At 66.6% G+C, this 55,378-nt stretch carries 58 protein-coding genes and 1 other RNA gene (1 of these 59 cut by a window edge); 34 read left to right on the top strand and 25 right to left on the bottom strand.

Annotated elements, in window-relative coordinates:
- The 11 genes from ACESL5_RS01680 to ACESL5_RS01730 form a co-directional block, all read right to left on the bottom strand.
- On the bottom strand, positions 1–318 hold a 318-nt coding region (locus tag ACESL5_RS01680), incomplete at its 3' end, for a F0F1 ATP synthase subunit gamma (protein WP_372591044.1).
- Positions 315–1,865 (bottom strand): alternate F1F0 ATPase, F1 subunit alpha, encoded by a 1,551-nt coding sequence (locus tag ACESL5_RS01685; protein WP_372591045.1) that lies wholly within the window; start codon positions 1,863–1,865, stop codon positions 315–317. The genes ACESL5_RS01685 and ACESL5_RS01680, both read right to left, overlap by 4 nt.
- A complete protein-coding gene (locus tag ACESL5_RS01690; protein WP_372591046.1) occupies positions 1,862–2,662 on the bottom strand; it encodes a F0F1 ATP synthase subunit B in 801 nt (266 codons plus the stop codon). The genes ACESL5_RS01685 and ACESL5_RS01690 overlap by 4 nt, the downstream gene beginning before the upstream one ends.
- Before the next feature lie 3 nt (positions 2,663–2,665).
- The gene (locus tag ACESL5_RS01695; protein ID WP_372591047.1) at positions 2,666–2,944 is read right to left on the bottom strand and encodes a F0F1 ATP synthase subunit C; all 279 of its coding nucleotides are present in this window, start codon (positions 2,942–2,944) and stop codon (positions 2,666–2,668) included.
- A gap of 28 nt (positions 2,945–2,972) precedes the next feature.
- Complete coding sequence (locus tag ACESL5_RS01700; protein WP_372591048.1) at positions 2,973–3,659, bottom strand: F0F1 ATP synthase subunit A; 687 nt, start codon at positions 3,657–3,659, stop codon at positions 2,973–2,975.
- Complete coding sequence (locus ACESL5_RS01705; RefSeq protein ID WP_372591049.1) at positions 3,649–3,969, bottom strand: ATP synthase subunit I; 321 nt, start codon at positions 3,967–3,969, stop codon at positions 3,649–3,651. The genes ACESL5_RS01700 and ACESL5_RS01705 overlap by 11 nt, the downstream gene beginning before the upstream one ends.
- Positions 3,959–4,324, bottom strand: a complete 366-nt coding sequence (locus ACESL5_RS01710) for an AtpZ/AtpI family protein (RefSeq protein ID WP_372591050.1) — start codon at positions 4,322–4,324, stop codon at positions 3,959–3,961. Before ACESL5_RS01710 ends, ACESL5_RS01705 begins: the two co-directional genes overlap by 11 nt.
- Positions 4,317–4,718 carry a F0F1 ATP synthase subunit epsilon gene (locus ACESL5_RS01715; RefSeq protein WP_372591051.1) on the bottom strand — a complete coding sequence of 134 codons (402 nt, stop codon included), beginning with the start codon at positions 4,716–4,718 and terminating at the stop codon, positions 4,317–4,319. The genes ACESL5_RS01710 and ACESL5_RS01715 overlap by 8 nt, the downstream gene beginning before the upstream one ends.
- A complete protein-coding gene (atpD, locus tag ACESL5_RS01720; RefSeq protein WP_372591052.1) occupies positions 4,693–6,144 on the bottom strand; it encodes a F0F1 ATP synthase subunit beta in 1,452 nt (483 codons plus the stop codon). Before atpD ends, ACESL5_RS01715 begins: the two co-directional genes overlap by 26 nt.
- Before the next feature lie 146 nt (positions 6,145–6,290).
- Positions 6,291–6,833, bottom strand: coding sequence for a TIGR00645 family protein (locus ACESL5_RS01725; RefSeq protein ID WP_372591053.1), 543 nt, complete (start codon positions 6,831–6,833; stop codon positions 6,291–6,293).
- Positions 6,834–7,110: 277 nt separating this feature from the next.
- Positions 7,111–8,106, bottom strand: coding sequence for a complex I NDUFA9 subunit family protein (locus tag ACESL5_RS01730; RefSeq protein WP_372591054.1), 996 nt, complete (start codon positions 8,104–8,106; stop codon positions 7,111–7,113).
- A gap of 113 nt (positions 8,107–8,219) precedes the next feature.
- Between ACESL5_RS01730 and hemG the strand changes: the two genes are divergently transcribed.
- A complete protein-coding gene (gene hemG, locus ACESL5_RS01735; protein WP_372591055.1) occupies positions 8,220–9,656 on the top strand; it encodes a protoporphyrinogen oxidase in 1,437 nt (478 codons plus the stop codon).
- Positions 9,657–9,661: 5 nt separating this feature from the next.
- Here hemG and ACESL5_RS01740 read toward each other — a convergent pair whose 3' ends face one another.
- Positions 9,662–10,165 carry an FxsA family protein gene (locus ACESL5_RS01740; protein WP_372591056.1) on the bottom strand — a complete coding sequence of 168 codons (504 nt, stop codon included), beginning with the start codon at positions 10,163–10,165 and terminating at the stop codon, positions 9,662–9,664.
- A 175-nt stretch (positions 10,166–10,340) separates the two neighbouring features.
- On the opposite strand from ACESL5_RS01740, the gene cutA reads away from it, so the two are divergent.
- The 6 genes from cutA to prmA all read left to right on the top strand — a co-directional run bounded on the left by cutA (position 10,341) and on the right by prmA (position 16,463).
- A complete protein-coding gene (cutA, locus tag ACESL5_RS01745; protein WP_372591057.1) occupies positions 10,341–10,676 on the top strand; it encodes a divalent-cation tolerance protein CutA in 336 nt (111 codons plus the stop codon).
- Positions 10,676–13,030, top strand: a complete 2,355-nt coding sequence (locus ACESL5_RS01750) for a protein-disulfide reductase DsbD (protein ID WP_372591058.1) — start codon at positions 10,676–10,678, stop codon at positions 13,028–13,030. The genes cutA and ACESL5_RS01750 overlap by 1 nt, the downstream gene beginning before the upstream one ends.
- Positions 13,031–13,237: 207 nt before the next feature.
- Entirely contained in the window at positions 13,238–13,690 is a 453-nt protein-coding gene (aroQ, locus tag ACESL5_RS01755; RefSeq protein WP_372591059.1) for a type II 3-dehydroquinate dehydratase, read from the top strand.
- 31 nt (positions 13,691–13,721) lie between these two features.
- Positions 13,722–14,168 (top strand): acetyl-CoA carboxylase biotin carboxyl carrier protein, encoded by a 447-nt coding sequence (gene accB, locus ACESL5_RS01760; RefSeq protein WP_372591060.1) that lies wholly within the window; start codon positions 13,722–13,724, stop codon positions 14,166–14,168.
- A 52-nt stretch (positions 14,169–14,220) separates the two neighbouring features.
- Complete coding sequence (gene accC / locus ACESL5_RS01765; RefSeq protein WP_372591061.1) at positions 14,221–15,567, top strand: acetyl-CoA carboxylase biotin carboxylase subunit; 1,347 nt, start codon at positions 14,221–14,223, stop codon at positions 15,565–15,567.
- A complete protein-coding gene (prmA, locus tag ACESL5_RS01770) occupies positions 15,567–16,463 on the top strand; it encodes a 50S ribosomal protein L11 methyltransferase (protein ID WP_372591062.1) in 897 nt (298 codons plus the stop codon). The genes accC and prmA overlap by 1 nt, the downstream gene beginning before the upstream one ends.
- A gap of 12 nt (positions 16,464–16,475) precedes the next feature.
- On the opposite strand, the gene ACESL5_RS01775 is transcribed toward prmA, so the two are convergent.
- The 5 genes from ACESL5_RS01775 to ACESL5_RS01795 are packed head-to-tail and all read right to left on the bottom strand — an operon-like array spanning position 16,476 to position 21,768.
- A complete protein-coding gene (locus tag ACESL5_RS01775) occupies positions 16,476–17,348 on the bottom strand; it encodes a potassium channel family protein (RefSeq protein ID WP_372591063.1) in 873 nt (290 codons plus the stop codon).
- Between the two features lie 4 nt (positions 17,349–17,352).
- On the bottom strand, positions 17,353–18,588 hold the full coding sequence (locus ACESL5_RS01780; protein ID WP_372591064.1) for an FAD-dependent oxidoreductase: 1,236 nt from the start codon (positions 18,586–18,588) through the stop codon (positions 17,353–17,355).
- Positions 18,588–19,820: an FAD-dependent monooxygenase gene (locus ACESL5_RS01785; RefSeq protein WP_372591065.1), complete on the bottom strand. Its 1,233-nt coding sequence runs from the start codon at positions 19,818–19,820 to the stop codon at positions 18,588–18,590. Before ACESL5_RS01785 ends, ACESL5_RS01780 begins: the two co-directional genes overlap by 1 nt.
- A gap of 4 nt (positions 19,821–19,824) precedes the next feature.
- Positions 19,825–21,177, bottom strand: a complete 1,353-nt coding sequence (locus ACESL5_RS01790) for an aminopeptidase P N-terminal domain-containing protein (protein ID WP_372591066.1) — start codon at positions 21,175–21,177, stop codon at positions 19,825–19,827.
- A 42-nt stretch (positions 21,178–21,219) separates the two neighbouring features.
- The gene (locus ACESL5_RS01795; protein WP_372591067.1) at positions 21,220–21,768 is read right to left on the bottom strand and encodes a UPF0149 family protein; all 549 of its coding nucleotides are present in this window, start codon (positions 21,766–21,768) and stop codon (positions 21,220–21,222) included.
- A 155-nt stretch (positions 21,769–21,923) separates the two neighbouring features.
- On the opposite strand from ACESL5_RS01795, the gene ACESL5_RS01800 reads away from it, so the two are divergent.
- The 5 genes from ACESL5_RS01800 (at position 21,924) to ACESL5_RS01820 (ending at position 23,984) form a co-directional block, all read left to right on the top strand.
- The gene (locus tag ACESL5_RS01800; RefSeq protein WP_372591068.1) at positions 21,924–22,142 is read left to right on the top strand and encodes a hypothetical protein; all 219 of its coding nucleotides are present in this window, start codon (positions 21,924–21,926) and stop codon (positions 22,140–22,142) included.
- A 4-nt stretch (positions 22,143–22,146) separates the two neighbouring features.
- The gene (locus ACESL5_RS01805) at positions 22,147–22,443 is read left to right on the top strand and encodes a cell division protein ZapA (protein ID WP_372591069.1); all 297 of its coding nucleotides are present in this window, start codon (positions 22,147–22,149) and stop codon (positions 22,441–22,443) included.
- Positions 22,444–22,582: 139 nt separating this feature from the next.
- A non-coding RNA gene (gene ssrS / locus ACESL5_RS01810) (6S RNA) lies at positions 22,583–22,766 on the top strand.
- Between the two features lie 114 nt (positions 22,767–22,880).
- The gene (locus ACESL5_RS01815; protein ID WP_372591070.1) at positions 22,881–23,498 is read left to right on the top strand and encodes a 5-formyltetrahydrofolate cyclo-ligase; all 618 of its coding nucleotides are present in this window, start codon (positions 22,881–22,883) and stop codon (positions 23,496–23,498) included.
- Between the two features lie 15 nt (positions 23,499–23,513).
- Complete coding sequence (locus ACESL5_RS01820) at positions 23,514–23,984, top strand: EVE domain-containing protein (protein ID WP_372591071.1); 471 nt, start codon at positions 23,514–23,516, stop codon at positions 23,982–23,984.
- A 121-nt stretch (positions 23,985–24,105) separates the two neighbouring features.
- On the opposite strand, the gene ilvA is transcribed toward ACESL5_RS01820, so the two are convergent.
- Positions 24,106–25,629 (bottom strand): threonine ammonia-lyase, biosynthetic, encoded by a 1,524-nt coding sequence (ilvA, locus tag ACESL5_RS01825; protein WP_372591072.1) that lies wholly within the window; start codon positions 25,627–25,629, stop codon positions 24,106–24,108.
- Positions 25,630–25,783: 154 nt separating this feature from the next.
- Between ilvA and rpiA the strand changes: the two genes are divergently transcribed.
- The 5 genes from rpiA to aroE all read left to right on the top strand — a co-directional run bounded on the left by rpiA (position 25,784) and on the right by aroE (position 30,561).
- Positions 25,784–26,449, top strand: coding sequence for a ribose-5-phosphate isomerase RpiA (rpiA, locus tag ACESL5_RS01830; RefSeq protein WP_372591073.1), 666 nt, complete (start codon positions 25,784–25,786; stop codon positions 26,447–26,449).
- A gap of 8 nt (positions 26,450–26,457) precedes the next feature.
- Positions 26,458–26,997 (top strand): ATP-dependent zinc protease, encoded by a 540-nt coding sequence (locus ACESL5_RS01835; protein ID WP_372591074.1) that lies wholly within the window; start codon positions 26,458–26,460, stop codon positions 26,995–26,997.
- A gap of 154 nt (positions 26,998–27,151) precedes the next feature.
- A complete protein-coding gene (locus tag ACESL5_RS01840; RefSeq protein ID WP_372591075.1) occupies positions 27,152–28,708 on the top strand; it encodes an inactive transglutaminase family protein in 1,557 nt (518 codons plus the stop codon).
- Positions 28,708–29,688, top strand: a complete 981-nt coding sequence (locus ACESL5_RS01845) for an alpha-L-glutamate ligase-like protein (RefSeq protein ID WP_372591076.1) — start codon at positions 28,708–28,710, stop codon at positions 29,686–29,688. Before ACESL5_RS01840 ends, ACESL5_RS01845 begins: the two co-directional genes overlap by 1 nt.
- An 18-nt stretch (positions 29,689–29,706) precedes the next feature.
- Positions 29,707–30,561 carry a shikimate dehydrogenase gene (gene aroE / locus ACESL5_RS01850; RefSeq protein ID WP_372591077.1) on the top strand — a complete coding sequence of 285 codons (855 nt, stop codon included), beginning with the start codon at positions 29,707–29,709 and terminating at the stop codon, positions 30,559–30,561.
- Positions 30,562–30,565: 4 nt separating this feature from the next.
- Here aroE and ACESL5_RS01855 read toward each other — a convergent pair whose 3' ends face one another.
- Together ACESL5_RS01855 and rsmI are read right to left on the bottom strand one after the other, a co-directional pair.
- Complete coding sequence (locus ACESL5_RS01855; protein ID WP_372591078.1) at positions 30,566–30,862, bottom strand: hypothetical protein; 297 nt, start codon at positions 30,860–30,862, stop codon at positions 30,566–30,568.
- Positions 30,863–30,934: 72 nt separating this feature from the next.
- Positions 30,935–31,840: a 16S rRNA (cytidine(1402)-2'-O)-methyltransferase gene (gene rsmI / locus ACESL5_RS01860; RefSeq protein ID WP_372591079.1), complete on the bottom strand. Its 906-nt coding sequence runs from the start codon at positions 31,838–31,840 to the stop codon at positions 30,935–30,937.
- Positions 31,841–32,150: 310 nt separating this feature from the next.
- Between rsmI and ACESL5_RS01865 the strand changes: the two genes are divergently transcribed.
- From ACESL5_RS01865 to folE2, 12 genes are all read left to right on the top strand, one after another.
- Positions 32,151–34,010: a penicillin-binding protein activator gene (locus tag ACESL5_RS01865; RefSeq protein WP_372591080.1), complete on the top strand. Its 1,860-nt coding sequence runs from the start codon at positions 32,151–32,153 to the stop codon at positions 34,008–34,010.
- A gap of 61 nt (positions 34,011–34,071) precedes the next feature.
- Positions 34,072–34,443, top strand: coding sequence for a YraN family protein (locus tag ACESL5_RS01870; RefSeq protein ID WP_372591081.1), 372 nt, complete (start codon positions 34,072–34,074; stop codon positions 34,441–34,443).
- Between the two features lie 55 nt (positions 34,444–34,498).
- Complete coding sequence (locus ACESL5_RS01875; protein WP_372591082.1) at positions 34,499–35,062, top strand: hypothetical protein; 564 nt, start codon at positions 34,499–34,501, stop codon at positions 35,060–35,062.
- A gap of 4 nt (positions 35,063–35,066) precedes the next feature.
- The gene (locus tag ACESL5_RS01880) at positions 35,067–36,482 is read left to right on the top strand and encodes an FAD-binding oxidoreductase (RefSeq protein ID WP_372591083.1); all 1,416 of its coding nucleotides are present in this window, start codon (positions 35,067–35,069) and stop codon (positions 36,480–36,482) included.
- A gap of 63 nt (positions 36,483–36,545) precedes the next feature.
- Positions 36,546–37,364, top strand: a complete 819-nt coding sequence (locus ACESL5_RS01885) for an inner membrane protein YpjD (RefSeq protein ID WP_372591084.1) — start codon at positions 36,546–36,548, stop codon at positions 37,362–37,364.
- A gap of 85 nt (positions 37,365–37,449) precedes the next feature.
- A complete protein-coding gene (locus tag ACESL5_RS01890; protein ID WP_372591085.1) occupies positions 37,450–38,724 on the top strand; it encodes an HlyC/CorC family transporter in 1,275 nt (424 codons plus the stop codon).
- 5 nt (positions 38,725–38,729) lie between these two features.
- Positions 38,730–40,112: a DNA repair protein RadA gene (gene radA / locus ACESL5_RS01895; protein ID WP_372591086.1), complete on the top strand. Its 1,383-nt coding sequence runs from the start codon at positions 38,730–38,732 to the stop codon at positions 40,110–40,112.
- Positions 40,113–40,186: 74 nt separating this feature from the next.
- The gene (locus tag ACESL5_RS01900) at positions 40,187–40,465 is read left to right on the top strand and encodes an exodeoxyribonuclease VII small subunit (protein ID WP_372591087.1); all 279 of its coding nucleotides are present in this window, start codon (positions 40,187–40,189) and stop codon (positions 40,463–40,465) included.
- A gap of 7 nt (positions 40,466–40,472) precedes the next feature.
- On the top strand, positions 40,473–41,432 hold the full coding sequence (locus tag ACESL5_RS01905; RefSeq protein WP_372591088.1) for a polyprenyl synthetase family protein: 960 nt from the start codon (positions 40,473–40,475) through the stop codon (positions 41,430–41,432).
- Positions 41,433–41,440: 8 nt separating this feature from the next.
- The gene (dxs, locus tag ACESL5_RS01910) at positions 41,441–43,351 is read left to right on the top strand and encodes a 1-deoxy-D-xylulose-5-phosphate synthase (RefSeq protein ID WP_372591089.1); all 1,911 of its coding nucleotides are present in this window, start codon (positions 41,441–41,443) and stop codon (positions 43,349–43,351) included.
- On the top strand, positions 43,348–43,749 hold the full coding sequence (gene queD, locus ACESL5_RS01915; RefSeq protein WP_372591090.1) for a 6-carboxytetrahydropterin synthase QueD: 402 nt from the start codon (positions 43,348–43,350) through the stop codon (positions 43,747–43,749). The genes dxs and queD overlap by 4 nt, the downstream gene beginning before the upstream one ends.
- 77 nt (positions 43,750–43,826) lie before the next feature.
- On the top strand, positions 43,827–44,615 hold the full coding sequence (gene folE2 / locus ACESL5_RS01920; protein ID WP_372591091.1) for a GTP cyclohydrolase FolE2: 789 nt from the start codon (positions 43,827–43,829) through the stop codon (positions 44,613–44,615).
- Between the two features lie 94 nt (positions 44,616–44,709).
- On the opposite strand, the gene bamC is transcribed toward folE2, so the two are convergent.
- On the bottom strand, positions 44,710–45,819 hold the full coding sequence (gene bamC / locus ACESL5_RS01925; protein ID WP_372591092.1) for an outer membrane protein assembly factor BamC: 1,110 nt from the start codon (positions 45,817–45,819) through the stop codon (positions 44,710–44,712).
- Between the two features lie 37 nt (positions 45,820–45,856).
- Positions 45,857–46,753 (bottom strand): 4-hydroxy-tetrahydrodipicolinate synthase, encoded by an 897-nt coding sequence (dapA, locus tag ACESL5_RS01930; protein ID WP_372591093.1) that lies wholly within the window; start codon positions 46,751–46,753, stop codon positions 45,857–45,859.
- Positions 46,754–47,007: 254 nt separating this feature from the next.
- Between dapA and ACESL5_RS01935 the strand changes: the two genes are divergently transcribed.
- The 3 genes from ACESL5_RS01935 (at position 47,008) to ACESL5_RS01945 (ending at position 49,746) form a co-directional block, all read left to right on the top strand.
- A complete protein-coding gene (locus tag ACESL5_RS01935) occupies positions 47,008–47,502 on the top strand; it encodes a peroxiredoxin (RefSeq protein ID WP_372591094.1) in 495 nt (164 codons plus the stop codon).
- A gap of 58 nt (positions 47,503–47,560) precedes the next feature.
- Entirely contained in the window at positions 47,561–48,985 is a 1,425-nt protein-coding gene (locus ACESL5_RS01940) for a PhoH family protein (protein WP_372591095.1), read from the top strand.
- Between the two features lie 191 nt (positions 48,986–49,176).
- Positions 49,177–49,746, top strand: a complete 570-nt coding sequence (locus ACESL5_RS01945; protein ID WP_372591096.1) for a DUF302 domain-containing protein — start codon at positions 49,177–49,179, stop codon at positions 49,744–49,746.
- A gap of 316 nt (positions 49,747–50,062) precedes the next feature.
- Here the strand turns inward: ACESL5_RS01945 and ACESL5_RS01950 are convergent, their stop codons facing one another.
- Positions 50,063–51,016, bottom strand: coding sequence for a LysR family transcriptional regulator (locus tag ACESL5_RS01950; protein WP_372591097.1), 954 nt, complete (start codon positions 51,014–51,016; stop codon positions 50,063–50,065).
- A gap of 190 nt (positions 51,017–51,206) precedes the next feature.
- On the opposite strand from ACESL5_RS01950, the gene ACESL5_RS01955 reads away from it, so the two are divergent.
- Together ACESL5_RS01955 and ACESL5_RS01960 are read left to right on the top strand one after the other, a co-directional pair.
- Positions 51,207–51,695, top strand: a complete 489-nt coding sequence (locus tag ACESL5_RS01955; RefSeq protein WP_372591098.1) for a DUF4124 domain-containing protein — start codon at positions 51,207–51,209, stop codon at positions 51,693–51,695.
- Between the two features lie 403 nt (positions 51,696–52,098).
- Positions 52,099–53,805, top strand: coding sequence for a proline--tRNA ligase (locus tag ACESL5_RS01960; RefSeq protein ID WP_372591099.1), 1,707 nt, complete (start codon positions 52,099–52,101; stop codon positions 53,803–53,805).
- 143 nt (positions 53,806–53,948) lie between these two features.
- Here ACESL5_RS01960 and ACESL5_RS01965 read toward each other — a convergent pair whose 3' ends face one another.
- Both ACESL5_RS01965 and ACESL5_RS01970 read right to left on the bottom strand, forming a co-directional pair.
- Positions 53,949–54,743 carry an efflux RND transporter periplasmic adaptor subunit gene (locus tag ACESL5_RS01965; RefSeq protein WP_372591100.1) on the bottom strand — a complete coding sequence of 265 codons (795 nt, stop codon included), beginning with the start codon at positions 54,741–54,743 and terminating at the stop codon, positions 53,949–53,951.
- Positions 54,740–55,378 carry the 3' end of a TolC family protein gene (locus tag ACESL5_RS01970; RefSeq protein ID WP_372591101.1) on the bottom strand. The gene runs 804 nt beyond the window's last position, so only the last 639 of its 1,443 coding nucleotides appear in the window; its start codon lies beyond the right edge, outside the window — the gene reads right to left on this strand; its stop codon occupies positions 54,740–54,742. The genes ACESL5_RS01965 and ACESL5_RS01970 overlap by 4 nt, the downstream gene beginning before the upstream one ends.

Below are 55,378 nucleotides of genomic sequence, written 5' to 3' on the forward strand. Positions count from 1 at the left end.
CGCCAGCGCAGCTATCGCCTGTTCGGCGACCGTCTCGTTGAACCGCCCCACCAGCCCCTGGTCCGATCCGAACACCACCACGGCACGCGCATCGATCGTCTCGCGTCCGGCGGGTGGTTCGCCGATGCCCGCGCCGCCTTGCCGGAAACAGACCCCCAGCGCCAGCAGCACGGACCGGTAGTAGCCGGACAGCGCCCGCACCGACTGCTCGTATTGCCCGATGCTCGTGGCGGCCAGCGCCTTCATGGTTTGCACAACCGACTGGAGGTCCTCCGCCCCGTCGATCTGGTGCCTGAGATCCTCGAGCGTGTCGCTCATGACGCTTCGGACTCGTCCATCGGCAGGAAGGGCCTGAGCAAGTGCCGTGCGTGCTCGACCACCTGCTCACGATCCTCCTGGTCCAGCGATTCGGCCGACTCCAGACGGGCGGCGAGGCTGTCGGGCAAGTCTTCCACCGTTTGGCGCACGGCCTGCTCGGCCTCGTCCATCCGCTCGAGTGGCACCGGGTCGAAAAGCCCCTCGGTCAAGGCCAGCAGCACGACCACCTGCTCGGCCACCGAGAGGGGCGCCGACTCGCCCTGCCGCAGGCAGGCCCGGATGCGACGGCCATGCTCGATGACCTGGCGGGTGTCCTTGTCCAGTCGCGCCCCGAACCGGCTGAAGGTTTCCAGCTCCTCGAACTGGGCATAGGCCAGCTTGAGATCGCCGGCCACCGAGCGGAATGCCGCTCGCTGGGCCTTTCCTCCGACACGCGAGACCGACTCGCCGACGTCGATCGCGGGCAGGATGCCCAGTTCGAAGAGAGCGGGCGACAGGTAAACCTGCCCGTCGGTGATGGAGATCAGGTTGGTCGGAATATAGGCCGAGATATCCTGTGCCTCGGTCTCGATGATGGGCAGCGCAGTCAGCGAGCCGCCGCCACGATCGTCCCGCAGGTGCGTGGAGCGCTCGAGCAGGCGCGAGTGGATGTAGAAGATGTCACCGGGGAAGGCCTCTCGGCCCGGCGGACGCCGCAGCAGCAGCGAAAGCTCGCGGTAGGCCCGGGCGTGCTGGGTCAGGTCGTCGTAGACGATCAGCACGTCCCGCCCCTGCTCCATGAAGTGCTCGGCCATGCTGGTGGCGGCATAGGGGGCGATGTAGGCCAGCCCGGGGGCATCGTTCCCCTCGGCGACCACCAGGGTGGTATAGGCCATCGCGCCCTTGTCGCGCAGCACGGCCAGCGACTTGGCCACCGACGCGGTGCGCTGCCCGATAGCGCAGTAGATGCAGATCACGTCCTTGTCGCGCTGGTTCAGGATCGTGTCGATGGCGATGGTGGACTTGCCGGTCTGGCGATCGCCGAGCACCAACTCGCGCTGGCCACGGCCGATGGGAATCAGGGCGTCGATCGCCTTGATGCCGGTCTGCAGGGGCTCGCTGACCGGCGCCCGGTCCATGATGGGCGGCGCGGGCCGCTCGATGGGCAGCCGTCGGTCGGACATCACCGGGCCGCGCTCGTCGAGGGGGCGGCCGAGCGGATCGACGACGCGTCCGAGCAGGGCCTCGCCGACGCCCACGTCCACGACCCGCCCGGTACGCTCGACCTGGTCACCGGCCGACAGCCGCCAGTAGTCGCCGAGCAGGACGACACCGATCTCGTCCTCGTCCAGATTGAACGCGATGCCGTACATATCGTGCGGGAACCGCAGCAGTTCCTCGTAGCCCACCCCGGGCAGGCCGACGACCCGGGCGATCCCGGTGGACACCGACCGCACCACCCCGATTTCCCGTGGGACGAGTGCCGGCGTGTAGCGCCCTCTCTCCTCGGCCAGCTCGTCGAAGAGCCGCCTCACCCGCTTTTCCAGATTGGCTGTTCCGGCGGTCATGCCGTCGCCTCGCCCCGGTTTCCGGTCTCGTCGCCTTCCTCCGGGTCCACGGGCAGTTCGGCCAGACGCTGCTCGAATTCGTGCAGGTATTCCTCGAGGCTCCAGGCCAGCTTCTCCCCCGGGGCAACCAGCTCGATGCCGGCAATCACGTCGTCGGCCGTCTCGAATTCCAGCGGCACACGGGTGGCGACGACACCCTCTACCGCGTCGCGGACGGCCTCGCGCAGCGTCTCCGACAAGGGGAATGCGCTACGGATACGAACCGGCTCCCCGCCCCGTTCCACGGCCGCGGCAAGGGATTCCGTTTGCGAGGCATCGAGGGTCCGCAGCCGCGCGATGAACGATCGGGCCATCGCCTCTTCGACATCGGCGTCGGCCAGGTCCGCCAGGGCGCGGCGTACCAGCGCCATCACCTCGTCTCGGGCGCGGCGGATGATTTCGTCGCTCAGACGACGGGTCTCGTTGCGAAGGCTGCGTTCGCTCTCCTTGCGCAGGGTCTCTGCCGCCTCTCGCGCCTCGGCGAGGAGGCGGTGCCGTTCGGCATCGGCCTCGCGCCGGACGTCATCGAGGCGATCCTCGCGCTCGCGCTCGAAAACCGCGTTGCGATCCTCGTAGGACTGGCGCTCGCGCTCGGCTTCCTGACGGCTTCGCTCAGCCTGCTCCAGTCGATCCGCGATCCGTTTCTCACGGGCGTCGAGCGCATTGAGCACCGGTCGATACAGGAAACGCTTGAGCAGCCAGAGCAGAACCGCGAAATTGACGATCTGCGCACCGACCGTGAACCAGTCGATCAGCATCGGTCACTGCCCCGCCGCCGCGGCGAAGTGATTCCAGAACGGGTTGGCGAAGACCAGGATCATCGCCACCACGAAGCAGTAGATGGCGGTGGACTCGATCATCGCCAGGCCGACGAACAGTGTCCGGGTGATGGACGGCGCGGCGTCCGGCTGCTGCGCCAGCGAGGTCAGTGCCGTGGCGACGGCGCGTCCCTCACCGAGCGACGGACCGAGCACCCCGATCGCCAGGGTGATCCCGGCGGTGACGATCGACGCCACCGCGATGATTGTCATGCTGTCCATGATGTCCTCGCTTGTTCCACGTTGGTTGTCACGGAGCCGACGGCCCCGGCTTTTGCACCCGGGTGGCGGCGGCGATGTAGACCGTCGCCAGAATGAAGAAGATGTAGGCCTGCACCATGCCGGTCAGCAGGCCCAGCGCCCGCATCACGACGGGAAAGAGAAACGGGCTGATGCTCAACAGGATCCCGACGATCATGGCCCCGCTCATCATGTTCCCGAACAGTCGAACCGCCAGCGCGAGCGTCCGCGAGATCTCGCCAATGACGTTGAACGGCAGCATCAGCACCGTCGGCCGCGTGTACGAGCGCAGGTAGCCGCCCACCCCCTGCTCGGCGATCCCGAAGAAGGGCACCGCCACGAACACGATCAGGGCGAGCGCCGCGGTGGTCGACAGCGATCCGGTCGGCGGCGTGTAGCCCGGTACCACCGTGAAGATGGCCGACACCGCGATGAAGAGGAATAGCGTCCCGAGAAATCCCAGGTATCGGCGTGACTGCGCCAGTCCCACATCCTCGATCTGCTGCTGGATCGCCAGCACCACCACTTCCAGCAGGTTCTGCCAGCGCGAGCGCGCCAGGCCGGTCGACAGCCGGGCGGTGATCAGCCGGGAGACGACTACCAGCACGAGCATCACGATCCAGGTGAACAGGATGGTGGCGTTGAGCTTCACCCAGCCGTGTTGCCAGAAGACGATCTCGTCTGGACTAAGGTGCATGGCGCTCCTCCGCCGGGTTCCCGACCTCGTCCGCCCCGCGCCCCGCCCGCGACGAACGCGTCATCACCAGCCGGACGAGGAGAAAACCGACCAGACAGGCCAGCAACCGATCCCACTCGCCGTCGGCGACCCACCAGAACCCGACGACCGCGACCGTCATGCGCAGCACGAGGCTGACGAGGAACAGCAACGCGGGGTGTCGCGTCGACAGCCCCCGCTGCACGGTCCACCACAGCCCGACGAAGAAGACCAGGCCGAGCATGACGCCGGCCAGCGCGGCCATCAGCAGGGTGACGGGATCACTGCTCATCGTCTCGTTCCTCCGTGTCGTCGCCGGACCGATCGTTGATGGCGCGATCCTCCCTCGCGATCCAGCGCCAGGCATTCAGGCAGCCGAGCAGGAGCCCGGCCACCAGCAGGCTGAGTGTCCAGGAATACGGGGCCGGATAATGCTTGTCCAGCCAGACCCCGAGCACCGCGCCCAGCAAGGTCGGCACGGCCACCGACCAGCCGACCAGCCCCATCATTCCCAGTCCGAACCAGACGCCCGCCGACCGGTCTCCCCGCGCGAGCAGCTTGCGCCGCACCCGGCTGGCGACCGCTCGACTGAAGTCGCTGCTCTCACGATTGTTCTCCGGCTCGTCCGGTCGTCTGTCGTCAGTCATGCCGGAACTCCACCAGTCGCCGCATCAGCCCGATCTCAAGCTTGTCCAGGACCGAACGCACCCGGCGCTCGTGATCGTCCATCGTCCGATACTCGCGCTCCACCAGTTCCCGCAGGTCCGCCAGGTCTTCCCCGGCCACCGCGTGACGCACGGAGACGACCACCGTGCTGCCGGTCTTGATCATCAATCCCTCGTCGACTGCCATCCATGCCTCCTCCCCATTGCGCTCGTAGGTAAGAATCCCCGGCGTCAGGGCGGCCACGCAGTCCAACCGCCGCGGCAGGATTCCGAACGAACCGTCCGGGGTTTCCGCCACGACGCTCGTGACCGCCTCGTGCCGGGCGAACACGCGGAACGGCAGCAGCACCTCAAGCGTCATTCCGATCGAGGACACGACCTTCCTCCCGGGACGACTCCCCTTTCTCCTCCAACTCGCCGTCGGTCTGCGCTTTGGCCCGCTCGCGGGCCTGGTCAACCGTGCCGATCATGTAGAGGGCGCTCTCGGGGCAGTCGGCAAACTCGTCGTCAAGAATACGTTCGCAACCATCCAGCGCATCGTCGAGACCGACCTGCCATCCGGGCAACCCGGTGAACGCCTCGGTGGTATGAAATGGCTGGGTGAGAAAGCGCTCCAGCCGCCGCGCCCGCGCCACGATCCGGCGATCCTCGGGCGACAACTGCTCGATGCCGAGCATGGCGATGATGTCCTTGAGCTCGTCGTACTGGGCCAGGGTACGCCGCACCTTCCGGGCCAGCCGGTAATGGCGTTCGCCCACGATGCCCGGCGTGACCATCTTGGAACTCGACTGCAACGGGTCGATCGCCGGGTAGAGCCCCTCACTCGCCCGCTTGCGGGAGAGCACGATGGAAGCCGAGAGGTGCGAGAAGGTATGTACCGCCGCCGGGTCGGTGAAATCGTCGGCAGGCACGTAGACGGCCTGGATCGAGGTGATTGACCCGGACTCGGTGTTGGCGATTCGCTCCTCGAGCTCCGCCAACTCGGTACCCATGGTCGGCTGGTAGCCCAGCCGCGATGGCATCTGCCCCATGAGCCCGGAGACCTCGGATCCCGCCTGGATGAAACGGAAGATGTTGTCTATCAGCAGCAGCACGTCGCGCTGCTCGTCATCGCGGAAGTACTCGGCCATGGTCAGCGCGGCATGACCGACACGGAAGCGGCTGCCCGGCGGCTCGTTCATCTGGCCGAAGACCATCACCATGTTCGACAGCACCCCCGCCTCGCGCATTTCGCGATGGAGCTCCTCGCCCTCGCGGCAGCGTTCGCCGATGCCGCAGAAGATACTCACTCCTTCCTGCTGACCGATCATGTTGTGGATCATCTCGGTCAGCAGCACCGTCTTGCCCACGCCGGCGCCGCCGAACAGGCCGGCCTTGCCGCCACGCTCGAGCGGCATGAGCACGTCGATGATCTTGATGCCGGTCTCGAAGATCTCCGGCCGGGTCGACCGCCGGGCCAGCGCCGGGGGGTGAGCATGCACGGACCGCCAGCGAACGTCGTCAAGTGGTCCGCCGCGATCGATGGGGTTGCCGAAAACGTCGAACATGCGCGACAGCACCGTCTGGCCCACCGGCGCCTTCAATGGCGCGCCGGTGTCGACCACCGTGTCACCACGGGCGAGCCCCTGAGTCGGAGTTAGTGCAACGCCCCGAATCCGGTCTCGACCGCTCTGCCCATACACCTCGATCACGATCTCCCGCTCGGAGCCGGCGCGCAACAACGAACGGATGGCGGGCAGCTGGTCGTCGAAGCGAACCTCGATCACGCTGCCGCGCACGGAGACCACGCTACCCTGATTCATCTCGGCTCATCGCTCTGGTGGCGGTTCTGACGCAAGCGTAGGCCACGCCCCGCCCAATCGCATCCGTCATGCAGCAACGAAAATGCCCCGCACGAAGTCGTGCGGGGCATTTGGGGGCGTCGACCCGGGCGGGACGATCTATATGATCAATGCCCCTTGCCCTGCAGCCGATCCATGACGGCATAGAGCACACCGGAGAGAACGAAGGTCAGGTGGATTCCCACCATCCAGGCGAGATCACGATCCGACAGGTTCTCGACGTTCATGAACGATTTCAGCAGTTCGATCCCCGAAATGGCGACGATCGAGCCGATCACCTTGATCTTGAGATCGGTGAAGCCGATGTGCCCCATCCATTCCGGCCGGTCGTGATGGCTGTGCAGGTCGTCCATCTTCGAGACGAAGTTCTCGTAGCCCGAGAAGATGATGATGATCAGCAGGTTCATGATCAGCGCCACGTCCACCAGGGTGAGCACGCCGATGATGACCTCCGATTCCTCGAGGGTGAAGGCGTGACTGAACAGGTGAAGCAACTCGGAGCCGAACTTGATCAGCAGAAGCAGCATCGCGCCGACCAGCCCGAAGTAGACCGGCGCCATGATCCAGCGGCTACCGAAGAGAAAGTGCTCGAAGTAATGCTCGGCGTTGCTCGAACGCCGCGGGACGGGGTTGGTCGGCTCGGATTCCACAGTCGGACCTCGTGATAAGTGAACTCGATCGCCCGCGCGGCGAGCGGCAGGGCCGGGATCGCCGCGCAGGCGGAAGCTAAAGGGTGTTCGGGTCGCCCGCGGATCGAGCGGGAACGGCCCGGGGCAATCGCTGAACGGGTCCCGGGCCACAAGGCTGGCCCGGCGCACGGTTCGCCATCGAGGGCGATGACGCAGTCATGCCGGCAACCACATCCATCGGTTGCGACGGCTCGGTGGCACCCGGATCCGGTCAGTAGCCCGCTATGCTACCACCGGCTCAGCCGCGTCGGGATAGGCCCTTGCCCGAGGCGAGGTACCCCGGGGCGATGTCCTCGAGCCGGGTGGGCTCGCGGGGGCACTCAGGCGAGCAGACATTCGCGCGACGCATGGAGTCGTAGTTGTCCCGCGAGAACGGCTTGCCGGGCACCCACTCAAGCACGCGAGCCTGGAGCCGCGATGCCCAGCCGGGCAGACCGACCACCCAGCGCGGATGGCCACTGGTATGCGCTGCGTACCGCACCAGGTCGCCCAGCGAATAGTCGTGCGGACCGCACAGGTCGTAACGCTGCCCGAACGTCTCGGGGTCGTCGATCGCGGTGACGAATCGGTGAGCCACGTCGCCGACGTAGACCGGGGAGAATCGCGCGCCGGCACAGGCCAACGGGAAGATACCCGGCATCAGGCGGGCCAGTTCCGCGAAACGGTTGAGGAAGGAGTCCTCGGGCCCGAAGATCACCGATGGGCGAAAGCTGGTGACCGCAATGCCGTGCTTGCGGCCGAACCGGTGCACCCAGTTCTCCGCCTTGCCCTTGCTCCGCTGGTAGTAGCTGGTGCCCTCCTCCTCGTCGGCACCCAGCGCGCTCATGTGGAGGTAGCGTGGCACGCCGGCGTCGGCCGCCGCCCGCAGGGCCGCCTTGGTCAGCTTGATATGGACGCGCTCGAACCCCTTGCCGTTATGACGCGACTCGTTGAGGATCCCGACCAGGTTGACCAGCAGCTCCGTCCCTTCCAGCAGCTCGGCCAGTTCCGGCGCCTCGCGCCGAGTGGCCAGGTCCGAGTCCCCCGGCGCATTCATGTCGCAGAGCACCACGCTCGGCCACAGCCCCATGTCCCGGTGACGGTCGGCATGCCGACTGGGCACGACCACCTCGTAACCGCGGCGGGACAGTTCGCGAACCAGGTAGCGGCCCACGAAACCGGTACCCCCGAGCACCACGGCCCGGGGGAGCCCCCGGGGATCATTCGTTCCACCGACTGCGTGCGATTCGTCCATAGTCTCCCTGTGACCCTGTGGCCGATTCCTCGAAGGAAGGTAGAGTACACTCTGCCCTGCCGCATCCATAGCACGGCCGTATTCCCACCCCAACGGAACCCGGACAGGACGCCATGAGCTCGAGCGACGAAATCACCCGGAAGGATGCCGCGACGATCACCGAGACGCTCATCGTCGGCGGCGGTGCCAGCGGCCTGGCGGCCGCCTGGGAACTGGCCCGTCACGGCCAGGCGGTCACGCTGCTGGAGCAGGCCTCGCAACCGGGCGGGAACATACGCAGCCTGCGCGAGGACGATTGGCAGATCGAGATCGGCCCGAACACGCTGATGGTCAAGCCGCCGCTCTACGAGCTCCTGCGGGAACTGGATCTTGACGACGAGGCCATCTTCGCCGGGGAGGCAGGCAAGAAGCGTTACATCGCCAAGGGCGGGCGGATGCACGCCCTGCCCACCCATCCGCTGCAGGCCCCCTTCAATTCGCTGATCGGTGCGGCCAGCTGGCTGCGCATTCTCCGCGAGCCCTGGGTCAAACCGCAGGCCGCCCATGAGGAAACCCTGGCCGAGTTCGTCGAGCGGCGCCTGGGCCGCAACATCCTCGACTACCTGGTCGACCCATTCGTCTCCGGCGTCTATGCCGGTGATCCGCACCGACTCTCGGTCGAGGCAGCCATGCCGCGCCTGCATGCACTCGAGCGCGAGCACGGTTCGCTGATCCGCGGCGGCCTGGCCACCATGCGCAAGGCCCGCCGGCAGGCAAAGGAGCATCCCCCGGCCATGCCCCGCGAATGGCGCGGCAAGCTGATCAGCTTCGCCGATGGCATCCGGACGCTCACCGACCGCCTGGCCGAGCGCATCGCCTCGGCTCCCCACGCCGCCATCCACTGCGACCGCCCGGTGCGGCAGGTCACCCGCGAGGAGGGCCGATGGCAGGTGACCGATGCCCAAGGCAGGCACTGGCAGGCGGAACGTCTCGTGCTGGCCACGCCGGCTCATGTGAGCGCGCGCCTGCTCGCACCAGTGGATCCGTTGCTCGCCGAACCGCTCGACGAGATCGTCTACCCGCCCGTGGCGTCGGTGGCGCTGGGGTTCCCGCCGGGGCTGGTCGCCCATCCGCTGGATGGCTTCGGCGTGCTGATCCCGCGGCGCGAGAAGCGACGCACCCTGGGCGCGCTGTTTTCCTCGACGCTGTTCCCCGGACGTGCACCCGCCGGTCACAAGCTGATCACCGCCTTCATCGGCGGACGACAGGACCCGGAAGCGCTGGAGATGAACGATGCGGAACTGGTGCGGCAGGTGCAGAACGATCTCGCGGACCTGCTGGGCATCGAAGGCCAGCCGATCTGGCACCGGGTCAACCGCTGGCCGGAGGCCATCCCGCAGTACGAACTGGGGCACTTGGCCCGCATGGAGCGGCTCGACCGAGCACTGGAACACCATCCGGGCCTGTCACTGATCGGCAATTGGCGCGGCGGGATCGCCGTGGGTGACTGCCTGGAGAACGGCCGGGCACTGGCCGAACAGATACGTTCGGCCGCCCGAAACGGCGGCTGAACGGGTCAGCGTCGACGATCGTCGCGCCCGATACGATCCTGGTCGCGGGACTCTCGTGGCGTGACGTCCTCGGCCTCTCCCTCGTAGACATTGCCGCCGCCCCGGGGGCCGGTGTCGAACGGGCCGCCGCCCTTGCCGCCACGTTCAACCACCACTTGCTGCAGCCGGCCGGCCAGCCAGGCACCGAACGCGAGCCGCCGCAGGAACGGCGTGACCAGCACCAGGCCGAACAGGTCAGTGATCGGACCGGGCAGCAGGAGCATCAGCCCGCCGAGGAAGTTCGCGGCCACGCCCAGTCCGTCGACCTCACCGCGCCCGGTGCGGGCCATGTCGCGCTGAGCCCGCGCCATGGCGTTGGGACCGGCCGTGCGCATCAGCCACGCACCCCAGACGCCGGTGGCGAGAATCCAGAGCACCGTCGCGAGAAAGCCGACCGCTGCCCCCATGGCAATCAACAGCACCAGTTCGAGGAGCGGGAGAAGAAAGATGAGTCCGGACAGTTTTCTCATATGAAGCGGTCGACCTGCACAAAGTCGGATGAATTTCAGACTGCTGACAGTCTAATGAATTGCAGACTAATGATTGTGAAGCTAGGCTTTCGTTCGGAACTCATGCGCCATCGGCAGGACCAAACCTGCCGGCGGTTGCCATAAAGTTTTCGAAAACCCTCGCCACACGACAATAATGACGATCGAACAGAGCACAATAGCACTGGTCATCACCACCTTCGACGATCCTCGGTCCGCGGACGCATTCAGCGCCAGGCTCCTGGACGACGGGCTGGTGGCCTGCGTCAACCGTGTGGGCCCCGTGACCTCGTCCTATCACTGGCAGGGGGAGGTCTGCCGGGACGAGGAATACCAGCTTCACATGAAAACCAGCCTCGAGCGCGTGGATGATCTCAAGGCGGCCATCGAGCGCCTGCATCCCTACGACTGCCCCGAGGTGCTCATCCTGCAAGCCGGAAGCAGCCAATCCTACTCACAATGGGTCCAGCAATGCGTTCGAACCACCCCCTGATGTCGTCCTCCCTGCCGCTCGCATTCCGCCGCGGCCTGATGGCGGGCATGGCCCTGCTCGCCATGACGTGGGCCACCCTCTCGGCCGCCCAGCCCGAACTGCTCCCGCCCGAGGAAGCCTTCGGGGTACAGGCCCAAGCCGAGGATGGCGACATCCGGCTCGACTTCCAGGTGGTCGAGGGCTACCACCTCTACCGCGACAAGCTCGAGATCGAGGCCGGTGACGGCCTGACAATCGGCGACCCCGAGCTGCCCGAAGCGGTCGTCGTGGACGACCCGGTCTTCGGCGAGACACCGGTGTACAAGGCAGACTTCACCGCGCGGGTGCCGATCACCGAGAGCGCCGGGGGCGAGACGACGATCACGGTCAACTACCAGGGTTGCTCCGACATCCACGGCGTCTGCTACCCGCCGGAAACCCACGAACTCCCCGTCGACCTGCCCGAGACGTCAGTCGCCGCGGCCGGCGAGGAAGCCGGTGCCGACAGCGACCGTTCGCGTAGCGGTGGTCTGAGCGGCCTTTCCGCCAATGCCGAACCCCTGGACCCGGAGGTGGCCTTCCGCCCGGATATCACCGTTGACGGCTCCTCGGTGTTCGTACGCTTCGACGTCGCCCCCGAGTACTACCTCTACCGCGACCGCCTCAAGGCCGCCGTGGCGAACGGCGACGCCGAGATCACGGCAGCCGCTCTTGGCGAGGGCGAGCGCAAGGATGACCCCAACTTCGGCACGGTCTGGGTCTTCCACGACCAGCTGGACACCGAGCTGTCGGTGGACGCCGACGCGCCTTACACGCTGGTGATCGGCTACCAGGGCTGTGCGGACATGGGCCTGTGCTACCCGCCGATGGAGAAGGCCTGGCGCATCGATCCTGCCTCAGGTTCGGCCGAACGGCTCGACGAGATCCCGGGCGATGTCGGCGACCTGCCGGCGGTCGAGGAACTGCCGGCGATGGATGGAACCGCCCGTCCTGATCAACCCGCTGACGTGGCCGACTCGGCCGGCGCCGGTGCCTCGGGCGCCGAGACGACCGCCACCGAGGGTGCCTCGGAAACCGACCAGATCACCCAGCGCCTGATGTCCGACAACCTGTGGGCCATCATCATCGGCTTCCTGGTCTTCGGCCTGCTGCTCGCTCTTACGCCCTGCGTCTTCCCGATGATCCCGATCCTCTCGGGCATCATCGCCGGGCACGGCGAGCACATCACCACACGCAAGGCCTTCATCCTGTCGGTCGTCTACGTGCTGGCCATGGCGATCACCTACACCGTCGCCGGGGTGCTGGCCGGCATCTTCGGCGCCAACCTGCAGGCGGCCTTCCAGAACCCCTGGGTCCTCGGCACCTTCGCGGCGATCTTCGTCGCCCTGGCCATGTCGATGTTCGGATTCTTCGAACTGCAGCTGCCCTCCTCGCTGCAGTCGAAGATCATGCAGGCACAGAACCGCCAGCAGGGCGGCACGCTTACCGGTGTAGCGATCATGGGCTTCCTCTCGGCGCTGATCGTCGGCCCCTGCATGGCGCCGCCACTGGCCGGAGCGCTGATCTACATCGGCCAGACCGGAGATGCCGTACTCGGCGGCGTGGCCCTGTTCGCCCTGTCGATCGGCATGGGCTTGCCTCTCATCGCGGTGGGCACCCTGGGCGGCAAGTACATGCCCAAGGCCGGCACCTGGATGAACCTCACCAAGGCAGTGTTCGGCGTACTCCTGCTGGGCGTGGCGATCTGGATGCTCGAGCGCGTGCTGCCGGCCTCCGTCGCCCAGTTGCTGTGGGCCGGTCTGATCATTGCCTCGGCCATCTACATGGGCGCGCTAGAACCCATCCGCGAGGCGGCTTCCGGCTGGATGCGCCTGTGGAAGTCGATCGGCCTGGTGCTGCTGCTCTGGGGGGTACTGATCCTCATCGGCGTGGCCGCCGGTGGCAAGGGAACGGTGTTCGCCCCGCTCTCGGGCATCAATATCGGTGGCGGCACTGCCCAGACGGCCGAGCTGCAGTTCCGTCAGGTGAACGACGAGGCCGAGCTCGACGAGGCACTGGCACAGGCGAGGAACGCCGGCCAGCCCGTCATGCTCGACTTCTATGCCGACTGGTGCGTGGCCTGCAAGGAAATGGAACACAACACCTTCAGCGACCCCGGGGTCATCGAGGCACTCGACGGCTTTCTGGTGCTGCAGGCCGACGTGACGGCCAACAACGCCGATCACAAGGCCCTGCTCAAGCGCTTCGACCTCTTCGGCCCGCCCGGGATCATCTTCTGGGACGCCCAGGGCGAGCGCGTGCGCCAGCACTGGGTGGTCGGCTACCAGCCGCCCGAGCGCTTCCTGACGCACGTCACGGCGGTAGCGAATCGCTGACGCCAGGCGTCGACGAGCCCCGCTCCGGCGGGGCTTTTTTGCACCTGAAAGCAAGTTCGTGAAAAATCGGCCAAATAGCGTCGATCCGCAAAAAACTACCGGCGAACACGTGGACTTGGGCCGATTCAACGGGCACAATGCGGGAAAATCACCAGGTCGATCCGTGACAAGGTTCGTCACGTTCGCGACCGCAAGCAGCGAGTCTCCATGCAACGGATTCTGGTACTCAACGGCCCCAATCTGAATCGACTCGGGACGCGCGAGCCCGGGCGCTACGGCCGCCTCACGCTCGGGGACATCACCCGCCGACTAGAGGCCGCGGCCGAGACCGCCGGGGTGACACTGGAACACTTCCAGAGCAACCACGAAGGCGAGGCCATCGACCGCATCCACCGTGCGGGGGATGAGGGTGTCGACGGCATCCTGCTCAACCCCGGCGCCTGGACGCACACCAGCATCGCCCTGCGCGACGCCCTGCTGGCGGTCGACCTGCCCTTCATCGAGATCCACATCTCCAATATCCACGCCCGCGAGGCCTTCCGGCAGCACTCGTACTTCTCGGACATCGCGCTGGGGAGCCTCGTCGGCCTGGGCGCGCTCGGTTACGAACTCGGCCTGCGCGCGCTCGTCGAACATCTGGACGCCAGCGCGTCCGACTGACAGAACAAACGCAAACTGCAAGAGAACCGCCATGGACATCCGCAAGGTAAAGAAGCTGATTGAACTGCTCGAGGAATCGGGCGTCGCCGAGATCGAGATCCGCGAAGGCGAGGAGTCCGTCCGCATCTCCCGGGCCTCCCAGCAGCCGCCCATGATGCAGGCTCCCGCGCCCCAGCCGGCCGCACCGGCACCGGCGGCCCCGACCGCCGCCGAGCCGAGTGCCGCCGAATCGGCCGAGCCTGCCGGGCAGACGATCAACTCGCCCATGGTGGGCACCTTCTATCGTGCCTCGTCGCCCGAGGCCAGCCCGTTTGTCGAGGTGGGCACCACGGTCAAGAAGGGCGACACCCTGTGCATCATCGAGGCGATGAAGATGTTCAACCAGATCGAGGCCGAGGTCGACGGCACCATCAAGTCCGTTCTGGTGGAAAACGGCCAGCCGGTGGAATACGACCAGCCGCTGTTCGTGATCGAGTGATCCCGCTCGACACGCCATCGGCCCACCCCGTATTTCCAGGAGTCATTCGAAGATGCTGAACAAGGTTCTGATCGCCAACCGGGGCGAGATCGCCCTGCGGATCCTGCGTGCCTGCCGTGAACTCGACATCGGCACCGTGGCGGTGCATTCCACCGCGGACCGTGACCTCAAGCACGTCCGCTTGGCCGACGAGTCGGTCTGCATCGGCGGACCGCGATCCAACGAGTCCTATCTCAACATCCCGGCGCTGATCGCCGCCGCCGAGCTCACCGACGCCTCGGCCATCCACCCCGGCTACGGTTTCCTCTCCGAGAACGCCGATTTCGCCGAACGGGTCGAGGAATCCGGTTTCATCTTCGTCGGCCCGACCGCCGAGTCCATCCGCATGATGGGCGACAAGGTCACGGCCAAGGAGACCATGCGGGCCGCCAACGTACCTTGCGTGCCCGGATCGGAGGGCGCGCTGGACGACGATCCGGACGAGAACCAGCGTCTCGCGCGCGAGATCGGCTACCCGGTGATCATCAAGGCCGCCGGCGGCGGCGGTGGACGGGGCATGCGCGTGGTCCATACCGAGGCCCATCTCCATCACGCCATCGAGATGACCAAGAGCGAGGCGGGGGCGGCCTTCGGCAACCCGGAAGTCTACATGGAGAAGTTCCTGGAGCACCCGCGCCACATCGAGGTCCAGATACTCTCCGACGGCCAGGGCAATGCCATTCACCTGGGCGAGCGCGACTGTTCGATGCAGCGCCGCCACCAGAAGGTGATCGAGGAGGCCCCTGCCCCGGGCATCACCGCCGAGCAGCGCGCCGAGATCGGTGCCGTCTGCGTCGACGCCTGCAAACGGATGAACTACCGTGGCGCCGGCACCTTCGAGTTCCTCTACGAGAAGGGCAGCTTCTACTTCATCGAGATGAACACGCGCCTGCAGGTCGAACACCCGGTGACCGAGATGATCACCGGGATCGACCTGGTCAAGGAGCAACTGGCCATTGCCGCCGGCATCCCGCTGTCGCTCACCCAGGAGGACATCGAGTTCCGCGGGCATGCCGTCGAGTGCCGCATCAACGCCGAGGACCCGGCCACGTTCGTGCCCAGCCCCGGCAGGATCTCCAGCGTGCACTTCCCGGGCGGGCTGGGCGTGCGCGTCGACTCGCACATCTACAACGGCTATTCCGTTCCGCCGTACTACGACTCGATGATCGGCAAGCTGATCACGCACGCGGGGGACCGCGAGGCGGCGATCCGCCGCATGCACGGCGCGCTTCACGAGATGGCTATCGACGGCATCAAGACCAACATTCCTCTCCACCGAGAGCTGATGGCTGACGCAAACTTCATTGCCGGCGGCATGGACATCCACTTCCTGCACAAGCGGCTTGGAATCACCTCCTGATGGCCAACGAGTGGCAGCAGCTCTGGCTGGACGTGCCGCGCGACGACGTCGAGGCGGTCGAGGACGCACTGCTGGCCGCCGGGGCCCTGTCGGTGACACTCGAGGAACTCGGCGACGAACCGGTTCTCGAGCCGCAGCCGGGCGAATCGCCCCTCTGGGCCGAAGTGCGCGTGGTGGGGTTGTTCGAGGGTAGTGTCTCGCCGGCGACCATCGTCGGGGTGCTGCATGGCGAGCTCCGACCTGCCCTCCTGGAGGGACTGGGTCACCGGGTATTCGACGAGGACGACTGGGTCCGCCGTACGCAAGCGGACTTCGCCGCCATGCCCATCGGCGAACGGCTGGTCATCGAGCCAGCCTGGGAGGACTCCTCCACCGAGACCGATCGCCTGCCGATCCGGCTCGATCCGGGACTGGCGTTTGGCACGGGCAAGCACGAGACCACACGGCTGTGCCTGGAATGGCTCGAGTCGCAGGACATCGCCGGCCAGCACTGGCTGGACGCCGGCTGCGGCTCGGGCATCCTCGCCATCGCTGCGCTCAGGCTGGGAGCGGCGCGGGTCGACGGTACCGACATCGATCCGCAGGCGCTCACCGCCAGTCGCGGCAATGCCGAACTCAATGACATCGAAGCCGAACGCTTCGCGCTGTACCTGGCCGACGACTATCCGTCGGACCGGCAAGTCGACGGGATACTGGCCAACATCCTAGCGCCTACCCTGATCCAACTGGCGCCGGTGCTGAGTGCTCACCTAAAGGCCGGCGGTCGGTTCGCGCTGTCCGGTATCCTGACCCACCAGGCCGACGCAGTGGCCGCGGCCTGGACGGCCGCCGGCAACGAGGTGACCACCTTCCGGGAACTGGGGGACTGGGCGCTCGTGGCCGGACGCCGGCCCTGATCACGGTCGCGGCTAACGTCCGGGCGTTGAATCGCCACCCTCTTCCCGCGCCAACTCGTTTTGCCGAGCTTCCCGCTCCTGGTCCAGGAGTGCCTCGATTCGATCCAGCCGGTGGAGGATCTGCGTGTCAATGCGCTCCTCGTCCTCGGTGCTCGCCTCCATCCTCAACCCCACGAGGAACGCCGCGATTGAGGCACTGATCAGGCTCAACCAGATCACCGCCATCGCCACGAAGATAAGCCCCATCAGCCGCCCCGATTCCGTCTGTGGCACCAGGTCGCCGTAACCAACCGTGGAAAGGGTCACCAGCGTCCACCACATCCCGTCGCCGAAACCGTCGAAGGTCTCCGGATCGAGCATGGGCATGATCGAACCGCCCAGCGCCAGCAGAAAGGCCGTCATCAGGATAATGGCGAAGAAGACGTGCTGCCCAAGTTCACGGAAGTAGCGCCGACCGACACGCAGGGCGGTGATGACCACCAGCAGCCCCCGCAGCAGACGGGCACCGAGCAGAAAATTCACCCCCGGAATGAAAAGCAGGGGCAGCCCGAAGGCCACCACGGCCACCAGGAGCCAGTTGGTCCTCAGGTAGAAGGCGCGATCCTTGACCAGCGCCAGCAGCACCAGCTGCTCGACGAGAAAGAACCCCCACAGGATCACGTCGATGCCGAAGCCCTCGGACACCGAGAGGTGTCCGGTGTGAACCAGGTACCACTCGACCGGTATCCACATTGCGATGAACAGCAGGGGAAGTTCCAGCCGGAATGCCCAACGCTTCGCCACCCGACTCTCGTGGTCCGCCACCCCGGCGATGCCAAGAAGACGCGTGAGGGTCACGCCCCAATGAATCAGGAGGCGCGCGGCATCGTGCTCCGGTCGCGTCATCGGATCACCCGCCGAACCGCTGCCCACCGGCCATGCGGGTCATCCACCGGCGCAAGGGGGGTAACCCGGCGACGGCCTGGGTAGCTGCGGTCCGCGCGGTGACGATAAGGGGATCGCGACGACGATACCCCCAGTCGAACCCGTCCATCAGCGACTGGACGAGGTGGTTGTCCGCCCGGCGCATGCGCTCGTAGCGTTTCGCCAGGCGGACATCGCCCGGTTCCCGCCCCCGGGCCGTCTCCTCGGCAATCACCGCATCGAGCGCCTCGACATCGGCAAAGCCGAGATTGGCGCCCTGCCCGGCCAGGGGATGGATCGAATGGGCAGCATCGCCGACCAGGAGGACCCGCTCGGCCCAGTAGCGGTGGGCGTGCAGGCGGCGAATGGGAAACCACCCCTGGGCGGCGACCGACTCGATCTCGCCCAGTTCCGCCGGGAAGTGCCGCATCGCCTCGTGGCGCAGGGCCTCCGGGTCGAGGCCATGGCGGGCGCGCACGCGCTCGGGCCGGTCGTACCAGACCAGTGAACCGCGCGGGCCGGCCAGCGGCAGGAACGCCTGCGGACCGTCGGGCGTGAAACGCTGCCAGGTGATGTCCTGTTGGGGATAGGCGGTGTCCACCGACAGAATCTGCGCGGCCACCGCGTAGTCCCGGCTGCTCGCGCCGATCGATGCCGCCTCGCGCACCCAGGACCGCTGACCGTCGGCACCGATGACCAGCTCCGCGGCCACCTCGCGCCCGTCCTCCAGGGTCAGGCGCGCCTCGCGGGCCTCGACGGCCAGGCGCTTCGGCACGCTGCCGGTCAGCAGCTGCACGTTGTCGCACTCGGCAAGCTGCTCCCAGAGCGCGTACTGCACACGACGGTTCTCGACGATGTAGCCGAGATACGGCCGCCCGATCTCGGCGGCATCGAAGGTGAGATCGCCGGGCGCGACGGCATCGAAGACGCGCATGCGCCGGTACAGGGCGGACCGTTCCGCACGGATGGCTTCCCAGGCGCCCAGCCGGTCCAGCAGGGCGATGCTCGCCGGGGCCAACGCCGAGACGCGCAGGTCGAAGGCGTCGGCACCGCCTAGCGGCCGGGGACGCTCCCGCTCGATCAGCACCACGTCGCGGTTCTGCCGGGCCAGAGCCAGGGCGGCGGCGGCGCCGACCATGCCTCCGCCGACCACCGCGATCTCGCCGCGGATGGTCCGCTGGCTCGGCGCCGTGTCGGCCCTGCCCGTATCGACGCCAACCATCAGGCTATCCCCCGCGTCGCGCGCACGAGACGATTCTTCATCGGCAGCAGCCCGTCGAACATCGACAGTGTCGCCCCGCGCACATGGCCCAGGCCCGGCAGGTCGAGGGAGAAGCCGCGCACGAGACTGTCAGTCAGGCCGATGGTACGGCGATAGTCGGCCATGCGAAGCCCACGATATCGGGCCAGTCGCTGAGGATCCCCAGGATCCACGGCCTCGTCGGGGTCAGGGCGCAGCACTCGGGTCAGGTCGCGGATGTCCCGCAGGCAGAGGTTGAAGCCCTGCCCGGCGACCGGGTGCAGGGCATGCGCGGCGTTGCCCATCACTACCAGCCGGTCGGCCACCGCCTGCTCGGCGGTGACCAGCGCCAGCGGGTACTGGGCCCGCGTGCTCGGTGCCGAGAACCCGCCCAGTCGGTGACCGAAGGTCTCGTCCACCGCCCGGGCGAAGGCAACGTCGTCCAGCGTGGCGATCCGGCGGGCCTCGCCGCGTCGGGCCACCCAGACCAGCGAGACGCGACCGTCCGCCGCCGGCAGCACCGCGAGCGGCCCGCCCGTGGTGAAGCACTCGAAGGCCACGCCCCCATGCGGGCGGGCCGGCATGGCCGTGGCCACGGTGGCCACCTGGTCGTACTCGCGCCGCCGCACGCTCATGCCGGCCTGCTCGCGCACCGGCGACTCGGCGCCGTCGGCGGCCACCATCAGCCGTGCCCGGATCGTCTCGAGCCGCTCATGTCCGTCCGCGATCCGGACGTCGATGCCCGACTCGTCGCTCTCGTGGGAGACATACCGGGCCGGGCGGCGATAGTGGATGACTCCCTGCCCGGTCACAGGCACATCGAGCAAGGCCTCGATCCGCTCCCCCAGTTCGCGGTTGGGCATCACGTATCCCAGCGCTTCGATCCCGGCCGAACGGGCCGTGATGCGCGTCAGCCCGAAGTGGCCACGGTCGAACACCCGCACCTCGCGAATCGCGCCGGCCGACTCGCGCAGCGAGCGGTCGACCAGCCCGAGCGTGTCCATGTACTGCCAGCCGGCATCAGCCACCGCGGTCAGCCGCTGGTCGAAACTGGTCGACCGCTCGGGTGCCCGCTGCTCGATGACCGTGACGTCCCAGCCGTCCCGGGACAGCGCCTGTGCCAGCACGCCGCCGACCATCCCCCCGCCGACGATGACCACGTCGGTCGCCGTCGACCGTTCATCCGGATGGAGGGAGCGGGGTTCCTGGTTCATGGGGTCACTCCAGTGGCTCGTTCACGGGATCGAAACGGCCGCTCATCAGCGCCTCGATCTCGTCGATCGTCTTGGGAACCTGGCGGGTCAGCACCTCGTGGCCCTCCTCGGTCACCAGTACGTCGTCCTCGATGCGGATCCCGATGCCGCGATAGGCCTCCGGCACGTCGGCGTCAGGGTCGACGTAGATCCCCGGTTCGACGGTCATCACCATGCCGGGTTCAAGCGGCCGCCAGTCGCCGTCGATCCGGTACCGGCCGACGTCGTGAACGTCCGAGCCCAGCCAGTGCCCGGTCCGGTGCATGAAGAACGGGCGGTAGCGGCCCTCGTCGATCGCCTCTTCCACCGGTCCCTCGATCAGGCCGAGTTCCACCAGCCCTCGGGTGATGACCGCCACGGCCTCCTCATGGGGCGCATTGAAGGACACGTCGGGCGCGATGGCCTCGATGGCGGCAATCTGGGCATCGAGCACGAGCTGGTAGAGCTCGCGCTGCGGAACGGAAAAGCGGCCATCGACCGGCCAGGTGCGGGTGATGTCTCCGGCGTAGTAGTCGACCTCCGCCCCGGCATCGACCAGCACCAGGTCACCGTCCTTGAGCTCGGCGGCGTTGGCCCGGTAATGCAGCACGCAGGCGTTCGATCCGCCGGCGACGATGGGGGCGAACGAGGGCTCGCCGTGCGCGCTGGCGAAGACCTTCTGCATGATCGCGGCGATCTCGTATTCCCAGATACCATCGTGCACGCCCCTCGCGGCGGCGATGTGCGCCTCGGCGGAGACAACCGCCGCACGCCGCAGACGATCGATCTCGTGGGCGGACTTGATCAGGCGCAGCTCGTGCAGCGGGCCGGCCAGGTCCTTGAGCGTCTGTGGCGGCAGGATGCCCGCCCGGGCCCCGCGGCGCAGATCGTCGAACCATCCCAGGGCGCGGGCTACCAGTTCGTGGTCGTCGAACGGCAGGTAGAGCTTGTTGTATCCGCGCAGCAGGTCGGGCAGACGCTCCTCGATCTCGTCGATGGCGAATGCCTGGTCGACGCCGAGGACCGCCGGGGCGCGCTCGGTCCCGAGTTGAGGCCCTTCCCAGCGCTCGCGCTCCGGATCGCGTGGGCTGACGAAGCACACCACCTCGCCTTCCGCGCGCTTCGGGCACAGCACCAGCAAGGCATCCGGCTCCGCCAGCCCGGTGAGGTAGTGAAAATCACTGGACTGGCGGAACGGCCAGGGGTTGTCGTGGTTGCGCCACTGCTCGGTGGCGGCCGGGATGATGGCGACACCGCGCTTGCCGATCGCCTTGATCAGCCGCTTGCGGCGTCGCTGGTACTCGCGTCGCTCGGCGGGCGCGGGACCGATCGCCTGCATGCCTGGTATTCCTCTATGCTGCGGGGAAAGTGGTGGGCCGCGTCACTGCAGCCGCCGGGATCCGGCGGACTCGGGTACCGGCGGGTGCAACTGCAGGTACATCACGAGCAGGGCCGAGCTGAGGTATTCCTCGATCTGGTGCAGATCGAAGGCGTCATCCTCGGTCTTGACCGAATCGGTATCCAGCTGCGCGATGTCGCCCAGATCGTCGAACACCTCGCGTGCCTCGTCCGAGAGGGCGCGCCGGGCCGGCCCGTTCTCGATCGCGTAGCCGTAGAGCACGCCCTGCGCGAAGTCGACCAGCCCCTCGACCTGTTCCTTGAGGGTGGCATCCTCCGAGGGCAGCACCAGATCCAGCCCGAGGTTGTCCGCGCCGGTCACCTGCTCGACGAAATGCCGATACAGTGCGGCGAGATCGTCCGGAATCGCCGGTGTGTTCTCGTCTTCCTCGATCAGCTCGCCGATCCAGCGCGACTGGTCTGCCGGACCGCCTCCGATCCACATGCCGACCAGCACCCCTTGGGCCTCGCTGGGATTGGCCAGCGCACCGATCGAGTCGAGGGCCTGCTGGATTCGTTCGTATTCGGTCATTCAGTATCCCGTTGGCTTGTCGATGTCGCCGGACCGTCACACTGCCTCCCCGGATATCCCGACAGGCAGACGCAACCACGGCGGCCTTCGTCCATTGTCTCCGCTCGACAGTCTAAATGATAGACTTTGCTGGGAAACGCGGAGAACCACGAATCATGGCCGAACAGCTTGCCGACAAGATGGAGCGATTGCTGGCCGCATGCCAGCGAGTCAACGACGAGCGCACGGACCTGCGCCGGCAGGCCGATGCCCTGACCGAGGAGAACCGTCAGCTCCGGGACGTGATCGAGCAGAGTCATGCCCGCCTCCAGGAACTTGCCGGACAGTTGCGGCGTCTGGAAGAGCAGGCCGTCGACACCGAACGCGAGGAATGACGCAATGACCCAGCCGAACCGGCCCGTCACCGTACGGGTCATGGAAAAGGACTACCGCATCGTCTGTCCGCCCGAGGAGCAGGGCATGCTGCTGCGCACGGCCGAGTACCTCAACGACGAGATGGCCGAGATCCGAAAAACCAGCAAGGTGCTGAGCACCGAACGCATCGCCGTGCTCGCGGCGCTGAACATCACCCGCCAGCTGCTCGAGGGGCGTGAACTCTCGCTGCCCGAGGGTATGGCCGACGAGGAACTCGAAGCACGGATCGACACCCTGCTCGAGGCGCTGGAGCGAGACTGAAAGCCGCTCGCATGCCGGGAGACACAATCTCCCGTCACCGTCGGAAAACCCGGAAGCCACTCAGCAGCCCCCAGCGGCACCTCGGATTCGTGCTTCCAGACCCCTTGCAAGCCGGGCGCTCCGGACCTACGATGAACATAGTCTTCTGGGACGTTCGCCAGGTAGCGCTCAATCCCTTGAGCCTTAAATTGCGACCCAGGGGGCGACAAGCGGTTCTGTGCGCATGTCCGCGACAGCGGAAAGCCTGATGAGCCGGGCGGAGCCCCCGACTTGAACCTTCCGGTTCAAGGTCGTAGCGCTGCCAGCGGCGTTCTGGAAGGCCCCTCATTTCAGGAAGGTCTGAATGAATCCGACACCGCTCTGCGCGTCACGATTCGGGCAGATGCGAGGCATTCGTCCGCTGTGGAAGATTCATTCAGACCTTCCTTAATCGAATCATGAAACATCCCGACAAGACCGCCCTGAGAAAAACCCTGCGCGCACGCCGCCGGGCTCTGGGCGGCTTTCATCGACACATGGCCCTGCTCCGCATCGAGACCCGGCTCGAGCGCCTCACGCGCAGCCTCGGCCTGCATGCGGTGGCGGCGTATTGTGCCTTCGACGGCGAGCCACAGCTCGACGGCTGGCTCCGGCGACATCGCGGCCAGGTCTGGCTGCCCCGGGTCCTCCCCGACCACCGACTGGCCTTCCATCACGCCAACCCCGTCACGGCCTGCTCGCACCGACGCATGCCGAAGACACGCACCAACGAGTTCGGCATCATCGAGTCCGACGATCCCCGCCGACGTGGGCTCAACAGCCTCGATGCCCTGCTCATCCCGCTGGTGGGCTTCGACACCCGCGGCAATCGTCTTGGGATGGGCGCCGGGTTCTACGATCGCGCGCTCGCGCAACGCCGCGGCCGCCGACCGCTCGCCATCGGCGTGGCCTTCGGCTGCCAGGAGGTCCCGTCCCTGCCGGTCGATCCCTGGGATCAGCCGCTGGACTACATCGTCACAGATCGAGCGCTCGTCACCGTCCGGCGGACACCGACCGACACCCCGACACCGAACTGAACTCAGGAGACCGTCATGGCCTACTGGCTGATGAAATCCGAACCCGATGCCTTCTCCATCGACGACCTCGAACGCGTCGGCACCGAACCCTGGGATGGCATCCGCAACTACCAGGCACGCAACATGATCCGGGACGAGATGAAGCCCGGCGACCGGGCCTTCTTCTACCACTCCAACACCAAGGTCCCCGGCATCGTCGGCATCATGGAGATCGTCAGCGAACCCAAGCCCGATCCCACCGCGTTCGACCCGGACGAGAAGTACCACGACCCGAAGTCCGACCCCGACAAGCCGCGCTGGTACCTGGTCGACGTGAAGTACATCCGGCACACGAAGCGCGTCATCCCGCTGACCGAACTCAAGGCCGACCCGGCCCTCGAGGAGATGCCGCTGGTCCGCCGCGGGAACCGCCTGTCGGTGATGCCCGTGACAGAAGAGCAGTTCGAGCACATCGTCTCGCTGGAAGACCGGATCGAGACCGAGTGAACCACTGATCCGCTGCACTGAGATGCGACCGGGTCAGCGACTCGTACCGCCTTCGCCGGAAGCCACACACACAAAAAACCGCGCCAATGGCGCGGTTCTTCGATGATCCGGCAAGTCCGCCCTAGGCGAGAAAGAGCGGATAGACGGGGTTGTCGCTCTCGGGCCAGTAGGGGTACCGCAGGCGATCGAGGTAAGCGGTCAGGTCGCCGACCTCCGCCTCGGGCACCTGGATCCCGACCAGCACGCGCCCGTAGTCGGCCCCGTGGTTGCGGTAGTGGAACAGGCTGATGTTCCAGCGTGCTCCCAAATGGGAGAGGAACCTCAGCAACGCGCCGGGCCGCTCGGGGAACTCGAAGCGGAACAACTGCTCGTCACGGATGTGCCCCGCATGCCCGCCGACCATGTGGCGGCCGTGGAGCTTGGCCATCTCGTTGTCCGTCAGGTCGACGACGGGATAGTCCGCACCCTGCAGTTGCGCCAGCACCCGCTCGCGGTCGCCCTGCTCCGCGATCTTCAGGCCGACGAAGATGTGGGCGCGATCGGGATCGGCGAAGCGGTAGTTGAACTCCGTGATCTGGCGCCGCCCGAGCAGTTCGCAGAAGGCGAGAAAGGCCCCGGGACGCTCCGGGATGGTGACCGCGTAGAGCGCCTCGCGCTGCTCGCCGATCTCGGCGCGTTCGGCCACGAAGCGCAGACGGTCGAAGTTCATGTTCGCCCCGGAAGCGATCGCCACCAGCGTTTCCCCGGACAGCCCCCGCTCCCGCGCATAGCGCTTGAGCCCCGCGGTGGCGAGCGCACCGGCAGCCTCGTTGATGCTGCGGGTGTCGTCGAAAATGTCCTTGATCGCCGCGGCCATCGCGTCGGTGTCCACCGTGATCACCTCGTCGACGGCCTCGCGGGCGACGGCAAAGGGATACTCTCCGATCTGGCGCACGGCCACGCCGTCGGCGAACAGACCCACCTGGTCGAGCACAACCCGCTCGCCCGCTTTCATCGCCGCGGCGAGGCAGGCGGCATCCTCGGGCTCCACCCCGATCACCCGGATCTCGGGACGCAGCGCCTTGACGTAGGCGGCCACGCCCGCGACCAGACCGCCTCCGCCGACGGGCACGAAGATCGCGTGGATGGGATCGGGGTGGTGACGCAGGATCTCCGCCCCCACGGTGCCCTGTCCGGCGATGATATCGGGATCGTCGTAGGGCGGGATGTAGGTCAGGCCCTCGGACTCGATCAGCGTTTTCGCGTGGGCGAAGGCATCGTCGAAGGCGTCCCCCACCAGAACGGCCTCCGCCCCGCGTCGACGCACGGCATCGACCTTGATTGCCGGGGTGGTCTCGGGCATGACGATCACGGCGCGCAGGCCGAGCGTCTGGGCCGCCAGTGCCACGCCCTGGGCATGGTTGCCCGCCGAGGCGGCGATCACCCCGCCACCGATGCGGCCCTCGCGCCAGAGCTTGTGGATCTTGTGGTAGGCACCACGCAGCTTGAAGGAGAACACCGGCTGCAGGTCCTCGCGCTTGAGCAACACCCGGTTGCCGATCCGCTCGGAAAGCCCGACGGCCTGTTCGAGCGGCGACTCGATGGCGACGTCGTAGACGCGGGCCTTGAGAATTTCCTCGAGATAGTCGCGCAGCAGGGGCGTCAAGTGTTCACCTCGTGATCGAATCGTGCCGGCGGCGGCATTGCCCGCCAAGCGGGCTTGGTGGTATACCATGAAAGGTTACCAGAAACTCCGGAGCCACTCGCGGGTCCTACCGCCGCTCCGATACCCCTCCTGATTACAGAGCGACGCACGAGAGATGAGCAACACGGAACAAGGCAAGCAGCTGGCCGCCCAGGCGGCTATCGAGTACGTCCCCGCGGGCAGCGTGGTCGGCGTGGGCACCGGTTCGACCGTCAACTACTTCATCGACGAACTGGCCAAGATCAAGAATCGCATCGAAGGCGCGGTCTCCAGCTCCGAGGCCTCCACCAAGCGCCTCAAGGAACACGGCATCGAGGTCTTCGACCTCAACAGCGTCGATTCCGTGCCGGTCTACATCGACGGCGCCGACGAGTCCAACGAGAACCTGCAACTGATCAAGGGGGGTGGCGGCGCACTGACCCGCGAGAAGATCATCGCCCAGCTGGCCGACAAGTTCGTCTGCATCGCCGACGAGACCAAGCTGGTCGACGTACTGGGCACCTTCCCCCTGCCGGTCGAGGTCATCCCGATGGCCCGAAGCATGATCGCCCGCGAGCTGGTCAAGCGCGGCGGCCAGCCGGTCTACCGCGACGGCTTCGTCACCGACAACGGCAACCAGATCCTCGACGTGCACAACCTCTCGATCATGGAGCCGGCGAAACTCGAGGCCGAACTCAACAACCTGCCCGGCGTCGTCACCGTGGGCATCTTCGCCCTGCGCCCGGCGGACGTCCTGATCCTGGGCACGGCCGACGGGAACATCCGCAAGATCGACGGGTGATGTCAGGCGTGCGTCTCACAGCCATACTCCGCCACCCTCTGCTCGCCGCCATGCTCGTGCTGCCGGGCCTGCTCGTCATGTCGACCACGAGCCTGGCCTGCGGCGAACCCGAGGCAGGCGAGGCCGATCTCCCCGTGTTCGGCTACATCGAGGATATCGCTGTCCGCGCACTTGACCGGGAGATGCGGGCAAAGATCGACAGTGGGGCGACCACGACGTCGATCGACGCCCGCGATATCGAGGAGTTCGAGAAGGACGACGAAGAGTGGGTTCGCTTCACGGTGGCCGAACGCGAATCCGACGAGGCCGTCACTCTCGAGCGCCCGGTAAGCCGTACCGTCAAGATCAAGCGTCACGGCCGCGACTCGCAGAAACGCTATGTCGTGGAACTTGCCCTGTGTCTCGGGGACAAATGGGTCACCGAAGAGGTTTCGCTCACCAGTCGCGAGCAGTTCAGCTACGGGTTGCTCGTCGGGCGAAACCACATGGCCGATCACCTGCTGATCGACCCGTCCAAGAAGGATTTGCAAACCTCCCGGTGCGACTAGACTCTCCTCTGGGTCATTCACGAAAAGCATCCGGGATGGGGGCGGCCGAAGTCGGCCGACCGCGACCTCGCATCTCATCCCGCCGCGCGGGTTCGGCCACGCTATCGACCTTGAGCACCACCACCCGCGCCACTCTGGAGACACCAGGCAAGCCATGAGACGCCTCCACCTTTTTTTCGTCGTGTTGCTGCTCTCGGTCGTCGGTCTGTCCGTCGCCTGGTACAAGTACCACACGCTCGGCTTCCCGCTCACCCCCGACCGGGAGACCGAAACCTGGACCGTGGAGGCACAGATTCGCGTCGAGACAGGATCGGCGCCCGCCTCGGTCCGCTTCGCGCTGCCATCCGACCCCCCGCACTACACCCTGCTCGACGAGGGTTTCGTCTCGCGAGGCTGGGGCCTGACGACCCAGTCTCGCGGCAAGGAACGCGAAGCGGTCTGGACCAAGCGCAGCCCCGAGGGGGACCAGACCCTCTACTACCAGACAACCGTCTACCGGGACCAGGAGGAAATCCAGCCTTCTGCCTACCCGGGCCCGGCCGATCCGCCGGAACTCGAAGAGCCGTTGAAATCCGCCGCCGAGTCCTTCATCGAGCAAATTCGCGCGGGATCGGCCGACATCCAGACCTTCGCCACCCTGCTGGTCAAGGAGGTCAACGCCAGTCGACCGAACGAAAACATCGCGGCCTTCCTCAAGCCCGACGCTACCGAGACCGAGCGCACCCGCCTGGCCATCCGCCTGCTGGCGATCGCCCGTATCCCCGCGCGCATGAGCCACGGGGTGCTGCTGACCGACGAGGGGCGCAACCTCACGCCCACCACCTGGCTCGAAGTACACAATTCGCGTCGCTGGGTGCCGATCGACCCACGCTCCGGTTCCGTCGGCTACCCACGCAACTTCCTGACCTGGTGGCACGGCGATGCCCCGGCGCTCGAGACTACCGGGCTGCAGGGCGCCACCCTGACCTTCGCCACCACGCGCAGCCTGCGTGACGCGATCGAGACGGCACAGTTGCAGTCCTCGATCGCCGAGTCGAGACTGATGGACTTTTCGCTGCTCGAACTCCCGATCGACGCGCAGAACACCTACCGCGTGCTGCTTCTGGTGCCGCTCGGGGCCCTGATCATCGTGCTGCTGCGCAACGTGATCGGGATCCGCACCTTCGGCACCTTCATGCCGGTGCTGATCGCCCTGTCATTCCGCGAGACCCAACTGGCCGCCGGGGTGATCCTGTTCACCCTGATCGTCGCCATGGGGCTGCTGATCCGCTTCTACCTCGAACGACTCAAGCTTTTGCTGGTGCCCCGCTTGGCGGCGGTGGTGATCGTGGTGATCTTCCTGATGGCGGTGATCAGCATCGTTTCCCACCGCCTCGGACTGGACACCGGTCTCTCGGTGGGGCTTTTCCCGATGGTGATCCTGGCGATGACCATCGAGCGGGTCTCCATCGTCTGGGAGGAGCACGGTCCGGCCGATGCCCTGGTCCAGGCTGTCGGGTCCATGATCGTCGCGGCACTGGCCTATCTCGTGATGGTCAACGCCTACGTGGCGCACACCTTCTTCGTCTTCCCGGAACTCCTGCTGGTCGTGCTGGCACTGACCCTGCTGCTGGGCCGGTACACCGGTTACCGGCTCACCGAACTGTTCCGTTTCCGGGCGTTCAAGACACTGGCTCACGTCAACCGCCCGCCCCGGGACGGTGAGCGCTGATGGCCATCAACTGGCCGATCACTCCGCGTCGGCTGCGCGAACTCGGCGTAGTCGGCATGAATCAGCGCAACGGCACATTCATCGCCGAGATGAACCCCCGTCGCTACTATCCGCTGGTGGACGACAAGCTCCTGAGCAAGGAACTCGCCGAGGAGGCGGGGCTCAACGTGCCGGCGCTTTACGCGGTGATTCGAAGCCCGCACGAGATACGCGACCTGCCGAAGATCGTGGGCGACCACGAGGAGTTCGTCATCAAGCCGGCCAACGGCGCCGGCGGGGACGGCATCCTGGTGATCGACGGCCGGCAGTCGGATTCGCCACCGGTATTCCGCAAGGCCTCGGGCAAGCCGGCCGATCTCGACGAGATCAGCCTGCATCTGTCGAATATCCTCGCCGGGGCCTACAGCCTTGGCGGGCGACCCGACGTGGCCATGATCGAGTATCGCGTCCAGTTCTCTCCCCTGTTCGAGAAGATCAGCTTCCAGGGCGTGCCGGACATCCGCACCATCGTCTATCGCGGCTACCCCGTCATGGCGATGGTCCGCCTGCCCACCACCCAGTCAGACGGCAAGGCCAACCTGCATCAGGGGGCAATCGGGGCCGGCGTGGACATGGCGAAGGGCTCCACGCTCGACGGGGTGGCTCACAACCGGCACGTCACCCACCACCCCGACACCCATGAACCGGTCAGCGGCGTAGACATTCCCGGCTGGCAATACCTGCTGGAAATGGCCGCCCGGTGCGGCGACATCACGGGGCTGGGCTACCTGGGCGTGGACGTCGTCCTCGACCGCGACCTTGGCCCGCTGATCCTCGAACTCAACGCCCGGCCCGGCCTTTCCATCCAGGTTGCAAACGGCGAGGGTTTGCGTCACCGTATCGAGCGCATCGACAGGCACCTCGACTACCTCGACCGCACCGAAACAGCGGCCGAACGTGCCGACTGGTCACGCGAAAACCTCGCCCCCATGAACCTCTGAACAGACGACGGAAACCGCATGTCGCAGTTGTTCGCCGTGATCGGCAACCCCATCGAGCACTCGCGCTCGCCCCTGATCCACCAGCAGTTCGCCCGGCAGACGGGCATCGACCTGGTCTACGAGAAGCTCTGGGCACCGATCGACGGCTTCGAAGCGGTGGTGCGGGAATTCATGGAGCGCGGCGGCGCCGGAATGAACGTCACGGTCCCCTTCAAGCTCGAAGCCTTCGACCTGGCCGACGAACACAGCCCGCGGGCGAAGCGCGCACTCGCCGCCAACACACTGGTCTTTCCCCGTGAGCCCGGCGGCCCGATCCAGGCCGACAACACCGACGGCATCGGGCTGGTGAACGATCTGGCCTTCCACGGAGTCGACATCTCCGGGCGGCGCGTGCTCATCCTGGGTGCCGGCGGCGCGACGCGCGGCGTGCTCGAACCCTTGCTGGAACGTACTCCCGCCGAGCTGACCGTCGCCAACCGCAACCCGGAACGGGCCTACGGCCTGGTCGAGGAGTTTGCCGATGTCGCCGGAGACTGCCTGCTATCCGGATGCCCCCTGGCGGGAATCGAGGCCACCCCTTTCGATCTGATCATCAACGCCACCCCGGCCAGCCTGACCCGACAGCTCCCGCCGCTGCCCGAGGAGATCATCGGTGCGGACACCACCGCCTACGACATGGCCTACAGTGCCGAGCCCACCGTGTTCATGGCATGGGCCGCAGCCCGCGGCGCGTCGACCCACGACGGGCTCGGCATGCTGGTGGAACAGGCAGCCGAAAGCTTCAGCCTGTGGCACGGATGCCGGCCGGACACCGCGCCGGTCCGCCTGACCCTGCGCGAGGCCATCGCGCGTTCCGGACAGGATCAGGGCTGACGACTCACCCAGCGGCAGGCCCCGCTCCGGGGCTGGTACCGATTCCACCTGCTTCCCGGCGCCTCCCTTCCACGTCGATCTCTCCCAGCCGCTGATCGACCTCGTCCAGATGCCGCCCGAACCCCGCCAAGGCTGACTCCAGTCCGCGGCACTCGCGCTCGAGGTTCTCGAACTGGGCCTGAAACCAGCGCTCGCGGCGCAGCTGTGCGTTACGCAGTGAGCGGTAGGCACGCCAGAGGATCAACAGGCCGATCAGTGACAGCAGCAGGGCGGCTGTTGCCAGCCATAGGGGAGAAATCATGCCGAACTCTCGATGCGATGAGTGATGCCGTGCAGGATACCCAATTGCCCCTGCCCCGGCATCCGGGCCGCCTCACTTCGCCCCACGCCGGGCAAGCACCTCGGCGTAGACCTCGTTCCGGGACAGGCGGGTCGTGCGCGAGACGACCCGGGCGATGCTCTTCGGCGCCACCCCCTCAGCCACCAGCGCATCAATGAGCGCATCCGCCTCGGCCGTGTCGGTACCAACCGCGGCCACGGGCGGCCCGACCATGACCACAAATTCCCCGCGGGCCGGGATCTCCCCGGCTTGCAAATCCGCCAGCACGGACGCCAGACTGCCGTGTGCAAACTGCTCGAAGCGCTTGGTCAGCTCGCGGGCGACCACGGCGCGCCGCCCGTCGCCGAGTTGCTCGGCACAGGCGGCCAGACTCTTCGCGATCCGGTGGGGCGCCTCGTAGAACACCAGCGTCGCCTCCACGGCGGCCAGCGCAGCCAGCCGGTCGCGACGGGCCTTGTCCTGGGCGGGCAGGAACCCCTCGAACCAGAACGGCCGCGCCGGCAGCCCTGACGCGCTCAGGGCCGCGATCACAGCCGAAGGCCCGGGTATGGGGGACACCGCGATTCCTTCCCCGGTGAGTGCCGAGACCAGCAACTGGCCGGGATCGCTGATCCCCGGCGTGCCGGCATCGCTGATCAGAGCCGCCGAGGCACCCTGCCCGAGCCGCTCGACCAGTGACGCGCTCGCCGCCCGCTCGTTGTGCTCGTGGACAGCAACCAGTTCTTTCCTCACACCCAGATGATCGAGCAGGACCCGGGCATGGCGGGTATCCTCGCAGGCGATCAGGTCCACCCCGCGCAGCACCGACGCGGCCCGCTCGCTGATGTCGGCCAGGTTGCCGATCGGCGTGGCGACCACGTAGAGCGTCCCGGGTTCGACCCAGCGCCCCGCTCCGTCCGGGGAACGATCGAACGCCTTTCCTTCCTCCCGGTCAGACATGCATCCACCCCCCGTCGACATCGACACAGGCATTCACCGGGACCGGGTCCGCCAACGGCTCGCAGCCCCGGCATGGCTTTTTCAGGGTGTCCATTTGTTTATACTCACCGCTTGTTCACGTCATCGGGTTAACCGGGACATCACCAGCTACCTCAAAGGCGCCGGAGTCTGCATGCCGATCACCAACTGCCAGCTCGCCCAGAAGGATCTCACGCGTCACATGTCATCGACCGCTGATCGAACATACGCCCGGACCATCCGGACCGCCCTGGCCACAGTCGCCCTGATGGCGATGGCCGGGTGCGCACAGATGGCGGTTTCTCCCCAGGAAGCGCAGCGCTCCGAGGCCCAGATGCGGGTGGATCAGGCAAGGGCCGATGCCGACCCGGTCGCCCTGACCAGCGCTCAGATGGAACTGTCGCGCACCCTGACGGGGTCCGAGCGCGCCGAGCAGCAGCTCATCGCCATCGAGACCGCAATCGATGCCCTCGAACTCGAACTGGCCAGGGAACTCTACCAGCAGACCGACACCCGGGAGCAATGGCCGCGCATCGACCGGCGCCGGGCGGCGATTGCCGACGGGATCGGCCACTGGGCCGATGGAGACGTCGACCGGGCGATCCGCACCATCACCAACCTTCCGCTGCCACTCGCCCCGGAAACCGAACGCCGCCGACTGCTCCTGCTCGGGGCATTGAATGTCGACAAGGGCAATCACCTCGACGGGGCACGCTTCTATTCGGCACTCGGCGAACAGCTCCCAGACGCGCCGGCCGAGCAGGTGCATGCCCGACTGTGGGACGCGCTGGCAAACGTGGACACTCGGCAACTGGCGCAAGCGAGCGAGCGGACCACGGATCCCGTATTCGGCGGCTGGCTCGAACTAGCGCGCGACTACCGCCAGAGGCCGGACCGGCTGAGCGGCTGGGCCGACGCCAACCCGGACCATCCGGCGACCGCAACCGGGTTCGTCGAGGTGCTGACGACTACCGGGCCGATGGGCGCCATCGACACCCTGCGTGTCCCGGACAGGCACGGTCCGATCGCGGTACTGCTGCCGGAAGACGAGCGCTACCGCGGCATCAGCGAGGAAATCCGCCGCGGCATCGAGTATGCCCGCGAGGCTACGTCTCTGGGTTCCCAGCGAGATTTGTTCTACCTTGACTCGGGCACTGACGGGATGTCGGCACGCATCGCCCTCGAGCAGGCGGCCAACCGTGGCGCGAGCGTGGTCATCGGTCCGCTGGTCAAGGAGCAGATCAGTGCCCTGGGCGGCCTGCCCGCCGACGGCCCGGTGGTGATCGCGCTGAACAGCCCGCCCGACGGCGAGCGCCTCCCCCGCGGGATCATCAGCTACTCGCTGTCACCGGAGCAGGATGCCGTCTCGGTCGCCAACCGCATGCTGGCCGACGGTCACCAGCGGGTTGGTGTATTCGCCGCCGACACCCGGCTGGGGCAGCGCGCCCGTAATGCCTTCGTCGACGAGTTCACGCTGCAGGGCGGCGAGATCCTCGACGAGGCCACGTTCGCCGCCGGCCAGACGGATTTCTCCCGTGATCTTCCCCGGCTGCTGAAGATGCAGTCCGAGGAGGATGGCCCGTTCCAGCCAGAGATCCGCAGCGACATGGACGCCATATTCGTCGCGGCGGCTGCCGACGAATTGTCCCTCGTGGCCCCACAGCTCGACTATTTCGGCGCCGACGACCTGCCGCGCTATGCCCTGTCCACCACCTACTCGGGCAACCGCGATCCGCGCAACGATTCGGACAAGCAAGGCACCATCATCCCGATTGCCCCGATGCTGCTGGCCGGTTCCGCCGGGCCGGGACACCCCATGCGTCTCGCCTATGAGCGTGCCCAGCTTGCCGGCTCCCTGCCGAGGCTGTTCGCCTTCGGCGCGGATGCCGCGATGCTGGCCGCCCATCTCGACATCCTGCTCGACGGAGGCGTGGTCTCCGGGCTGACCGGGGACCTGTCCTTGACCCCCGTCGGCGTCATCGAACGCAACGCGGCCTGGGGGCAGTTCCGCGACGGCATGCTGCGCCCCTATGGCACGGAATCCGGCTTGCCGACCACCGACAGCCCGGTCAGCCCGGTCAGACGCCCGGCGAGCGCCCCCGACACCACTGCCCCCGGCAGCGGCGAGACATTCTTCCGGATCGTCGAGTGAGATCGTGAGGCCGGGCAACCCTCTCGGCCGCGCCGCCAGGCATTGGATGGAGCGCCGGGCCATGCCGTGGAACGGAACGCGCCAGGAGCGGGGACGGCAGGCCGAGGAACTCGCCCGGCGTCACCTGGAGCAAAACGGGCTGGTCCTCCTCGAACGCAACGCCCGCGCCGGACGCGGCGAGATCGACCTCGTCATGCGGCGCGACGACACGCTGGTGTTCGTCGAGGTCCGGGCGCGGGCGACCGGCTCGCTGGTCTCCGCCGCCGAGAGCCTGTCGCCGCAAAAATGCGCCAAGGTACGGGAAACCGCACAGCGACTGGTAAGCTCGCGTGATGCCTGGCAGGACATGTACTGCCGCTTCGACGTGGTGGCCGTGACCGTTCCCCGCCATGGCGGCAGGCCGGCTATCGACTGGCTCCCCGATGCATTCTGACTCAGCAAGTATTCCCTGAACACGCTATCGAGCGACAGCACGGACCCCTGACGAAATGAGCGAGATCCTAGACGGACTCAAACGACGCCTGGACGACGACCTGCAGGAGATGGGCCGCCTGCTCGACCAGATCGCCCCGCAAGCGCTCGAGGCGGCCGGCGTCATCCTGACGGCCGTGCTCAATGGGCAGCGCGTGCTCGCCTGCGGCGCCCGGGACCGAAACGACCTGGCGCACTATTTCGCCCGGCTGATGACCGGACAGTTCGAGCACCCGAGACCCGGGCTCCCGGTGATTCCCTTGGCCGAGTACCCGGGCGGGAAGGAGCCCTTCGTCAAGCCGATCCGGGCACTGGGGGCCCAGCACGACGTGCTGCTCGCCATCACCCGCAACGCGGTCGACGGCATCGAGCCCGCATTGCGCGCGGCGCACGAACGCGAGATGCAGGTGGTCCTGATCTCCGCCGGATCCGAGGAACTGATCGCACCGCACCTGCACAGCCAGGACCGGCTGATCTGCGTGCCAACCGACCGCCCCGGCATCGCTCAGGAGATGCAGCTCAAGCTCATCCACATGCTGGTCGACCTGGTAGACCGCCAGCTCCTCGGCCTGACGAACTGACCCCATGAGCACCACGGACATCGAAACTCTTGCACAGCGCTTGGCCGACCGCATCGGAGCCGATCGAGTCGCCACCGATGCCGGCACCACCTGGGCCTACGGAATGGACAACAGCCGGGTGCATCACGCGCCCGGCCTGGTGGTCTTCCCGGAAAGCCACGACGAGGTCGTGGAGGTCATCCGGGCCGCCGCCGAGGCGCGCATCCCGGTGACCACCCGCGGACGCGGCACCGGCACGGCCGGCGGCTCGGTACCGGTAGAGGGTGGCATCGTGCTGGTGACCGACCGCATGACGCGGGTGATCGACTTCCGACCCGAGGATCGGCTGATCGTGGTGGAGGCCGGACTGATCAACGCCGACCTGCAGCGCATCGTCGGCGAGAAGGGTTTCTTCTGGCCCCCCGACCCGACGAGCAACGTGCTTTGCACCGTCGGGGGCAACCTCGGTGCCAATGCCGCCGGTCCGCACGCGGTCAAGTACGGCACCACCCGGGAGAACGTGCTCGGCCTGCGCGCGGTCGACGGCCAGGGCCGGAGCATCAAGGCGGGCACTCAGACGACCAAGGGCGTGGTCGGCCACGATCTCACCCGCCTGCTGATCGGTTCGGAGGGCACGCTCGGCGTGATCACCGAGGCCACCCTGCGGCTCACGCCCCTGCCCGAGACACGACGACTGCTGCGCGCCTTCTACCCCGACATGCACGCCGCCTCCGAGGCCGTCTCGCGACTGATGGGCCAGCCGGCCACCCCGGCGGCCATCGAGTTTCTGGACGGCAACGCCCTGGACCTGCTGCGGCGCAATTCGGCAGTAGAGATCCCCGAGGATGCCGGCGCCCTCTTGATGATCGAGGTCGACGGCGACGAGACCGGCATCGACGGGCTGGTCGAGCGGATCGAGGCCGCCGCGAACGACCCCGACAAGGCGATCGACATCGCCGTCGCCCGCACCGAAGAGGAGCAGGCCAGCCTCTGGGCCGCGCGCAAGGCGCTCTCGCCTACCCTTCGGCAGGTGGCACCGAAAAAGATCAACGAGGACGTGGTGGTCCCCGTCTCGCGCATCCCGCGGCTGATCGCCACGCTCGACGAGATCGCCCGCCGCCATGCCATCGCGATCGTGAACTTCGGCCATGCAGGCAACGGGAACATCCACGTCAATCTGCTGGTCAACCCGGACGACGCCCGCGAGATGGCGGCAGCGGAAAAGGCCCTGACCGAGGTCTTCGATGCCGTGCTGGCACTCGACGGTACGCTCTCGGGCGAGCACGGCATCGGCTACGTCAAGCGCGAGTTCGTCTCCCGGGAGATCACGCCGGATTCGCTGGCCCTGATGCGGGGCATCAAGCAGGTCTTCGATCCGCTGGGCATCCTCAACCCGCACAAGAAACTGCCCGATACGGAGTCAGCCGATACCGACGGTTGAGGCTGTGGCAGACTGGGGCCTCGACCGGACCGCAAAACCCGCTCGCATGGAGGAGCACTCGACTTGGACCACAGCGTGACCTTTCTCGCCAGCGCGACCATCACCGGCTTCGCCCTGGCGACCGCCCTGCTTCTCGTCGACCAATGGCAGCGGGCCAGGCTCTCTCTCCGGCTGCCCGCCCTGCTGATCGCGATCGCGGCACTGGTCGGCCAGGCGGCCCTGCTCTACCGACTGGGCTTCCAGACCGATCCGACCGCCCTCAACCTCACGGTGCTCAACTCGCTGTCCGTTGTGTTCGGCCTGGCCAGCGCCATCACGGTGGTCAGCACCTTCCGCGAGCGACTGGAGAGCATCGCCGTGCTGCTGCTGCCGATCACGGCACTGACGGTCTTTCTCACCGTGTTCGTCCCCGAGTCCAACGTCCCGATAAAGACCGGCATGGTGGCGCTGGATGCCCACATCCTGATCTCGCTGGCCGCCTATGCGCTACTCACGCTGGCCGCGTTGCAGGGGGTAATGCTGCTGCTGCTCCACCAGGCCCTGCACGGTCACCAGCCGGCCGGCTGGGTCCGCATGCTCCCGCCCATGGAGTCGGTCGAGCAGCTGATGTTCCGGTTCATCGTCACCGGCTTTTTGCTGCTGACGCTGGCGCTGGTGACCGGCTTTCTCTTTCTCGAGAACATCTTCGCCCAGCACCTGGTGCACAAGACCATCCTGTCGGTCATCGCCTGGGTAGTCTTCGCCGTATTGCTGGTCGGCCGCCACCTCGCCGGATGGCGGGGACGCACGGCGGTGCAGTGGACCCTGGCGGGCTTCATCCTGATGGGGCTGGCCTACTTCGGCACCAAGATCGTGCTCGAGTGGATACTCGATATCGGCTGATTTCCGCAATCGCGACCCATCGGCTCGAAATACTGCCGCCTTGGCCTTACACTGCCGGCTGGCCCAATAACGAATCCAACCACTCTTGAACGAGATACCCTTAGGTTTTCTGTTCACGGCCCTGGCCGTGCTCATCGTCCTGTCCGCCTTCTTCTCCAGCTCGGAGACCGCCCTGATGGCGCTCAACCGCTACCGGTTGCGCCACCTGGCCAAGCAGGGCCAACGCGGCGCGATCCTCGCCTCGCGGCTGCTCGACGAGCCCGACCGCCTGATCGGCCTGATCCTGCTGGGCAACAACTTCGTCAACATCCTCGCCTCGTCGATCGCCACGGTGATCGGCCTGCGGCTGTTCGGCGATTCCGGCATCGCCATCGCCACCGGGGCGATGACGTTCCTGCTGCTGATCTTCGGCGAGGTCGCGCCCAAGACTGCCGCTGCCGTCTTCCCCGAGCGCTTCGCCTTCCCGGCCTCGTTCGTCTACTCGTTCCTGATCCGCCCGCTGCGTCCGGTCATCTGGCTGATCAACTGGCTGGCGAACGGACTGCTGTCGATCTTCGGGCTGCACCCCAGCGGGGCCGGATCGAACGCGCTCACCCGGGCCGAACTGCACACCATCGTGCGCGAGTCCGGCCAGCGCCTGCCGGATCTCGACCAGAGCATGCTCCTGTCGGTGCTCGAGCTCGGCAAGGCCAGCGTCGAGGACATCATGATCCCGCGGGCCGAGATCGTCGGCATCGACATCACCCAGGATTGGAAGGACGTCCTCGACCAGCTCATCCATGCCCCGTATTCCCGTCTGCCGGTGTTCGAGGGATCGGTGGAGCACACCATCGGGATCATCAACGTACGACGACTGATCGGCCCACTGATCGATCAGAGCCTGACGCTCTCCCGACTCAAGCGGCGAGTGGCCGAACCCTATTACGTGCCAGAAGGCACGCCGCTGACCACCCAATTGCTCAACTTCCAGCGCCAGGAGCGACGCTCGGCCTTGGTCGTGGACGAATACGGCGACATCCAGGGACTGGTAACGCTCGAAGACATCCTCGAGGAGATCGTCGGCGAGTTCACCACCTCACCCGATTCGGACCATGAGGGCATCACCCTGCAGGACGACGGCCGTTATATCGTCCGCGGTAACCTGCCGATCCGCGAGATCAACCGCGAGCTCGAGGTCGAACTGCCCACCGACGAAGCCAGCACGCTCAACGGGCTGGTGATCGAGCAACTCGAATCACTGCCGACCGTGGGGGCCACCATCGACCTGCCCGATGCACATATCGAGGTGCGGACGGTGAGAAAGCGCGCCGTCGACACGGCACTGATCACCACCTTCAAGCGCGGCGACGGCGAGACCTGAGGCAAATGGCCAAGAAGAGCCAGACAGCGTTCGTCTGCCGTGAATGCGGCGCCGACCACCCGAAGTGGGCCGGGCGCTGCAACGAGTGCGGTGCCTGGAACAGCCTCGCCGAGATGCGTCTGCCGGGCGGGAAGTCGCCGGCTCGCGAAGCGGCGGGATACGCCGGCGAGGCGCCGGCCATCACGGCCATCGGCGAGGTCGAGGTCAGCGAGACGGCCCGCGAATCCAGCGGGCTGGGAGAACTCGACCGCGTCCTCGGTGGCGGACTGGTACCCGGATCGGTCGTGCTGCTCGGCGGCGATCCCGGCATCGGCAAGTCCACCCTGCTGCTGCAGACCGTGCTCGGCCTGCAGGACCGGCTCGAATGCCTGTACGTCACCGGCGAGGAATCCCTGCAACAGGTCGCCCTGCGCGGTCGTCGGCTGGGCAACGACCTGGCCGGGCGGGCCGGCGATCTGACGCTCCTGAGCGAGACCCGCATCGAGTCGATCCTGGCCGCCTGCGCAAAGTCCTTGCCCGGCCTGATGGTGGTCGACTCCATCCAGACGCTCTACACCGAGGAGCTTTCCGCCGCCCCCGGCTCAGTATCGCAGTTGCGCGAGGCCACCGCCCAGCTGGTTCGCTTCGCCAAGCGCCACGGGGTGATCGTTCTGATCGTGGGCCACGTCACGAAGGAAGGTGCGCTGGCCGGCCCGCGCGTGCTCGAGCACATGGTCGACACCGTGCTCTACTTCGAGGGCGACCCCGGGGCGCGTTTCCGCGTGATTCGCGCGGTGAAGAACCGCTTCGGCGCGGCCAATGAGGTAGGGGTGTTCGGCATGACCGACCACGGCCTGAAACCCGTGTCCAACCCCTCCGCGATCTTCCTCTCCCGCCACGAGAAGCCGGTGCCGGGCAGCGTGGTGATGGTCACCCGCGAGGGTACCCGTCCGATGCTGGTGGAAGTCCAGGCACTGGTGGCCGACCATCCCGGCGGCGGCTCGCGGCGGCTGACCGTGGGCCTGGACCAGAACCGCTTGGCGATGCTGCTGGCCGTGCTGCACCGTCACGGCCAGGTCGCGCTGTTCGACCAGGACGTGTTTCTCAACGTGGTCGGCGGCGTGCGTGTCGCCGAAACAGCCGCGGACCTGGCCAGCCTGATCGCGATGCTCTCGAGCTTCCGCGACCGGCCGCTACCCGAGGGACTGGTGATCTTCGGCGAGGTGGGGCTGGCCGGCGAGATCCGCCCGGTCCCCGGCGGGCCGGAACGCTTGACCGAGGCGGCAAAGCACGGCTTCACCCGCGCGATCGTGCCGAGAGCCAACAAGCCGCCGAAGCCCATCGAGGGGCTGGAGGTGATCGGGGTGGGTCACCTCGACGAGGCCATCGAGGCGGTCGACACCTTCTGAGACCGGGCCCGACGGTCTTTGGTCCCGCCTGCCGCCCGGCGGTATAATGTTGCAACCCATCGATGAGGCCAGCCATGGATTCCGACCGCATTTCCTCCCAGACCATCGAAGAAGGCGCCCCCTCGGCGATCGCCCAGTACGAGAAGGCCCTGGGGGAACTCGAGCAGATCGTCGCCCGGCTGGAACAGGGCGATCAGAGCCTGGAGCAGTCGCTCCAGGACTACGAACGCGGAATCCGTCTCGAGCGCCAGTGCCAGAAGGCACTCGACGAGGCCGAACAGCGCGTCAACGCCCTGAACGACTCGCCGGCGGAAGACGACGCTCCCTCCCGGGACGACGGCAGCCTGATCTGACCGCGTCGTGATCCCGACTTCGACATCAGCCGACAAGCACCATTCGACGCCGGACTTCGATGCCTGGCTGGCCTCCCTGCGCGCCCATTTCGAGCCCCGCCTGGACAGCACCCTCGATCGCCTGCTGGCAGACACCCCGACCGACCTGCAGGAAGCCATCCGCTACGCCGCCCTGGATGGTGGCAAGCGCCTGCGCCCCGCCCTGGTGTTCCTGGGCAGCCTCCACGGCCGCCCCTGGCCAGACCTGGACGACCCCGCCCACGAGAAGCTGTGGCCGGCGGCGATCGCCGTCGAGCTGATCCACGTCTACTCGCTGGTCCATGACGACATGCCCTGCATGGACGACGATGACCTGCGCCGCGGGCGCCCCACCCTGCACCGGGCCTTCGACGAGGCGACCGCCGTGCTCGCCGGTGACGCCATGCAGTCGCTCGCCTTCTCCGCACTGGCCGAGGCCCGGACGGACGAGGCCGTGCGACTGGACTGGATCCGGCGGCTGGCATCGGCATCCGGCCCTTCCGGCATGGTCGGCGGCCAGGCCATCGACCTGTCGCTGGCAGGAAACCGGAAAGCGAGCGAGATAGCCACGCTGGCCGACCTGCACGACCGCAAGACCGGGGCGCTGATCCGCGCGGCACTGGCCATGGGCGGGCGCTGGAGCGGACTGTCACCGCGCCAGACCGCACAGGTCGACTTGTTCGGCCGTCTGCTCGGCCGCGCCTTCCAGATCCAGGACGACATCCTCGACGTCACCGGCTCGGCCGAGGCACTGGGCAAGACGCCGGGCAAGGACCTGGCTGCGGACAAGTGCTCGTACGTGACCGTCGCGGGGCTCGAGGGAGCACGAAAGGAACTCGATGACACGGTTCGCCGCGCGCATGCCGCGCTGTGGGAACTGGGCACGCTGGGCACCGACAGCCATGCGCTGAGCAGCTGCCTGGATTTCGTCATCCACCGCCAGCACTGACGGCCCCAATGCCCCTTTCCTCCGTTCATACTCCGCATCTCGACCTGATCGACAGCCCCGCCGACCTCAAGGGGCTGTCGCGTCCGACACTGCATGCGCTGGCCGAGGAACTGCGCACCGCCCTGCTCGCCCAGATCGATGCCACCGGTGGACATCTCTCCGCCAACCTGGGCGTGGTGGAGCTCACCCTCGCCCTGCACCGGGTCTTCGACGCCCCCGAGGACCGGCTGGTGTGGGATGTCGGACACCAGACCTACCTGCACAAGACGCTGACCGGCCGCCGCGGCGAGATCGGTCGGCTGCGCCAGCGCGGCGGCCCGGCCGGCTTCACCCGCCGAGCGGAAAGCCCGTACGATCCGTTCGGAGCCGGCCACTCCAGCACCTCGATCAGCGCGGCACTGGGGATGGCCATCGCCGCCAGGCAGCAAGGTTCGGCCCGTCACGCGGTGGCGATCATCGGTGACGGCGCGATGACCGCGGGCCAGGCCTTCGAGGCACTAAACCATGCCGGCGACTGCCGCGCCGATCTCCTGGTCATCCTCAACGATAACGAGATGAGCATTTCGCCGAACGTCGGGGCGCTCAACCAGCACTTGACCCGTCTGCGCAGCCTGCCGCTGATCGAGAAGCTGCGTCATTCGGGCGAGAGTGTGCTCGCCCAGGCCGGTCCCCTGGGCGACCTGCTCGGCTCGACCCGGGCAAGCCTGCGCGACGGCATGCGTCACCTGACGGGGGCGAGCAGCCTGTTCGAGGAACTGGGTTTCCGTTACTTCGGCCCGATCGACGGGCACGACCTCGATGCCCTGCTCGACACGTTGGGCAACCTGCGAGACCAGCCCGGCCCGCGACTGCTGCACGTCGTCACGCAGAAGGGGCGGGGACTAGACGAGGCCGAGCGCGACCCGGTGCGTTACCACGGGGTCGGGCAACGCACTGTCAGCCGGCTGGCCTCCAAGGAGATCGCTCCGCCCGCCAGCCCCTCCACGCGCCCGACGTGGACCGAAGCCACCGCCGAAATCCTCTGCCGCCGGGCCGAGAGCGACCCGCGAATCGTCACCATCACGCCGGCGATGGTGGAGGGCTCCGGCCTCAAGACATTCCAGGAGCGCTTCCCGGACCGCCTACACGATGTCGGCATCGCCGAACAGCACGCCGTCACGCTCGCCGGCGGCCTGGCCACCGAGGGCCTGCGTCCGGTGGTCGCGATCTACTCGACCTTCCTGCAACGCGCCTGGGACCAGGTGATCCACGACATCGCCCTGCAGAATCTGCCGGTGGTATTCCTCGTCGACCGCGCCGGGCTCGTGGGCCCGGACGGCCCGACCCATGCCGGCAGCTTCGACATGTCGCTCGGCCTGAGCGTGCCGAACCTCCGGCTAGCCGCCCCAGCCGATCAGCGCGATCTCGAGGCGGCCATGGAGACAGCTCTGGCACACGACGGGCCGACGATGATCCGCTTCCCACGTGACCGCTGTCCCGCCGATCTGGGTGGAGCCGCGGGTAGCGACTCCTGGGCACCACGCCTGATCCGGCGCAGCAGTAATGCTGGACGACGTCTGTTGCTGATCGCCGTCGGCCCGCTGACCGAGACACTGCAGCCCATCTGCGAGGAACTCGACCTGACCCTGCTCGACCTGCGCTGGGTCAAGCCGTTGCCCTTCGAGGCAATCGCGGAACTGGCCGAGGCACATGCGGGGGTCGTGACCGTCGAGGAAGGCAGCCGCATCGGCGGGGTGGGCGCGGAGATCCTCTCGCGGCTGCTCGAGTCGGGCAACCCGCGACCGGCCCTGCGACTCGGCATCGAGGACCGCTTCATCGAGCACGGCAGCCGCGACGAATGCCTGGCCGACACCGGGCTTGATTTTCAGTCACTTGCCGATAGTATCGCCGCATTCCTCGACAGGATTTCCGACTCATGACCGACCATTCCGCCCGGACCAGTGGGCCCACCTATACCCTGACCACCGAAGTGGAATTCGCCGCGGCCCACCGCCTGCACGGCTACGACGGCAACTGCGCGCGCCTGCACGGCCACAACTGGCGGGTAGTGGTCGAGGTGACCGGCACCCAGCTCGATTCGGTGGGCATGGTGATGGACTTCAAGGAGATCCGTGCGCGGGCACGCGAGGTCGCCAAGGGGCTCGACCACGCCTATCTCAACGAGATCCCGCCCTTCGACATGATCAATCCCACCGCCGAAAATCTCGCGGCCTACTTCCACCGCGAGATCGCCCGGCTGGTCGACGGTGAGACGTACCAGTGCTCGGCGGTCACCGTATGGGAAAACGAGCGCTCCGCGGTGACCTTCCGACCGTGACCTGCCGCCTGTGCTAGAGTCACCCCCGAGCGGCCATTAGCCCGCTTTATCCATTCAACATGCACCGAATAGCTTCCATGAACAGTCACGAAATGCCCGATGTCCAGTCCAGCCACGATGCGCGCGACATCGCCATCGACCAGGTGGGCATCAAGGCCATCCGTCACCCGATGACCCTCGTCGATGGCGATCAGGAACAGGCCACCGTCGCCGAGTGCCAACTCACCGTGGGCCTGCCCGCCGACCGCAAGGGCACTCACATGTCGCGCTTCGTGGCACTGCTCAACGAGAACCCGTTGCGCCTGTCATTGTCGGGAATGGCCGACTGGACACGGGCAATGGTGGACAGGCTCGAGGCCAACGCTGGCGAGGCGCATTTCACCTTCCCGTACTTCGTGCGGAAGGACGCCCCCGTGAGTGGCCAGCCGGCGGTGATGGATTACGACGTCACCCTCAGCGGCCACCTCGAGCATGGCCGGGCACGCACCATGCTCAAGCTGGTGATCCCGGTGACAAGCCTCTGCCCCTGCTCCAAGGAAATCTCCGCGTACGGTGCGCACAACCAGCGTTCGCACATCACGGTCGAGACCGAGATCAGTGACACCGCCCTGGCCATCCACGACCTGATTGCCGCGGTCGAGGCACAAGGTTCCTGCCCGCTGTGGGGGCTGCTCAAGCGTCCGGACGAGAAGTACATCACCGAGTACGCCTTCGACAATCCCAAGTTCGTGGAGGACATGGTTCGCGATGTCGCCAGCGCCCTCGACGACTTCGAAGGCATCAACGGCTTCGAGATCAGCGTGGAGAACTTCGAGTCTATCCACAACCACTCGGCATGGGCCGTGATCCGCCGTCCGGCGCGCTGACACCCAGCCCGGGAGCGACATGAAAAAGGGCCCCGTCGATCGACGGGGCCCTTCTTGCATCCGGCCGGGCGAAAAGGCCCGGTCCGACTCGACCTCACTCCAGCTCGGACTTGATCCGGGACAGGACGACCGAGCGATCCTCCGGCAGCGAGCCACCGGCCACGTTGATGGTACGGATGCGGACGTCGGTACCGCCATCTCGGCGCGGCTCGACCCGAAGCGTCAGATGGAGTGTCATCTCGGCATCCTTGTCGATCGTCACGCCGCGCATGAGGATGCCCTCGTAGAGCGCCTGCGGGTAGGGGTGGCTCACCTCGACCTCACCCGTGTCCCGATCCCGGGAGACCGGATCGAAGCCCAGACGGTCCAGCGCCAGCCCCAGCCGGTTCCATACCTTCGGGTAGGACTGAGTCACCACGACGTGGCGATCCTCGGGCTCGTCCCCTTCCACCTTGGCCCGCGGGCTGAACTTGGCACCCACCATCTGCCGCGCCTCCTCGGCACTGCCGCCAGACAGGTAGGCCGCCAGTCTTGCCATGGTCTCGGCATTCATCGACGGGTCGTCCACCGCGTTGCTGTACTTGAAGGTGTCGCTCTCGTCACCCGGCATCAGGGGCTCGTCGCCGGTCAGCTCGCGCTTCTGGCTGGTGACGAACACCAGCGTTTCGCCGGCGTCGTCGCCCCGCTCGATGCGCAGGCGCACCCGCTCGATGAAATCGGGTTTGAAGAGGGTATCCGCCGCGACCCGGAGGAAATTCATGATGGAAAAGCCGGTCTGGTCACCACTGGCCAGCCCGGTCCACTCGGTCTCGATCAGCCCGGCGCTCGCCTCCTGGCGGCGGATCGTGTAGCCCTCCTCGCGCAGGAAGTCGCGCAGTTTCGGCCATACGGCGTCCGGCTCGGCTGCCACCACCAGGTAGCGCGACCCCGGCTCTCCGGCGACCTGGATGTCGGTTCCCGAGTCGAGCACCCCGCCGGATTCGCGGCGATCCATCTGCTCGGCACGGGCGGAGGCGATCTCCGGAAGTGCCACCGCCCCGCCGGATGTCGGCCGAGTGAATTCCGGCGGCACCTCAAGGTTGGCGGCCCGGTCGGCCTGACGATCGTCACCACCGAAGAACGGGACGCTGGAGCAGCCGCTGATCAGGCCGGCGGCCGCCACCGTCGCCAAGGTCAGCATCCGGGAAGGGTTGGTGTGTCGCATACCTGTTGTTTTCCAGTGTGTATTGATCATGAGTGGGTCACTGCCCGTCGAGGCAACCGGCTTCACCGAGCGCCTGCTCAAGGCCGGCGTGGCAGAAATCGGCCAGCGGGGTCAGCGGCAGGCGCAACGTGGGTCCAATCAGGCCCAGGCGGTGCAGGGCCCACTTGACCGGGATGGGGTTGGTCTGACAGAAAAGTTCACGGTGGAGAGGAGCAAGACGGCCGTCGAGACGCTCGGTCTCCTCGCTATCGCCCCCAAGCGCCGCCTCGGCCATCCGCGACATCAGGGCCGGCGCGACATTGGCGGTGACCGAGATGCTGCCTTGACCGCCAGAAAGCATGCAGGCCGCCCCAAGATTGTCCTCTCCGCTGTAGACGGCGAAGCCCTCCGGGCGGCGAGCCATCACGTCGCGCATGCGCTCGATCGAGCCCGTGGCCTCCTTGATCCCGACGATGTTGCGATGCTCGGCCAGGGCCAACGTGGTTTCCGGCGCCATGTCCACGGCCGTGCGGCCCGGGACGTTGTACAGGATCATCGGCAGGTCGACGGCATCCGCGATCACCCGGAAATGCTGCAACAGGCCTTCCTGCGTGGGCTTGTTGTAGTAGGGCGTGACCGACAGGTGGGCATCGGCCCCGGCCGCCCTGGCCCCACGGGCCAAGGCCAGGGCCTCGCGAGTGGAATTCGCCCCGGTACCGGCGATCACCGGCACCCGCCCGGCGGTCAGGTCCACCGTCGCCCGGATCACGGCGATGTGTTCCTCGTAATCGAGCGTCGCCGATTCGCCAGTGGTTCCCACCGCGACGATGGCATGCGTGCCGGACGCAACGTGCCACTCGATCAGGCGTTTGAGACCGACATAATCCACTGCGCCGTCGTCATGCAATGGGGTGACCAGGGCCACCATGCTGCCGGTAATCGTGTTCGCCGTCATGTCGCCTCGCGTGCTCTCTCGTGCTGGGAACGTGGGGCCGGGCCCCGTATGCGCCTGCCGGGCGCGGCAGGACCAAACTCGCATAGTACCGGCAGATATCAACCAGTGACAAGCCGACTCCGACTCGCGTCACGCCGCGGCGGATGCACCGCCCGACGCGGAGGCGGCCGACTGCTATATTGGAGCCGAGGGGACCGGAGAAACCGGCCCGACGATCATCACAATGTCACCAGAGAGCGGTTATACCCGAAGCGATGAGCAAACAGACCTCCAGCACGCCCTCCCCTTCTCCTCGTCCCGGCGACCCGGCCCCGGATTTTCATGGTCAGACTGGCGATGGTCAGTCCATTTCACTCGCCGACTGCCGTGGGCATTCGCTGGTCCTCTACTTCTACCCGCGCGACAACACCCCAGGGTGCACCACGGAGGCCCGGGATTTCCAGGCACGGCTTGCCGATTTCGAGGCGCGGGGGGCACGGGTGATTGGGGTGTCCAACGATGACGAGACCAGCCATCGGCGCTTCTGCGACAAGCAGGGCCTGACCTTCCCACTCATCGCCGACACCGACCGCGCGATCAGCCGGGCCTACGACGTGCTGCGGATGAAGAACATGTTCGGCAAGCGCTTCGAGGGCATCGAGCGCAGCACCTTCCTGATCGACGCCGAGGGCATGGTCCGCCAGGCTTGGCGCAAGGTGAAGGTGCCGAGGCACGTCGAGGAGGTGCTCGAGGCCCTCGATTCACTCTGACGCAAAGCGACCGGGGCCGACCGTCCCGGCAACGACACAACAGGGAAGCCCCGCAACGATGATCAGCCAGATTCGCGAGAACCGCTGCCTTTTCGTACTCGATACCAACGTCCTCATGCACGACCCCACGGCCCTATTCCGCTTCATGGAGCACGACATCTATCTGCCCATGATCGTTCTGGAGGAATTGGACGCCGGCAAGAAGGGGCAGTCGGAAACGGCACGCAACGTTCGCCAGGTCAGCCGCTTCCTCGACGAGATGCTCAGCGACGTCGACATCGGTACCATCAACGAGGGGCTGGCCATCCACAGCGCCATCCGCGACCCGGACGAGCACAACGCCAAGCCCAGCGGCCGGCTCTTCCTGCAAACCCGCGAGGAAGACGACGAACTGCCGGTCCGGCTGCCCGGGAGCCGGGCGGACAACCAGATCCTCGGCATCACGCTGGGGCTCAAGGAAAGGATCCGGGACAGGGAAGTCATCCTGGTCTCGAAGGACATCAACCTGCGCATCAAGGCCACGGCGGTCGGACTGAACGCCGAGGACTACCACAATGACCAGGTCCTGGACGATGTCTCGCTCTTGCACACTGGTCACGAGGCGCTTGACCCGACATTCTGGGAAACCCATGCGGACTCGCTGGAATCCTGGCAGGAGGAAGGCCAGGTCTTCTACCGGGTCCACGGGGCTGACACCTCGGAGTGGTATCCCAATCTCTACCTGCACCTCGACGAACCCGCCCCGTTCACGGCGGTGGTCCGGCAGGTGGAGAACGAGGGCACCGCGGTGCTGGAGAGCGTCGCCAACTACCAGCAGGAACGCCATGCCGTCTGGGGCATCACGGCCCGGAATCGCGAGCAAAGCTTCGCACTCAATGCCCTGATGGACCCGGATATCGACTTCGTCAGCCTGCTCGGCCAGGCCGGGACCGGCAAGACGCTGCTCACCCTCGCCGCCGCGCTGACGCAGACGCTGGAACAGAAGGAATTCACGGAGATCGTCATGACGCGGGTGACTATCCCGGTCGGCGAGGACATCGGGTTCCTGCCCGGTACGGAGGAGGAGAAGATGACGCCCTGGATGGGGGCGCTCATGGACAACCTCGAGGTGCTGGCCAAGACCGACGGCGGAGGCGGTTCCTGGGAACGCGCGGCGACCAACGATCTCCTGCAGTCACGCATCAAGATCCGTTCGCTCAATTTCATGCGCGGGCGCACCTTCCAGAAGAAGTTCGTCATCATCGACGAGGCCCAGAACCTCACGGCCAAGCAGATGCGCACGCTGATCACTCGCGCGGGGCCGGGCACCAAGATGGTCTGTCTCGGCAATATCGCGCAGATCGACACGCCCTATCTGACCGAGACCTCCTCCGGGCTGACCTACGTGGTCGACCGGTTCCGTGGCTGGCCGCACGGTGCACACGTCACCCTCACCCGGGGCGAACGTTCCCGTCTGGCCGAGTTTGCCGCGGAGGTCCTGTAACCGACCGTTTCACCCGGGAATACCACGCCGACATGCCGAAAAATCGCTCCATGTCCATGTTTCCCAAGGGGAAATGAACAGATTAAGCCCCTTTATCAGCGGTAAATTAATAAAGTTTGTAAGCATCTTCTAATGGGCAGATAATCGGCATTGCTTCCAAAGCAAAAAGATTCCACAGGGAGAGTCAAACAATGCGTAACTTTTTCAAGGCATCCATCCTCGGTGCCGCCATCCTCACGCTGTCCGGTTGCGGCTTCATGTCCATCAAGGGCGATCTCGACCCGAAAGCCATGGACATCTATGGCGAAATGTATGACAAGTTCGTCGAGAGCGGCGGCGACCTAGGTGCCGCCACGGTCTGGCACATGGAAGTCGACGAAGGCCTGACGAAGGAAGACATCAAGGTGAGCATCGAGTCGGCCGCTGTCGGCACGGGCCTGATGAACGTCGGCGAGATGCCGCTTTCCAAGCAGCTCGAGCTGGAGACCGGCGAAGAGCAGCGCTACCTGATGATCTATCAGTACTGCAGCCCGCAGATCGCCCGCCTGGCCGTCAACTTCAGCCCGTACTTCTCCGCCTACCTGCCCTGCCGCATCGCCGTGGTCGAGGACGACGAGGGCCGCTACCATCTCTACGGCCTGAACATGGACATGTTCGTGCACGGTGGCAAGGAAATGCCGGAAGAGTTCAAGAAGGAAGCGATGCACGTACGTGACACCATGTACAAGATGATGGAAGCGGGCGCCAGCGGCGGCTTCTAAGCCAACCTGACCCTTCCACCGGCCGGCCCTATGGCCGACCCGAAACCCGGCGCGGGCTCCGCGCCGGGTTTTTCTTTGTACGGAAAATGGCAACGGCCGACCGTTGCCGCAGCAGGGCGTGATGTCGACACCGTACACTTCGCCATGCCGTGGACATCGAACGCCGTTGAATGGCACTTAACGTGACCACCTCGCCTGCAACTCGGCTCGGCAACGGTGGCAGCCCGGTGGCCAGTACAGCACGCATCAAAAAGGCCCGCCTGTCCATCGACAGGCGGGCCTTCAGGATGGTTCGTGCCGCTAGAGGGCGGAGGCGTCAGGCCTCCTCGCCGTTGGCCGTGTGCTGGATCACTTCCAGGTCATGCATGGGCGTGCTCTCACGGCAGTACTCGCGCGAGAACTCCAGCAGCTGCTCCATGGCCGGCAGGCGGAACTTGTGGCGCTGACGGACGAAGGAGAAGTCCCGGAACAGGCGCGGACTCAGCGGCACCGCCGTGAGCAGGCCGAGCTTGAGCTCCTTGGTGATGCCGGCCGACGACATGATGGAGAGGCCCATGCCCGCCTCGACGGCACCCTTGATCGCCTCGGGGCTGCCAAGCTCCATGCAGACGTCCCAGCCCTCGGTCATGCCCTGCTCGCTCATGTAGCTGATCACGACCTCGCGGGTACCCGAGCCTTCCTCCCGGCAGATGAACGGATAGCTCATCAGCTTCTCCACCGGCACGCCCTTATCGGCATAGGCGGTAAGCTCGTGCTCCGGCGGCATGATCACGACCAGCTCGTCGCGACGGCATGTCTCCACCAGCAGGTTCTTATTGGTCACGCTGCCCTCGACCAGCGCCAGGTCGACCACGTTGTGCTCGACCATCGAGACCACCGATTCGGTATTGCCGACCTTCAGCCGCACGGACAGGTCCGGATGGTCCTGCCGGAAATTGCCCAACAGGGCGGGGAGCATGTTCTCTGCCACCGTCATGCTCGCCCCGATGTTCAGAGCCCCGCCGATCTCGCCGGTCATCTCCTTGACCCGCCGGTCCATCTCGTCATAGAGCTCGAATATTCGCTCGGATATCTCGTAGACCGTATGCCCCACGTCCGTCAGGGTGACGCGGTTGTGGGTCCGGTCGAACAGCCGGGTGTCGAAGTGCTCTTCCAGCTGCCGCACCTGGAACGTCACCGCAGGCTGGGTCATGTGCAGTGCCTCGGCCGCCTTGGTGAAGCTGAGCAGGCGGGCAACCGTGTTGAAAACCTTTAGGCGTCGATCGGCCATTGGCTAGTCTCGTTTCCGGGTGGCAATAAGCGTTAATGCATAGTGTATCAAGGCAACTTGTGCTTTGCGACTGCCTCCCGCCTCGGCAGGAGGCATTGTGCAAGCCACGGGACTTTTCTGCCTCCGCGAACCGGTTTATGCTCGGAGACCGAATGCTCCCGGCAACAGCAAACCATCTGGAAGAACCATCATGCAAGGAATCGCACTCCGTCTTCAGAACCTCCTCCGCCCGGCCGTCGCCGGCCTGTTCGCCCTCGGGCTGGTAACCGCCGGGCCCACCGCTGCCTCGACCATCTACAAGTCGGTCGACGAGAAGGGCAACGTCCAGTTCACGCAGACCCCGCCGAAGGACCGCCAGTCCGAAGCGGTGAATTCGACCTACGCCACGCCGGCGGCGCAGGAGTCGGAGAAAGCTGAATCCACCGAGGAGGCAGCCAGTGACGACCCGGCTACCGATCCGTCCACGGAAGTGAAGGTGGTGGACCGCGAAAAGGCGCGCGAGGCCTGCCAGAAGGCGAGGGAACAACGCGCGGCGATCGGCGACGGTGCGAACAACCTGATGGTCCGTGATGACGAGGGCAAGTACCAGCCGATGAGCGAGGAGCAGCGGGCGTCACGCATCGAGCGCCTCGATGCGATCATCGAGGAAGCCTGCCACGACGATGCCGACGGCGAGTAACGCACTCCTCGCCGAGACCCGCATCCGGGCGGCGCTGAACACCCGGCCCCGGGGAAGCGTGCCGATGGTGACAAACAGGCGGCCCGACATTGATGAGGGGGCTGCTGGCAAACCCATGCCCTCCACCTGACCCGACAGGCAATGCGTCGGAACGGCGCTCAGGGCCACTCGGGGGACTCCCTGCCCGGTCTTCCCGCCCTTGCCGTCCCACCCCGGCCCCGGCATGACTCCGCGGCTGCAACCTCCCCACTCGACGCTCCGATGGCCCGCCCGGTACAATCGCGGCGGGTCGTCGAGGTCACTTCACACGGCCAAGCCACCGCGCCCGGGGTCCGGAACTTCCGGATACTTGAGCGATTCGGCCGGACACCCACCCATTTCCACCCAGCGAAGCGAGACATCCATGCGAGCCAGCCAATTCGCCATCAACACCATGAAGGAAACCCCGGCCGAGGCGGAAATCGCCAGCCACCAGTTGATGCTGCGCGCGGGGATGCTGAAACGGCTTGCCTCGGGGCTCTACACTTGGTCCCCGCTCGGCCTGCGGGTCCTGCGCCGTGTCGAGGCGATCATCCGGGAGGAAATGGACGCCGCGGGGGCACTGGAAGTCCTGATGCCGGCGGTGCAGCCCGCCGAGCTCTGGGAGGAATCCGGCCGCTGGCACCAGTATGGCCCGGAACTGTTGCGCATGACCGACCGTCACGGGCGCGAGTTCTGCTTCGGCCCGACGCACGAGGAAGTGATCACCGACTATGCCCGCCGCGAGCTCAAGAGCTACCGCCAGTTGCCGGTGTGCTTCTACCAGATCCAGACCAAGTTCCGTGACGAGATCCGGCCGCGCTTCGGCGTGATGCGCGCCCGCGAGTTCATCATGAAGGACGCCTACTCCTTCCATGCCGACAGCCGGTCACTGGGGGAAACCTACGAGACCATGTACTCCGCCTACGGACGCATCCTCGACCGCATGGGGCTTGCGTGGCGGGCCGTGGTCGCCGACACCGGCTCGATCGGCGGCAACGCCTCCCACGAATTCCACGTCCTGGCGGACTCGGGCGAGGACGAGATCGCCTATGCCACCGAGGGTGACTATGCCGCGAACGTGGAGATGGCGCCCACCTTCCCGGCCGACACACCACACCCCGCCCCCGACGAAGCCATGAGCGAGGTAGCCACCCCGGGTGCCCGCAGCATCGAGGAAGTCACCGGGCAACTGGCCATTTCTTCCGAGCGCACGGTCAAGACGTTGCTGGTCGTCGGCACGGAGGCCCCGGCCGTCGCCTTGGTCCTCCGCGGCGATCACAGTCTCAACGAGATCAAGGCCGCCAAGCACCCGGCCATCGCCGATCCGCTGACCTTCGTCGACGAGAAACACGCACCCGAGCTGACCGGCGCATCGGTGGGCTCGATTGGCCCCGTCGGGCTCGATATCCCGGTCATTGCCGATTACGCCGCGGCCGCCCTGTCGGACTTCGCCTGTGGCGCCAACCGTGACGGCCATCACCTGACCGGCGTGAACTGGGGTCGCGACCTGCCCGAGCCAGACAGCGCCGATCTTCGTGAAGTGGTCGCCGGCGACCCCGCCCCGGGCGGCCAGGGCAAGCTCGCCATCTGCCGGGGCATCGAGGTTGGGCATGTCTTCCAGCTCGGGGACAAGTACAGCCAGGCAATGAACTGCGAGGTGCTCGGCGAGGATGGCAAGCCGCTGGTGCCTCTGATGGGCTGCTATGGAGTGGGCGTCTCGCGGATCGTGGCAGCGGCCATCGAGCAGAACTTCGATGATCGCGGCATCATCTGGCCGCAGCCGATTGCGCCCTTCACCTTGGCAATCGTGCCGATCGGGGCGAACAAGGACGCCACGGTCATGGAGACGGCCGAGGCCCTGCATGACGACCTGCGTGCACGCGGCATCGACGTGATCCTCGACGACCGGGGCCTGCGTCCCGGCGCGGCTTTCGCCGACTGGGAGCTGATCGGCGTGCCCCTGCGCGTCGTGGTCAGCCCGCGCGGGCTCGAGGCCGGCCAGTACGAGGTGCGCCGTCGGGATGCGGCCGAAAGCGAGGACATCCCCTCCGAAGGGCTGTTCGACTGGATCCAGGCGCAACTCGCCTGAGTCAGTCGCCAAACGTGATTCCCTCGCAGAAAAGCGGGTCGGGCAAGAGCCCGACCCGCTTTTCTGATGGCGCCCCCAGGGTATCCAATTGCCCGCGGCAGGCGCCCCCGAACCGGGCCTTTCCGTAGAGGGAAAGGCCGGATTCAGTTGTCCGGAAAGTCGATCGCGATACGCTGACCAGCCCGCCAGCCAAGCCCATCGGTGCCCAGCCCCACGGAAACACGATATCTGACGTCGCCCTGCTCGTCGTGCTCGGCACGGATCGCCTCGACCACACCGGACGCGCGTTCTCCGCCACGCACGACCGTCAGTTCGTCACCCAGCTCGATATCCCCCAGCTGGTCGGCGTCGACCACGGCGGTGGCCAGCAGGCGGTCGGCCCGGGCGATCTCGATCAGTACCGGTGGAGTGAGACGTGGCGAGACCACCTCGCCGGGGGCGGCGTGCACGGCCAGGATTCGGGCGTCGAACGGGGCTTCAAGCGAGGCCTGCTCACGCTCCCAGTCGCGCAGTCCGAACTCGGCCTGGGCCCGGTCGCGCTCGCCGCGTGCCCGATCGCGCTCGATCAACGCCACCTCCCTTTCGGAATCCGACGCGGACGTACGGTCGTAGAGCGCCTGCACGCGCTCGGCGTCCAGGTCGGCCTCGGCGGCCGCCCGCTTGAGACCCGGAATCTCGGCGGAGACCATCCGCTGCCGATAACGGAACGGCGTCTCGTCCAGCTCCACCAGGAGCGTCCCGGCCTCGACGCGTTCGCCCGGTCGCACGGACAACGTCTCGATCACACCCGCCACCGGCGTGGACAGGGCAGTTCGTTCGGAAAAGCCGAGTCGTCCCTCGACCTCAGCGGCCTGGGCGAGCCCGACGCCGAGCCCCAGGACGGCGACAGCGACTCCCGCGAAAACCGGGCGAACGGGAGACAGGATGGCACCCTTCATGATGTTTCCTCCGTGACTTGATCCTCGCCCGACGCGTCATCGGGCTGCCCCAGCAGAACCGTCTCGATCGGCCGATTGGTGAGCAGGGCGTATTCGGCCCAGCGCGTGGCCAGGTCGTAGGTCGTCTTCATGCGTTCGAATTGGGCCATCGACATCTCCGCCATGGCATCGCCGAGATCGGTGGCCTTCTCCATCTGGTAGAGCGTCTGGTTGCGGGTGAAGTTGAGCTCGGCGTAGTTCTCCATCGCCTGCATCCGCGACAGGCCGACCGACTGCTGCACGCGAATCATTTCCACCAGTTCGGTGGCATAGCGGCGGACGGCGGCCTCTCGCTCGGCCATCTGGGCGACCACGGCCATGCGCTCGGCCTGGGCCGCACCGATCTCGGCATTGCGTGCCCCGCCCCGGAAGAGGGGGAATTCCAGGTAGACACCGGCCCGGAAAGGATCGCGGGTGGCGCCCTCACGGGTGTAGTAGTCGGCATTCACCTCGGCATGCACGCTGGGCAAGTTGCCCGATCGGGCGGCCGCCAGATCGGACTCGCTGCCGTCGTACTTGCGACGCAGGGCATTGAGCTGCAGGTCCTCGGTCAGGGCCGTCTCGATCAGGTCGCCCACCGCCGGAGCCTCGCGCTC

This window comes from Guyparkeria sp. (genome assembly GCF_041687595.1).
Taxonomy (GTDB): domain Bacteria; phylum Pseudomonadota; class Gammaproteobacteria; order Halothiobacillales; family Halothiobacillaceae; genus Guyparkeria.

What these genes read in the sequence shown, in the direction of transcription:
- ACESL5_RS01685 (WP_372591045.1), bottom strand. Translation starts at nt 1,865, where the DNA reads ATGACCGCCGGAACAGCCAATCTGGAAAAGCGGGTGAGGCGGCTCTTC.
- ACESL5_RS01690 (WP_372591046.1), bottom strand. Translation starts at nt 2,662, where the DNA reads ATGCTGATCGACTGGTTCACGGTCGGTGCGCAGATCGTCAATTTCGCG.
- ACESL5_RS01695 (WP_372591047.1), bottom strand. Translation starts at nt 2,944, where the DNA reads ATGGACAGCATGACAATCATCGCGGTGGCGTCGATCGTCACCGCCGGG.
- ACESL5_RS01700 (WP_372591048.1), bottom strand. Translation starts at nt 3,659, where the DNA reads ATGCACCTTAGTCCAGACGAGATCGTCTTCTGGCAACACGGCTGGGTG.
- ACESL5_RS01705 (WP_372591049.1), bottom strand. Translation starts at nt 3,969, where the DNA reads ATGAGCAGTGATCCCGTCACCCTGCTGATGGCCGCGCTGGCCGGCGTC.
- ACESL5_RS01710 (WP_372591050.1), bottom strand. Translation starts at nt 4,324, where the DNA reads ATGACTGACGACAGACGACCGGACGAGCCGGAGAACAATCGTGAGAGC.
- atpD (WP_372591052.1), bottom strand. Translation starts at nt 6,144, where the DNA reads ATGAATCAGGGTAGCGTGGTCTCCGTGCGCGGCAGCGTGATCGAGGTT.
- ACESL5_RS01730 (WP_372591054.1), bottom strand. Translation starts at nt 8,106, where the DNA reads ATGGACGAATCGCACGCAGTCGGTGGAACGAATGATCCCCGGGGGCTC.
- hemG (WP_372591055.1), top strand. Translation starts at nt 8,220, where the DNA reads ATGAGCTCGAGCGACGAAATCACCCGGAAGGATGCCGCGACGATCACC.
- ACESL5_RS01740 (WP_372591056.1), bottom strand. Translation starts at nt 10,165, where the DNA reads ATGAGAAAACTGTCCGGACTCATCTTTCTTCTCCCGCTCCTCGAACTG.
- cutA (WP_372591057.1), top strand. Translation starts at nt 10,341, where the DNA reads ATGACGATCGAACAGAGCACAATAGCACTGGTCATCACCACCTTCGAC.
- ACESL5_RS01750 (WP_372591058.1), top strand. Translation starts at nt 10,676, where the DNA reads ATGTCGTCCTCCCTGCCGCTCGCATTCCGCCGCGGCCTGATGGCGGGC.
- aroQ (WP_372591059.1), top strand. Translation starts at nt 13,238, where the DNA reads ATGCAACGGATTCTGGTACTCAACGGCCCCAATCTGAATCGACTCGGG.
- accB (WP_372591060.1), top strand. Translation starts at nt 13,722, where the DNA reads ATGGACATCCGCAAGGTAAAGAAGCTGATTGAACTGCTCGAGGAATCG.
- accC (WP_372591061.1), top strand. Translation starts at nt 14,221, where the DNA reads ATGCTGAACAAGGTTCTGATCGCCAACCGGGGCGAGATCGCCCTGCGG.
- prmA (WP_372591062.1), top strand. Translation starts at nt 15,567, where the DNA reads ATGGCCAACGAGTGGCAGCAGCTCTGGCTGGACGTGCCGCGCGACGAC.
- ACESL5_RS01775 (WP_372591063.1), bottom strand. Translation starts at nt 17,348, where the DNA reads ATGACGCGACCGGAGCACGATGCCGCGCGCCTCCTGATTCATTGGGGC.
- ACESL5_RS01780 (WP_372591064.1), bottom strand. Translation starts at nt 18,588, where the DNA reads ATGGTTGGCGTCGATACGGGCAGGGCCGACACGGCGCCGAGCCAGCGG.
- ACESL5_RS01785 (WP_372591065.1), bottom strand. Translation starts at nt 19,820, where the DNA reads ATGAACCAGGAACCCCGCTCCCTCCATCCGGATGAACGGTCGACGGCG.
- ACESL5_RS01790 (WP_372591066.1), bottom strand. Translation starts at nt 21,177, where the DNA reads ATGCAGGCGATCGGTCCCGCGCCCGCCGAGCGACGCGAGTACCAGCGA.
- ACESL5_RS01795 (WP_372591067.1), bottom strand. Translation starts at nt 21,768, where the DNA reads ATGACCGAATACGAACGAATCCAGCAGGCCCTCGACTCGATCGGTGCG.
- ACESL5_RS01800 (WP_372591068.1), top strand. Translation starts at nt 21,924, where the DNA reads ATGGCCGAACAGCTTGCCGACAAGATGGAGCGATTGCTGGCCGCATGC.
- ACESL5_RS01805 (WP_372591069.1), top strand. Translation starts at nt 22,147, where the DNA reads ATGACCCAGCCGAACCGGCCCGTCACCGTACGGGTCATGGAAAAGGAC.
- ACESL5_RS01815 (WP_372591070.1), top strand. Translation starts at nt 22,881, where the DNA reads ATGAAACATCCCGACAAGACCGCCCTGAGAAAAACCCTGCGCGCACGC.
- ACESL5_RS01820 (WP_372591071.1), top strand. Translation starts at nt 23,514, where the DNA reads ATGGCCTACTGGCTGATGAAATCCGAACCCGATGCCTTCTCCATCGAC.
- rpiA (WP_372591073.1), top strand. Translation starts at nt 25,784, where the DNA reads ATGAGCAACACGGAACAAGGCAAGCAGCTGGCCGCCCAGGCGGCTATC.
- ACESL5_RS01840 (WP_372591075.1), top strand. Translation starts at nt 27,152, where the DNA reads ATGAGACGCCTCCACCTTTTTTTCGTCGTGTTGCTGCTCTCGGTCGTC.
- ACESL5_RS01845 (WP_372591076.1), top strand. Translation starts at nt 28,708, where the DNA reads ATGGCCATCAACTGGCCGATCACTCCGCGTCGGCTGCGCGAACTCGGC.
- aroE (WP_372591077.1), top strand. Translation starts at nt 29,707, where the DNA reads ATGTCGCAGTTGTTCGCCGTGATCGGCAACCCCATCGAGCACTCGCGC.
- ACESL5_RS01855 (WP_372591078.1), bottom strand. Translation starts at nt 30,862, where the DNA reads ATGATTTCTCCCCTATGGCTGGCAACAGCCGCCCTGCTGCTGTCACTG.
- rsmI (WP_372591079.1), bottom strand. Translation starts at nt 31,840, where the DNA reads ATGTCTGACCGGGAGGAAGGAAAGGCGTTCGATCGTTCCCCGGACGGA.
- ACESL5_RS01865 (WP_372591080.1), top strand. Translation starts at nt 32,151, where the DNA reads ATGGCGGTTTCTCCCCAGGAAGCGCAGCGCTCCGAGGCCCAGATGCGG.
- ACESL5_RS01870 (WP_372591081.1), top strand. Translation starts at nt 34,072, where the DNA reads ATGCCGTGGAACGGAACGCGCCAGGAGCGGGGACGGCAGGCCGAGGAA.
- ACESL5_RS01875 (WP_372591082.1), top strand. Translation starts at nt 34,499, where the DNA reads ATGAGCGAGATCCTAGACGGACTCAAACGACGCCTGGACGACGACCTG.
- ACESL5_RS01880 (WP_372591083.1), top strand. Translation starts at nt 35,067, where the DNA reads ATGAGCACCACGGACATCGAAACTCTTGCACAGCGCTTGGCCGACCGC.
- radA (WP_372591086.1), top strand. Translation starts at nt 38,730, where the DNA reads ATGGCCAAGAAGAGCCAGACAGCGTTCGTCTGCCGTGAATGCGGCGCC.
- ACESL5_RS01900 (WP_372591087.1), top strand. Translation starts at nt 40,187, where the DNA reads ATGGATTCCGACCGCATTTCCTCCCAGACCATCGAAGAAGGCGCCCCC.
- dxs (WP_372591089.1), top strand. Translation starts at nt 41,441, where the DNA reads ATGCCCCTTTCCTCCGTTCATACTCCGCATCTCGACCTGATCGACAGC.
- queD (WP_372591090.1), top strand. Translation starts at nt 43,348, where the DNA reads ATGACCGACCATTCCGCCCGGACCAGTGGGCCCACCTATACCCTGACC.
- folE2 (WP_372591091.1), top strand. Translation starts at nt 43,827, where the DNA reads ATGAACAGTCACGAAATGCCCGATGTCCAGTCCAGCCACGATGCGCGC.
- bamC (WP_372591092.1), bottom strand. Translation starts at nt 45,819, where the DNA reads ATGCGACACACCAACCCTTCCCGGATGCTGACCTTGGCGACGGTGGCG.
- dapA (WP_372591093.1), bottom strand. Translation starts at nt 46,753, where the DNA reads ATGACGGCGAACACGATTACCGGCAGCATGGTGGCCCTGGTCACCCCA.
- ACESL5_RS01935 (WP_372591094.1), top strand. Translation starts at nt 47,008, where the DNA reads ATGAGCAAACAGACCTCCAGCACGCCCTCCCCTTCTCCTCGTCCCGGC.
- ACESL5_RS01940 (WP_372591095.1), top strand. Translation starts at nt 47,561, where the DNA reads ATGATCAGCCAGATTCGCGAGAACCGCTGCCTTTTCGTACTCGATACC.
- ACESL5_RS01945 (WP_372591096.1), top strand. Translation starts at nt 49,177, where the DNA reads ATGCGTAACTTTTTCAAGGCATCCATCCTCGGTGCCGCCATCCTCACG.
- ACESL5_RS01950 (WP_372591097.1), bottom strand. Translation starts at nt 51,016, where the DNA reads ATGGCCGATCGACGCCTAAAGGTTTTCAACACGGTTGCCCGCCTGCTC.
- ACESL5_RS01955 (WP_372591098.1), top strand. Translation starts at nt 51,207, where the DNA reads ATGCAAGGAATCGCACTCCGTCTTCAGAACCTCCTCCGCCCGGCCGTC.
- ACESL5_RS01960 (WP_372591099.1), top strand. Translation starts at nt 52,099, where the DNA reads ATGCGAGCCAGCCAATTCGCCATCAACACCATGAAGGAAACCCCGGCC.
- ACESL5_RS01965 (WP_372591100.1), bottom strand. Translation starts at nt 54,743, where the DNA reads ATGAAGGGTGCCATCCTGTCTCCCGTTCGCCCGGTTTTCGCGGGAGTC.